General features: G+C 36.5%; 58 protein-coding genes and 1 riboswitch (2 of these 59 only partly in view). Of the genes, 31 read left to right on the top strand and 27 right to left on the bottom strand.

What is annotated here, in order from left to right:
- Both fbp and EL165_RS09750 read left to right on the top strand, forming a co-directional pair.
- On the top strand, window positions 1–499 hold the end of the coding sequence (fbp, locus tag EL165_RS09755) for a class 1 fructose-bisphosphatase (protein WP_002977533.1). The gene continues 518 nt to the left of window position 1, outside the view; 499 of the gene's 1,017 nt are visible here — the last part of the coding sequence; its start codon lies beyond the left edge, outside the window; its stop codon occupies window positions 497–499.
- Window positions 499–1,503: an o-succinylbenzoate synthase gene (locus EL165_RS09750; RefSeq protein WP_002977536.1), complete on the top strand. Its 1,005-nt coding sequence runs from the start codon at window positions 499–501 to the stop codon at window positions 1,501–1,503. Before fbp ends, EL165_RS09750 begins: the two co-directional genes overlap by 1 nt.
- A gap of 529 nt (window positions 1,504–2,032) precedes the next feature.
- Here EL165_RS09750 and EL165_RS09745 read toward each other — a convergent pair.
- Window positions 2,033–3,163, bottom strand: coding sequence for an alpha/beta hydrolase (locus EL165_RS09745; RefSeq protein WP_002977540.1), 1,131 nt, complete (start codon window positions 3,161–3,163; stop codon window positions 2,033–2,035).
- 150 nt (window positions 3,164–3,313) lie between these two features.
- Here EL165_RS09745 and EL165_RS09740 point away from each other — a divergent pair, with 150 nt between their 5' ends.
- Window positions 3,314–4,987 carry a glutamine--tRNA ligase/YqeY domain fusion protein gene (locus tag EL165_RS09740; RefSeq protein WP_002977542.1) on the top strand — a complete coding sequence of 558 codons (1,674 nt, stop codon included), beginning with the start codon at window positions 3,314–3,316 and terminating at the stop codon, window positions 4,985–4,987.
- 90 nt (window positions 4,988–5,077) lie between these two features.
- Here EL165_RS09740 and EL165_RS09735 read toward each other — a convergent pair whose 3' ends face one another.
- The 3 genes from EL165_RS09735 to EL165_RS09725 all read right to left on the bottom strand — a co-directional run bounded on the left by EL165_RS09735 (window position 5,078) and on the right by EL165_RS09725 (window position 9,117).
- A complete protein-coding gene (locus EL165_RS09735; protein ID WP_002977544.1) occupies window positions 5,078–5,974 on the bottom strand; it encodes a 3-hydroxyacyl-CoA dehydrogenase in 897 nt (298 codons plus the stop codon).
- A gap of 246 nt (window positions 5,975–6,220) precedes the next feature.
- Window positions 6,221–8,149 carry an oleate hydratase gene (locus tag EL165_RS09730; RefSeq protein ID WP_002977546.1) on the bottom strand — a complete coding sequence of 643 codons (1,929 nt, stop codon included), beginning with the start codon at window positions 8,147–8,149 and terminating at the stop codon, window positions 6,221–6,223.
- Window positions 8,150–8,238: 89 nt separating this feature from the next.
- Window positions 8,239–9,117, bottom strand: coding sequence for a helix-turn-helix domain-containing protein (locus tag EL165_RS09725; protein ID WP_002977547.1), 879 nt, complete (start codon window positions 9,115–9,117; stop codon window positions 8,239–8,241).
- 294 nt (window positions 9,118–9,411) lie between these two features.
- Between EL165_RS09725 and EL165_RS09720 the strand changes: the two genes are divergently transcribed.
- Window positions 9,412–10,593, top strand: a complete 1,182-nt coding sequence (locus EL165_RS09720; protein ID WP_002977548.1) for an MFS transporter — start codon at window positions 9,412–9,414, stop codon at window positions 10,591–10,593.
- A gap of 78 nt (window positions 10,594–10,671) precedes the next feature.
- Here the strand turns inward: EL165_RS09720 and EL165_RS09715 are convergent, their stop codons facing one another.
- On the bottom strand, window positions 10,672–11,643 hold the full coding sequence (locus EL165_RS09715) for a YpdA family putative bacillithiol disulfide reductase (protein WP_002977549.1): 972 nt from the start codon (window positions 11,641–11,643) through the stop codon (window positions 10,672–10,674).
- Between the two features lie 131 nt (window positions 11,644–11,774).
- Here EL165_RS09715 and EL165_RS09710 point away from each other — a divergent pair, with 131 nt between their 5' ends.
- Window positions 11,775–12,416 carry a hypothetical protein gene (locus EL165_RS09710; protein ID WP_002977550.1) on the top strand — a complete coding sequence of 214 codons (642 nt, stop codon included), beginning with the start codon at window positions 11,775–11,777 and terminating at the stop codon, window positions 12,414–12,416.
- 49 nt (window positions 12,417–12,465) lie between these two features.
- Here EL165_RS09710 and EL165_RS09705 read toward each other — a convergent pair whose 3' ends face one another.
- From EL165_RS09705 to EL165_RS09670, 8 genes are all read right to left on the bottom strand, one after another.
- Complete coding sequence (locus tag EL165_RS09705) at window positions 12,466–13,776, bottom strand: glycosyltransferase family protein (protein WP_002977551.1); 1,311 nt, start codon at window positions 13,774–13,776, stop codon at window positions 12,466–12,468.
- A 76-nt stretch (window positions 13,777–13,852) separates the two neighbouring features.
- Window positions 13,853–16,393, bottom strand: coding sequence for a YfhO family protein (locus tag EL165_RS09700; RefSeq protein WP_002977552.1), 2,541 nt, complete (start codon window positions 16,391–16,393; stop codon window positions 13,853–13,855).
- A 31-nt stretch (window positions 16,394–16,424) separates the two neighbouring features.
- Entirely contained in the window at window positions 16,425–16,655 is a 231-nt protein-coding gene (locus EL165_RS09695; protein WP_002977553.1) for a hypothetical protein, read from the bottom strand.
- Window positions 16,656–16,717: 62 nt separating this feature from the next.
- Complete coding sequence (locus EL165_RS09690) at window positions 16,718–17,767, bottom strand: DUF6263 family protein (RefSeq protein WP_002977554.1); 1,050 nt, start codon at window positions 17,765–17,767, stop codon at window positions 16,718–16,720.
- An 11-nt stretch (window positions 17,768–17,778) separates the two neighbouring features.
- Window positions 17,779–18,900: a serine hydrolase domain-containing protein gene (locus tag EL165_RS09685; protein ID WP_002977555.1), complete on the bottom strand. Its 1,122-nt coding sequence runs from the start codon at window positions 18,898–18,900 to the stop codon at window positions 17,779–17,781.
- Between the two features lie 3 nt (window positions 18,901–18,903).
- Window positions 18,904–19,653, bottom strand: coding sequence for a 23S rRNA (guanosine(2251)-2'-O)-methyltransferase RlmB (rlmB, locus tag EL165_RS09680; RefSeq protein ID WP_002977556.1), 750 nt, complete (start codon window positions 19,651–19,653; stop codon window positions 18,904–18,906).
- A gap of 69 nt (window positions 19,654–19,722) precedes the next feature.
- Complete coding sequence (locus EL165_RS09675) at window positions 19,723–20,115, bottom strand: four helix bundle protein (RefSeq protein WP_002977557.1); 393 nt, start codon at window positions 20,113–20,115, stop codon at window positions 19,723–19,725.
- Between the two features lie 30 nt (window positions 20,116–20,145).
- Window positions 20,146–20,616 (bottom strand): DinB family protein, encoded by a 471-nt coding sequence (locus EL165_RS09670; RefSeq protein WP_002977558.1) that lies wholly within the window; start codon window positions 20,614–20,616, stop codon window positions 20,146–20,148.
- A 251-nt stretch (window positions 20,617–20,867) separates the two neighbouring features.
- Between EL165_RS09670 and EL165_RS09665 the strand changes: the two genes are divergently transcribed.
- The 10 genes from EL165_RS09665 to EL165_RS09620 all read left to right on the top strand — a co-directional run bounded on the left by EL165_RS09665 (window position 20,868) and on the right by EL165_RS09620 (window position 29,634).
- On the top strand, window positions 20,868–21,872 hold the full coding sequence (locus EL165_RS09665) for an AAA family ATPase (RefSeq protein ID WP_041461642.1): 1,005 nt from the start codon (window positions 20,868–20,870) through the stop codon (window positions 21,870–21,872).
- Entirely contained in the window at window positions 21,872–22,330 is a 459-nt protein-coding gene (locus EL165_RS09660; protein ID WP_002977560.1) for a GNAT family N-acetyltransferase, read from the top strand. Before EL165_RS09665 ends, EL165_RS09660 begins: the two co-directional genes overlap by 1 nt.
- Window positions 22,331–22,390: 60 nt before the next feature.
- Entirely contained in the window at window positions 22,391–23,254 is an 864-nt protein-coding gene (locus EL165_RS09655; RefSeq protein ID WP_002977561.1) for a DUF58 domain-containing protein, read from the top strand.
- 56 nt (window positions 23,255–23,310) lie between these two features.
- A complete protein-coding gene (locus EL165_RS09650) occupies window positions 23,311–24,207 on the top strand; it encodes a BatD family protein (protein WP_002977562.1) in 897 nt (298 codons plus the stop codon).
- Window positions 24,200–25,192, top strand: coding sequence for a VWA domain-containing protein (locus EL165_RS09645; protein WP_002977563.1), 993 nt, complete (start codon window positions 24,200–24,202; stop codon window positions 25,190–25,192). The genes EL165_RS09650 and EL165_RS09645 overlap by 8 nt, the downstream gene beginning before the upstream one ends.
- Complete coding sequence (locus EL165_RS09640; RefSeq protein ID WP_002977564.1) at window positions 25,192–26,199, top strand: vWA domain-containing protein; 1,008 nt, start codon at window positions 25,192–25,194, stop codon at window positions 26,197–26,199. The genes EL165_RS09645 and EL165_RS09640 overlap by 1 nt, the downstream gene beginning before the upstream one ends.
- A 99-nt stretch (window positions 26,200–26,298) precedes the next feature.
- On the top strand, window positions 26,299–27,042 hold the full coding sequence (locus EL165_RS09635; RefSeq protein ID WP_002977565.1) for a tetratricopeptide repeat protein: 744 nt from the start codon (window positions 26,299–26,301) through the stop codon (window positions 27,040–27,042).
- Window positions 27,042–28,781 (top strand): BatD family protein, encoded by a 1,740-nt coding sequence (locus EL165_RS09630; RefSeq protein ID WP_002977566.1) that lies wholly within the window; start codon window positions 27,042–27,044, stop codon window positions 28,779–28,781. The genes EL165_RS09635 and EL165_RS09630 overlap by 1 nt, the downstream gene beginning before the upstream one ends.
- 44 nt (window positions 28,782–28,825) lie before the next feature.
- Entirely contained in the window at window positions 28,826–29,428 is a 603-nt protein-coding gene (locus tag EL165_RS09625; protein ID WP_002977567.1) for a MarC family protein, read from the top strand.
- A gap of 5 nt (window positions 29,429–29,433) precedes the next feature.
- On the top strand, window positions 29,434–29,634 hold the full coding sequence (locus tag EL165_RS09620; RefSeq protein ID WP_002977568.1) for a hypothetical protein: 201 nt from the start codon (window positions 29,434–29,436) through the stop codon (window positions 29,632–29,634).
- A gap of 195 nt (window positions 29,635–29,829) precedes the next feature.
- On the opposite strand, the gene EL165_RS09615 is transcribed toward EL165_RS09620, so the two are convergent.
- The 5 genes from EL165_RS09615 to EL165_RS09595 form a co-directional block, all read right to left on the bottom strand.
- Window positions 29,830–30,798, bottom strand: coding sequence for a chorismate-binding protein (locus EL165_RS09615; protein ID WP_002977569.1), 969 nt, complete (start codon window positions 30,796–30,798; stop codon window positions 29,830–29,832).
- Window positions 30,799–30,953: 155 nt separating this feature from the next.
- Window positions 30,954–31,382 carry a PaaI family thioesterase gene (locus tag EL165_RS09610; protein WP_002977570.1) on the bottom strand — a complete coding sequence of 143 codons (429 nt, stop codon included), beginning with the start codon at window positions 31,380–31,382 and terminating at the stop codon, window positions 30,954–30,956.
- 24 nt (window positions 31,383–31,406) lie between these two features.
- Window positions 31,407–32,015: a 1-acyl-sn-glycerol-3-phosphate acyltransferase gene (locus EL165_RS09605; protein WP_002977571.1), complete on the bottom strand. Its 609-nt coding sequence runs from the start codon at window positions 32,013–32,015 to the stop codon at window positions 31,407–31,409.
- 315 nt (window positions 32,016–32,330) lie between these two features.
- Window positions 32,331–34,052 carry a PspC domain-containing protein gene (locus tag EL165_RS09600; RefSeq protein ID WP_002977572.1) on the bottom strand — a complete coding sequence of 574 codons (1,722 nt, stop codon included), beginning with the start codon at window positions 34,050–34,052 and terminating at the stop codon, window positions 32,331–32,333.
- Between the two features lie 11 nt (window positions 34,053–34,063).
- Entirely contained in the window at window positions 34,064–34,393 is a 330-nt protein-coding gene (locus EL165_RS09595; protein ID WP_002977573.1) for a PadR family transcriptional regulator, read from the bottom strand.
- Between the two features lie 389 nt (window positions 34,394–34,782).
- On the opposite strand from EL165_RS09595, the gene EL165_RS09590 reads away from it, so the two are divergent.
- Together EL165_RS09590 and EL165_RS09585 are read left to right on the top strand one after the other, a co-directional pair.
- Window positions 34,783–35,484: an XAC2610-related protein gene (locus tag EL165_RS09590; protein ID WP_002977575.1), complete on the top strand. Its 702-nt coding sequence runs from the start codon at window positions 34,783–34,785 to the stop codon at window positions 35,482–35,484.
- A 1-nt stretch (window position 35,485) separates the two neighbouring features.
- A complete protein-coding gene (locus EL165_RS09585; protein ID WP_002977576.1) occupies window positions 35,486–36,076 on the top strand; it encodes an HD domain-containing protein in 591 nt (196 codons plus the stop codon).
- A 52-nt stretch (window positions 36,077–36,128) separates the two neighbouring features.
- On the opposite strand, the gene EL165_RS09580 is transcribed toward EL165_RS09585, so the two are convergent.
- The 4 genes from EL165_RS09580 to EL165_RS09565 form a co-directional block, all read right to left on the bottom strand.
- On the bottom strand, window positions 36,129–37,502 hold the full coding sequence (locus EL165_RS09580; protein ID WP_002977577.1) for a DUF4932 domain-containing protein: 1,374 nt from the start codon (window positions 37,500–37,502) through the stop codon (window positions 36,129–36,131).
- Window positions 37,503–37,664: 162 nt separating this feature from the next.
- Entirely contained in the window at window positions 37,665–38,048 is a 384-nt protein-coding gene (locus tag EL165_RS09575) for an acyl-CoA thioesterase (RefSeq protein ID WP_002977578.1), read from the bottom strand.
- Window positions 38,049–38,163: 115 nt separating this feature from the next.
- Window positions 38,164–38,343: riboswitch (cobalamin riboswitch) on the bottom strand.
- 34 nt (window positions 38,344–38,377) lie between these two features.
- The gene (locus EL165_RS09570; protein WP_002977579.1) at window positions 38,378–39,178 is read right to left on the bottom strand and encodes a hypothetical protein; all 801 of its coding nucleotides are present in this window, start codon (window positions 39,176–39,178) and stop codon (window positions 38,378–38,380) included.
- Window positions 39,179–39,208: 30 nt separating this feature from the next.
- Window positions 39,209–39,871 (bottom strand): ATP-binding cassette domain-containing protein, encoded by a 663-nt coding sequence (locus EL165_RS09565; RefSeq protein WP_002977580.1) that lies wholly within the window; start codon window positions 39,869–39,871, stop codon window positions 39,209–39,211.
- A gap of 454 nt (window positions 39,872–40,325) precedes the next feature.
- On the opposite strand from EL165_RS09565, the gene EL165_RS09560 reads away from it, so the two are divergent.
- Window positions 40,326–41,270: a fibronectin type III domain-containing protein gene (locus EL165_RS09560; protein WP_002977581.1), complete on the top strand. Its 945-nt coding sequence runs from the start codon at window positions 40,326–40,328 to the stop codon at window positions 41,268–41,270.
- 18 nt (window positions 41,271–41,288) lie between these two features.
- Window positions 41,289–41,393, top strand: coding sequence for a T9SS type A sorting domain-containing protein (locus tag EL165_RS26635; RefSeq protein WP_081457781.1), 105 nt, complete (start codon window positions 41,289–41,291; stop codon window positions 41,391–41,393).
- A 63-nt stretch (window positions 41,394–41,456) separates the two neighbouring features.
- Here EL165_RS26635 and EL165_RS09550 read toward each other — a convergent pair whose 3' ends face one another.
- Window positions 41,457–43,604 (bottom strand): endonuclease MutS2, encoded by a 2,148-nt coding sequence (locus tag EL165_RS09550; RefSeq protein WP_002977582.1) that lies wholly within the window; start codon window positions 43,602–43,604, stop codon window positions 41,457–41,459.
- Window positions 43,605–43,730: 126 nt separating this feature from the next.
- Between EL165_RS09550 and EL165_RS09545 the strand changes: the two genes are divergently transcribed.
- Window positions 43,731–44,252, top strand: a complete 522-nt coding sequence (locus tag EL165_RS09545; protein ID WP_002977583.1) for a GNAT family N-acetyltransferase — start codon at window positions 43,731–43,733, stop codon at window positions 44,250–44,252.
- A 233-nt stretch (window positions 44,253–44,485) separates the two neighbouring features.
- Window positions 44,486–45,127 carry a uracil-DNA glycosylase gene (locus EL165_RS09540; RefSeq protein WP_002977584.1) on the top strand — a complete coding sequence of 214 codons (642 nt, stop codon included), beginning with the start codon at window positions 44,486–44,488 and terminating at the stop codon, window positions 45,125–45,127.
- Here EL165_RS09540 and EL165_RS09535 read toward each other — a convergent pair.
- From EL165_RS09535 to EL165_RS09525, 3 genes are all read right to left on the bottom strand, one after another.
- A complete protein-coding gene (locus EL165_RS09535) occupies window positions 45,114–45,623 on the bottom strand; it encodes a hypothetical protein (protein WP_002977585.1) in 510 nt (169 codons plus the stop codon). The genes EL165_RS09540 and EL165_RS09535 overlap by 14 nt on opposite strands.
- A 16-nt stretch (window positions 45,624–45,639) precedes the next feature.
- Complete coding sequence (locus EL165_RS09530) at window positions 45,640–46,131, bottom strand: DUF456 domain-containing protein (RefSeq protein WP_002977586.1); 492 nt, start codon at window positions 46,129–46,131, stop codon at window positions 45,640–45,642.
- Window positions 46,132–46,210: 79 nt separating this feature from the next.
- Window positions 46,211–47,398, bottom strand: coding sequence for a carboxypeptidase-like regulatory domain-containing protein (locus EL165_RS09525; RefSeq protein WP_126358616.1), 1,188 nt, complete (start codon window positions 47,396–47,398; stop codon window positions 46,211–46,213).
- A 277-nt stretch (window positions 47,399–47,675) separates the two neighbouring features.
- Between EL165_RS09525 and EL165_RS09520 the strand changes: the two genes are divergently transcribed.
- The 10 genes from EL165_RS09520 (at window position 47,676) to EL165_RS09475 (ending at window position 57,597) form a co-directional block, all read left to right on the top strand.
- The gene (locus tag EL165_RS09520) at window positions 47,676–48,944 is read left to right on the top strand and encodes a mechanosensitive ion channel family protein (RefSeq protein WP_002977588.1); all 1,269 of its coding nucleotides are present in this window, start codon (window positions 47,676–47,678) and stop codon (window positions 48,942–48,944) included.
- Between the two features lie 168 nt (window positions 48,945–49,112).
- On the top strand, window positions 49,113–49,832 hold the full coding sequence (locus EL165_RS09515) for a pyridoxine 5'-phosphate synthase (protein WP_002977589.1): 720 nt from the start codon (window positions 49,113–49,115) through the stop codon (window positions 49,830–49,832).
- Window positions 49,833–49,940: 108 nt separating this feature from the next.
- Entirely contained in the window at window positions 49,941–50,720 is a 780-nt protein-coding gene (locus tag EL165_RS09510) for an alpha/beta fold hydrolase (RefSeq protein WP_002977590.1), read from the top strand.
- A gap of 116 nt (window positions 50,721–50,836) precedes the next feature.
- A complete protein-coding gene (locus EL165_RS09505; protein ID WP_002977591.1) occupies window positions 50,837–51,073 on the top strand; it encodes a microviridin/marinostatin family tricyclic proteinase inhibitor in 237 nt (78 codons plus the stop codon).
- Window positions 51,074–51,123: 50 nt separating this feature from the next.
- The gene (locus EL165_RS09500) at window positions 51,124–51,348 is read left to right on the top strand and encodes a microviridin/marinostatin family tricyclic proteinase inhibitor (protein WP_002977592.1); all 225 of its coding nucleotides are present in this window, start codon (window positions 51,124–51,126) and stop codon (window positions 51,346–51,348) included.
- Between the two features lie 73 nt (window positions 51,349–51,421).
- Window positions 51,422–52,378, top strand: coding sequence for an MvdC family ATP-grasp ribosomal peptide maturase (locus tag EL165_RS09495; RefSeq protein ID WP_002977593.1), 957 nt, complete (start codon window positions 51,422–51,424; stop codon window positions 52,376–52,378).
- Window positions 52,371–53,375 carry an MvdD family ATP-grasp ribosomal peptide maturase gene (locus EL165_RS09490; protein WP_002977594.1) on the top strand — a complete coding sequence of 335 codons (1,005 nt, stop codon included), beginning with the start codon at window positions 52,371–52,373 and terminating at the stop codon, window positions 53,373–53,375. The genes EL165_RS09495 and EL165_RS09490 overlap by 8 nt, the downstream gene beginning before the upstream one ends.
- A 257-nt stretch (window positions 53,376–53,632) precedes the next feature.
- On the top strand, window positions 53,633–54,646 hold the full coding sequence (locus EL165_RS09485; protein WP_002977595.1) for an NAD-dependent epimerase/dehydratase family protein: 1,014 nt from the start codon (window positions 53,633–53,635) through the stop codon (window positions 54,644–54,646).
- On the top strand, window positions 54,643–56,412 hold the full coding sequence (locus EL165_RS09480) for an AMP-dependent synthetase/ligase (RefSeq protein WP_002977596.1): 1,770 nt from the start codon (window positions 54,643–54,645) through the stop codon (window positions 56,410–56,412). The genes EL165_RS09485 and EL165_RS09480 overlap by 4 nt, the downstream gene beginning before the upstream one ends.
- A gap of 126 nt (window positions 56,413–56,538) precedes the next feature.
- Window positions 56,539–57,597: a diphosphomevalonate decarboxylase gene (locus EL165_RS09475; RefSeq protein WP_002977597.1), complete on the top strand. Its 1,059-nt coding sequence runs from the start codon at window positions 56,539–56,541 to the stop codon at window positions 57,595–57,597.
- 39 nt (window positions 57,598–57,636) lie between these two features.
- Here EL165_RS09475 and EL165_RS09470 read toward each other — a convergent pair whose 3' ends face one another.
- Window positions 57,637–57,671: the end of an endonuclease/exonuclease/phosphatase family protein gene (locus EL165_RS09470; RefSeq protein ID WP_002977598.1), read on the bottom strand. The gene runs 1,048 nt beyond the window's last position; 35 of the gene's 1,083 nt are visible here — the last part of the coding sequence; its start codon lies off the right edge, out of view — the gene reads right to left on this strand; the stop codon is at window positions 57,637–57,639.

Raw genomic sequence — 57,671 nt, 5'->3', positions numbered from 1 at the left:
AATGATCGTTTATACAACAGGAAACGGAGTAAACGGATTTACACTGGATCCATCTTTAGGAACTTATTATCTTTCTCATCCAAACATGACTTTCCCCAAAACAGGTAAAATTTATTCCATTAATGAAGGAAACTACATCAAGTTTCCTCAGGGAGTAAAGAATTACCTAAAATATTGTCAGATGGAAGAAGGTGACCGTCCTTATACTTCAAGATATATCGGTTCATTGGTAGCTGATTTTCATAGAAATATGCTGAAAGGCGGAATTTATATTTACCCTTCTTACTCACAGGCTCCAAACGGTAAATTAAGACTTTTATACGAATGTAATCCAATGGCGTTTCTTGCTGAACAGGCAGGAGGAAAAGCAACTGACGGATTCCGAAGAATTCTTGAAGTAGAACCTACTGAACTTCACCAGAGAATCCCATTCTTCTGTGGAAGTGTAGAGATGGTAGAAAAGGCAGAAGAATTTATGCGAATTGACAGCGTAAAATAATGGAAGCAACATATCTGAAATATTTATTACAATTTAAACGCCCGAGTGGAACATCTCGAGGCGTTTTGCTTGATAAGGAGACCTTTATCCTGACTGTTTCTGAAGAGGGTAGAAAAGGAATAGGTGAATGTGCTGTTTTCAGAGGGTTAAGCTTTGATGACAGACCTGATTATGAAGAAAAACTCAAATGGCTGTGCGAAAATATCAATCTGGATGCAGCTTTTCTGAAAGAAGAACTGATAGAATTTCCATCCATCTGGTTTGGTTATGAACAGGCTGTTCTGAATCTTAGAAATGGAGGAAATCTTTATTTTCCCAGTGAATTTACCGAAGGAAAATCTGCCATTACCATCAACGGTTTGATATGGATGGGAGATGCAGCGTATATGGAAGAACAGATTCAGGATAAGCTGAAAAAAGGATTTCATTGCATCAAATTAAAAATCGGGGTTGATTGGAAATCTGAACACATTATCCTTCAGAAATTAAGAGAGAAATTTTCCAAAGATCAGTTGGAACTGCGTGTTGATGCCAATGGAGGTTTCAGTAAAGACGAAGCGATAGTTGTTTTGCAACAGCTTGCTGATCTACATATTCATTCTATTGAACAACCTATCAAAGCCGGTAACTGGGATGATATGGCTGAGTTATGTGCAAAAACTCCTATTCCGATCGCATTAGATGAAGAACTGATCGGAATCATTGACCCTGAAAAAAAGAAACAGCTTTTAGAAAAAATTAAGCCACAATATATTATTTTAAAACCTGCATTGGTTGGAGGATTTTCCGGTTCGGATGAATGGATTTTCCTTGCTGAGAATCAGAATATCGGTTGGTGGATTACATCAGCTTTGGAAAGCAATATTGGATTGAATGCTATTGCCCAGTATACTTTTACCAAAAAAAATCCAATGCCTCAAGGTTTAGGCACTGGAGCTTTATTTGTTAATAATTTTGAATCTGTTTTAGAACTTAAAAATGAGTTGCTATGGTTCAAAATATAACTGTTAAAAGTTACTTAGCATAATGGTGGAGGCGAATCTGGACATGTAGTTTGCCTACAATAGTCCTGCGCTTATGATCACAGCACATAGTAAAGGAATGTCAACTGTGACATACAAGAGGAGAAGGTTTTCTCGTTTTGCGGTTTTGGTTTATCTCATTTTATGATAATAAATATTAAACCCTATTATAGTTTATCGAATATGGATTTGGTTAGTATCAGTTTTTTAATCTGCAATCCCTTCCTGTTCAGAATGTTTGAATTTTTTTAATCCGGTCTGTAGGAGGACCTGGCAGTAATGGATCGAATATTTTGTTGATTTAGAGGTTGTTACACAATTAAATCACATCTTTCACGAAAATAGCTTTCTTGATATAGTTTAATATATTAGAAAACCTTTTTTTAATCTGTCCCATAATTAAAAATTGTAATTCCCTAATAAATGAATTAGCAATCATTGTGCCATACTGCTGTTTTTTAGTTAATTTTTAACGTATAATTCATTTTTCAGGGACTATTTTAATTATTTATTAAGAAATAATTGTGAAAATGTTTTCACTTTCTTTAGATCTGTTGGTAATAAGATTTCTGTCGATTCCATATAAATTCTGGAAGATATCATTTTGAACCTGAGAGCTGGAAAGGTATCCCCAGTGATTTCCTACTTCATACTTAAAGCTGTTTAGCAGATCATCTTTTACAAACGTACAATCGATAACAGATACAATATCTTTATACTGATCAATGTCGCTCGGACCATTTTTACCAAGCCTTGGGGTGAGGATATTTTTCGTAAACTGAGAAGCTCCGAGAATAATATCCTGTCTGTTTAAACAAATGGAAATCCTGTTGGCCAATAACGGAAGCTTATTAAATGAATCCTCGGCATCTTCAAATACTTTATAGCTCACATCAGCATTTAAAAGGAGAACTTGGTCTATAACACGAAGAATATTTTCTCTTTTAAGGCTGTATAACATACTTTGAAGAACTCTGTTTCCCATAGAGTGGGCCATAAAATGTATTCTTTGATTACAAGGTGCAAGATCCCGGTTGGAAAAAATATCTTTTAAAAACTGAGTGTAGAAATAAAACAATCTCATCAGGGATGTTCCGGAATTGATACTTGATGCTTTATCATCAAAATAGCTTAACGGAATAATACTGCTGGAAGCCGGCCAGCTTACGAATAAAATATGTTCTACAGGAGATGCCGGATTATCAATGAATATTTTTTTTAGATCCAGAATAGCCTTTAATTCATCATCAAAATCATATAAATAGCCATGGATGAATATCAGGACGTCACTCCTGTCTTTAGTGGAAGACATATTTTTGTACAATTCATAAAACATCCTTTGGGTTCCGCCAAGATTATTGGCTGTAAGAGTGGATTCTTTAATTCCTTTTTCGCTCAGCAGAACTTCCAGTACTTCTTCATACCCTTGCTTTTCAGGTTCAGAAAAAAGCTTGTAATTTAAAATATTTCTGTTGGTATAGTCCTTTTTCTTTTTAGCCTGTAGAGAGGGTTCCTGATAATTGTCAAAATCACATTTTGCGATCCTGAAATTCGGAATCGAGTATTCATCATTGGAAAAAGAGTCCACTTTTTCGCCTTTATGCCGGACAATTTTCCGGTTGCTTAAGATATAAACAGCCATGATGGTTATTGGTTATAACGGTTTTAGATTTCCTAAATTAGTGAAAAATATTGAATTCTAACCATTAAGGGTTTTAAACTATGACTTTTACAAAAGCTTATTTTTCCGTAACTTTGTAAAACTTTTTTGCTAAAAACAAAAGCTACTTTAATGGAAGAAGAAAAAAAATCACTCAATTTTATTGAGCAAATTATTGAAGATGATCTGGCAAACGGTCTGAAAAGAGATCAGATCCGTTTCCGTTTTCCGCCTGAACCCAATGGTTATCTGCATGTAGGTCATACAAAAGCGATCTGCATCAACTTTGGACTGGGCGAAAAATACAATGCTCCCGTTAACCTTCGTTTCGACGATACGAACCCTGAAAAAGAAGAGCAGGAATTCGTAGATTCTATTATGAAAGACGTTGAATGGCTGGGTTTCAAATGGGATAAAGTTTTGTACGCATCTGATTACTTCCAGCAGCTTTACGATTGGGCAGTTCAGTTAATTAAAGAAGGAAAAGCTTACGTAGATGAGCAGCCGTCTGAAGTGATTACGGAGCAGAGAAAAAATCCTACAGAACCGGGAATTGAATCTCCATACAGAAACCGTCCTGTTGAAGAATCATTAGATTTATTCGAAAGAATGAAAAACGGAGAATTTGAAAGTGGTTCAATGTCTCTTCGTGCAAAGATCGATATGGTTTCGCCTAACATGAATATGCGTGACCCTGTGATGTACAGAATTTTGAATAAACCTCACCACAGAACAGGTACAGCATGGAAAATTTATCCGATGTATGACTGGGCCCATGGTGAATCCGATTATATAGAACAGGTTTCGCATTCACTTTGTTCTTTGGAATTTGAAAACCACAGACCGCTTTATAACTGGTATTTAGATCAGGTTTATGAAGAAGGAAAGGTTAAAAACAAGCAGAGAGAATTTGCAAGGATGAATGTTTCCTACATGATTACTTCCAAAAGAAAGCTTCAAAGATTAGTAGCTGAGGGGGTAGTAACCGGATGGGATGATCCAAGGATGCCTACTATTTCAGGGATGAGAAGAAAAGGATTTACACCGACTTCTATCAGAAATTTTATTGAGAAAGTAGGAGTAGCGAAAAGAGAAAACCTTATCGAAATTCAGTTGCTTGATTTCTGCGTGCGTGAAGATCTGAATAAGGTTGCCAAGCGTGTGATGGCAGTGGTAGATCCGGTGAAATTAGTAATCGAAAACTATCCGGAAGACAAAGAAGAATGGTTGGAAACTGAAAATAATCCGGAACAGGAAAATGCAGGGACAAGAGAAATTCCGTTCTCAAGAGAATTATATATTGAAAGGGAAGACTTCAAAGAAGAAGCGAACAATAAATTCTTCAGACTTAAATTAGGCGGAGAAGTTCGTTTGAAATCAGCTTATATCATTAAAGCGGAGAGAGTAGAAAAGGATGAAAATGGAGAAATTACTACAATCTATGCTACTTATGATGAAAAAAGTAAGTCAGGAAGCGGAACAGAAGAAAGCTTAAGAAAAGTGAAAGGAACTTTACATTGGGTATCTGCAAAGCATGCTATTCCGGTAGAGGTAAGAATCTACAACCAACTTTTTACAGTGGAGCAGCCTGATGCGGAAAAAGATGTGGATTTCTTAAACTTCATCAACCCTGAGTCTGTAACAACGGTAAAAGGATTTGCTGAGCCAAGTCTGAAAGACGTTGCGGTGGGAGAACCATTACAGTTCCAGAGAATCGGATATTTTACAAAAGATCAGGATTCTACAGATGAAACCCTGGTATTTAACCGTACGGTAACTTTGAAAGATTCTTATAAACCTGAATAATTTTCAGGAATAGACCATAAAACAAAAGCAGGACTTCATACAAGTCCTGCTTTTATTATTTAATAGCTTAAAATATTAAAGTATGATATTTTATTTCAGGAAATCCTTGTCCTGATAGGCGGGATTTGGATATTTATAAAATCCTTCCCCGGTCAATACTCCCAGTTTTCCTTTATCAATAAATTCTTCTTTTAATTTTTCAACGGCTTTTATCTTTAGTGGATCCTGAGTTTCTTCAGCTTCCATTTTATTGATATTATAAGCGGTTGTGATTCCTACAACATCCAGAATTCCAAAAGGGCCGGTTGGTGCTCCGGTGGCGACCATCCATGTCTTATCGATTGTTTCTATATCTGAGACTTCATCTACCCAGAGATTGACTGCAGCGCCAAGCAACGGAACCAATAATGAATTGACAATATACCCGGGTTGTTCCTTTTGGATAGGAAGTGCTACCATTCCAATTGCTTTTGCAAATCTGATAAGCGAATCAAATACTTCCTGTGAAGTTCCCGGATGCCGCATTACCTCTCCTGTATTGTGCTTCCAGATTTCATTGGCAAAATGGAGGGCTACAAACTTTTCCGGTCTGCCTGTAGCTTCAGCAAACTGACTCGGCAGAAGGGTAGAAGAATTCGTTGCAAATACCGTTTTTTCAGGGGCTACCTGAGCCAGCTTATGGTAAAATTCTGTTTTAATGGTTGGATCTTCGGGAACTGCTTCTATCAGAAGATCAGCATCTTTTACTGCTTCAGCAAGATCAGATGAATAACTGATATTTTTAAATGTAGCATCAAGTTGTGCCTGCGTTGCACCCACATCTTTTTTATAAGCTTCACTTAAAGTGGTGAATTTACCTTTGGCTTTCTCCAATACTTCATCATTGATATCATATACAGTAACTTTGAAACCTTGATAAGCAGTCTGAAAGGCGATCTGATATCCTAATACGCCGCTTCCTGCTATTGTTATGTTTTTAAAATCCATGAGATTTATTTTTATATCTGTTTTAGAATAGTTGTTTGTTTTTTTAACGCAAAGATTTATAAAAACTGATTATTATTTCAAGAGGGCAAAGGCAGATAAATCTGCTTCGCAAAGTTATACGCTTCATCAAATCAACTTGTTGATTCTCTTCTTTGCTCCCTCTAATACATTATTATAATTCTAAACCTTTGCGTTAAAAATAAAGTATGTACTACTTTAAAACTATTGTTTTGTAAGCTAATATTTTCAATCTTTTACTCCTTTTACCCATTCCTGAAATCTGGTTAAGAAAGATTCGTGTTCTTCTTTTTCTTCCGGGCGGTTTACCAGAATGTGTTCAAAGTAAGTTCCTTTTAATATTTTTCTTAAAATTCCTTCTCCTAAGAAAGGTTTATAGTCATTCAGAGCCTGAGTCGCTTTTAATAAATGTCTGATATCATACTGCAGTGGATTGATGTCCGGAACCTGTTTATTAAGGTTAAGCAGGTTGTAAACAGCTATTCTTGCAGTTCTTACAGAGCTTTCCATGGTGAATACAACATCATTATTGGTTTCTACAAACTGTCCTACAAGACCTAAGTTGGTACATCCTTCAGGAACCACTCTCGGACGGTCTCCCATCGCTCTTGGCATAAACATAGATGTGATATAAGGCATGAATGCTGTACGTACAATGGTATTTTCAGTAACATTATCCAGCTGGTCTGTTATACCAAGGTGGTAGCATAACTCGGCAAGAATCTCGTTTCCGGTACATTGAGGCATAGTTTTTTTGATATAATTACCTTCTTTATCCATCAGTAAAGCATACACCCAAACTACAAGGATATCATCCGGCTGAGTAGGGAAGTGCGGCTGTCTGTTGCAGGTAAAACTCATCACCCAATTGGAGTCTGTAATGGTAATAATTCCTCCTGTAGCAGTTCTTCCTGAATAAGGATCATTTACACACAGTTCTTTTAGTTTCTCTGTAAAAGCAGAAGGACGGCATGTTAAGGTTGCAGATTCCCAGGAAGATTTTTCAATATGACTACAGAATTTTTCAGGTTTCCCGAATACTTCAGATTTCGCGGCAAGATTTTTCCAGAGTTTCCATCCGGCACTTTGTCCTGCGCTGCTGTTATCTATTGTAACTTCAGGAACGGTATTGTTATCACCGTAGAAAGTACTTTCGGTCATAGAGCCGGTAGTTACAATAACGTAATCCTCTTTACTGATTGGTATTTTTACTTCCTCTCCGTTTTGTTCAGTAATAATTCCTTCTACGGTTTTTCCTTCCGTGTTAATATGAATATCAAGATCTTTTACAAGGGTATTAAACTGAATCTGTACACCTTTTTCTACCAGGAAGTTTTTTAGTGGAGTTACATAGGTGTCATATTGGTTGTATTTCGGGAATACCAGGCATGAGAAGTCTTTCATTCCGTCAATGGCATGAAGGAACCTGTGCATATAAAGTTTCAGTTCCAGTAAGCTGTGCCAGTTTTCGAAGGCAAACATAGAACGCCAGAAGAACCAGAAATTACTGTTGAGGAAAGATTCAGAAAAATAATCTTCAATCGTGAGATCGTCTAGCTCTTCTTTTTTCTTCAACAACAGTTTTACAATTGCCAGCTGATCTTTTTTCTCAAGTCCGAACTTACTGAAATCTTTGATCTGTCCCTGGTTGTGAATGAGTCTTGCTTTGGAATAATTCGGGTCGTTGTCATTAACAAGGCGGTATTCATCCAATACACTGTAAGGTGCAGGCAGCTCCAAAGCAGGAATATCCTGGAACATGTCCCATAAATTTTCATAGGTCATATCCATTTCCCTTCCTCCCCGGATAATATAGCCGTCTTTTGCGTTGCCGGCTCCATCAAGAGATCCGCCTTCAACGTTAAGCTGATCGAGGAAAATAATATTTTTGCCGGGTACACGGCCATCGCGGATGAAATAGTAAGCGGCAGACATGCCGGCAATTCCGCTTCCTACAATATAGATTTTACTGTTTTCGTAAGACTGTAAAGGAATACCTTTATTACGTTGATAGTTTCCGATCTGATCGGAGAAAGGCATCGTTTTTTCAGGAGTGTTAATCTGAACTTCTTTGCTTGAATCCGGCTCGTGGTTTACATTTCCAAACTGGTCAGAGGCATTTAAAACTTTATCGAATTTTGAATTGATCGTACTCATCTTTTATTGTTTTTAATTAACAATATAAAGGTACCTCTATTCTGAAAGCGATGTATATCCCCAAGTTCAGAATTATTATCCCCAAATTCTTATGACTGGATATTTTCTTTAATTCTATATTCTGAAGGAGAAAGTGTAGTGTGCTTTTTGAAAAAGCGGCCGAAAGCTGAAGCTGAATTAAACTGAAGTTCAAAGGCTATTTCTGAGATTGTGACATCCGGATTTCCAAGCATGACATAAGCTTCTTTCAGCAGCGCTTCATCAATAACCTCATGAGGTGTTTTTCCGCTTGCTTTCTTAATGATTTCGATGAGATATTTATTGGAAACGTGAAGTTGATCCGCATAAAACTGAACCGTTCGTTCTCTGGTAATATTTTCACGGATCAGTTTACCGAATTTCAGATAAAGATCTTTTTTTCCTTCTTCCCTTTCCGGATTTGCAGCGTTTTCCTGTTCTATAATCTCAGCAGTTTCAAGCAATAGATTGAATATAATGGTACGAATAATTTCTTCAGTGAATTTACCCTGTTTTTTGGATTTTTTGTCAAGATAATCAAGAAGGTTCTGCAGCAATAAAGAATTTTTTGCAGTGGTTTTTACAATACTGTATGAACCTTTGGAAAAAAGATTCATTTTCTCAATGATAAAAGGATTGGAAATATTTTTAATCAGAAAATTTTTGTCGAAGAACAGCAGTTTCATTGTAAAATCGTTACTTGCTTTTCCAAATTTCACAATCGTAGAAGGTGCAGCGATCAAAAAGCTGTGAGCGTCTACCCTGTATTTCTGTCGGTCTATCTCAATATTGATTTCACCTGCGGTACAAATGCACAGAGCATAGTAATCCATTCTGAAAGGAGACTTCGGAAATTTGAAAATCGGTTTTCCGGAAGAAATATAGTAGGATTGGCAGCAATCAATACTGTAAAAAGATAACGTGTCATGTAAATTTTCGTAGGTAAGCATTCTTACGTATTGATTAAGTTTTTATGGTGTTTTTAAGAAGTTTTAGTTTAAAACTCCTGTTGTTACTGCAATTTACGTTTTTTATAAAAGCATTTGGGTTTTATGTATTAAAAAATTATTTGAGATAGTTGTTTTAAATGGTTTTATGAATATGTTTTATAAAAAAAGGTTTAAATAAAGGCTTTTGAGTTATTTTTATCTAATTTTGCATTTTCAAATGACACCCCAAATATTATTGTGAGATTAATTAGCGTATATACGGGTTCTTTCAAAGGACTCTCGCAGGAAAGCTGGATGCTGGCGTTGGTAATGCTCATCAACAGAGCCGGTTCTATGGTACTTCCGTTTCTGGGAGTTTATATGACCAATCATTTACATTTCAGTATTGAAAATTCAGGAATTGTACTGAGCTTTTTCGGAATAGGTTCCGTTATCGGATCGTGGTTGGGTGGAATGATCACAGATAAAATAGGTGAGTACAGGGTACAGAGTTTGAGTTTGCTGCTCAGTGTTCCTTTATTCTGCCTGATTCCGCTTTTTACAACAGAAGCAGGGTTGGCAGGAATTATTCTGGCTCAAAGTATTGTAAGTGAAACATTCCGTCCCGCAAACTCAGTGGCCATCACAAAATATGCAAAACCTGAAAATATTACAAGGGCTTTCTCGCTTAATCGTATGGCCGTTAATCTTGGGTTTTCTATTGGTCCTGCACTGGGTGGTATTTTATCCGCTATTTCTTATGAATTCCTGTTTTTCAGTAACGCCTTAGCTGCTTTGCTGGCAGGCTTACTATATATCTGGTTCTTTAAGGATCGTGCAAAATTAGCCAGAGAGAAAGCCAAAAAGGTAAAAGACGTAATTGTTATTAAAAAAGAAAATTCTCCATACAGAGATGGGAAATTTTTGATTTACTGTGCCTTCTGCATGCTGTTTTCGATATGCTTTTTCCAGCTGTTCAGTACATTAACCATATTTTATAAGGATGTGGCTCACCTGAGCCAACAAAATATCGGATATATCCTGGGATACAGCGGTTTTCTGATTGTACTTCTGGAAATGGGGCTCGTACAGATTGCTGAGAAATATTTTACATTAGCTTTTACCATGCTGATAGGAACATTCCTTTGCGGATTTTCTTATGCCATGCTTGCTTTTGATTACAGTATGATTACACTTGTCCTGTCTATGACTTTACTCTGTGTGGGAGAAATATGGACACTTCCTTTTATGTCAACCATTACAGCATTACGTTCAGGGGATAACAATAAAGGTGCTTATATGGGATTGAACGGAATGTCTTTTTCCATTGCATTTATCGTCACACCTTACATAGGAACACTGATTGCGGAAAAGTTAGGTTTTAATACATTATGGATTGGAACCGGAGTATTGGCCATGGTTATTGCCATTGGTTTCTACTTTATTATTCCTTGGATGCTTAAAGATAAAAATAAGGTAGAAGAAGAGATAATATAGCGCTTTTACTTTTAAATCAAAAAGGTTCGGGCAATTTCGTAGAAATTGCCCGAACCTTTTTTAATATCTATAAACCATTTATGATAAAGATCTTGAAAGAATGGTATTGATGATCATATTCGCATGAATTCTGGAATTTTCAATGAACCATAAATGAGTATCTTTTCCTCCGCATACAACTCCTGCAAGATAGAGGTTGGAAATATTGGTTTCCATGGTTTCAGGATTGTAAAATGGATTCAGACAGTCTCCGTTGAGTTCAATTCCTGAGTTTTTAAGAAATTCAAAATCCGGAAGATAACCTGTCATGGCCAGTACAAAATCATTGTCGATTTCATGAATTTCTCCTTTTTCATCTTTAAAAACTACTGTATTTTCTTTAATCTCGACCATTTCAGCATTGAAATAGGCTTTAATGCTTCCTTCCGCAATTCTGTTTTCAATATCTGGTTTTACCCAATATTTTACACTTTTTGAAATTTCAGAATGACGGATGATCATCGTTACTTCAGCTCCTTTTCTGTATGTTTCCAATGCAGCATCCACAGCAGAATTACTGGATCCTACCACCACAATTTTCTGTTTTGCGTAAGGATAAGGTTCGGTATAATAATGCTTAACTTTAGGAAGATTCTCACCCGGAATATTCATCAGGTTTGGAATATCATAAAATCCGGTAGCAATAATTACATTTTTAGCCTGGTAGTTTGCTTTGGAAGTCCTGATCTCAAATATTTTATCCTTTTTCGAGACATTTATCACTTTTTCATACAGGTTGATGTTCAGTTTTTTTTGTCTGGCAATTCCCTGATAGTATTCCAGAGCTTCCTGCCTTCCAGGTTTTGGAGCAGTAGAAATAAATGGAATCTCAGCAATCTCCAGCTTTTCAGCAGTGGAGAAAAAACGCATATACAAAGGATAATTGTAAAGAGAATTCACAATGGTTCCTTTTTCTATGATTGTATAACTAAGATTGTTTTTTTGAGCCTCAAGAGCGCAGTTTAAGCCGATGGGTCCGGCCCCGATAATCAGAATATCCAACATTTCCATCTAACAAATGTACGATGTAATTTTTAAAATGAGAAGCCAAAACTCCTCAACTCTCATAGTCTTTATCTCTTTATATCATGTTCCGCTTGGCATCAGATTTGGTGTTTTCTACCAATTGCAAAACCTTAAATATGAAAAAATTATTGATTGCTGTATTTGTCATGAGCCTTATTGTAGCCTGTAAGAAAGAAGCTGGAAAACCTGTTCCGAATGAGATAGATTCCATCGCACAAAATAAAACAGACGGTGCCGGTACCACTCAGACTAATGTCAATAAAGAAGCTGTATTGAAACAGACTAATGATGAGGTTCTGAAAACGCTTAAAGCTAAAGACTATGTTACTTTTGCTTCCCTGATTCACCCGCAAAAAGGAATCCGTTTTTCAATGTATGCTTTCGTTAATCTGAAAGAAGACAAACATTTTTCCAAAGCAGATTTTGAAAAATATCAACCTACCAAAACTTTGTTTACCTGGGGAGCGCATGATGGTTCCGGAGATCCTTATAAAGCAACGATCAATGATTATCTTGGGAAATGGGTTTTTTCTAAAGATTTTACAGCATCACAATATTCATTGAATAAATTCATCGGTGGTGGTAATTCCCTGAATAATTTAAAGGAAATATATCCTAAAGATGACTTCACAGAAAATTACATCAAAGGAACCGAAAAATCCGGTAATATGGATTGGAAAACACTACGTTTTGTATTTGAAGAATTTCAGGGGAAATATTATCTGGTTGCTGTTATAAATGACCAGTGGACCGTATAGAAGTTAGAAGTGGTAAGTAAACTTCCAGCTTCTAACTTCTTTCTTTATATTATAAAATTTCAGTCAGTTGGCGGGTCAGATTTTTTCTTGAGAACTGATCAATATGCTGAGTGTTTTCAAGAAGATCGCCGTTTTTCCAAAGATCAAATTTTTCCAGAATAAATTTTTTGACCATTTCTGTGTCCTGATACCCAAAATGTTTTCCTGCCTGGGTTTCTTCCAGGATTTTGGCAACATCAGCCTTGTCCGGACCGAATGAGAGAATCTGTTTTCCTGATGCCAGATATTCAAATATTTTTCCCGGAATAATCCCTCTTGAAGACTCATTCGGAAAGTTGGTTATAAGAAGCATATCCGAATGTTGCATCTCTTCTACAGCTTTCCCATGAGCAAGATATCCAAGGTTCAGAATATGATTTTTAAGGCTTGAATTTTCGATGGATTTTAGAATTTTATCATCAATTCTTCCTACGAATTTCAATTTGAAATCAGCCGCAAATTCAGCATGTTCTCTGATAAGCTCATCCAGAGCCTTCCAAAGGTTTTCCGGATTTCTGAGCTGCTCCAAAACCCCAATATAACTTAGAGTAAATGCCTGTCTGATTTGCAAATTTGCCTTTTCAATATTTTGCCCTTCTGCTTTTTTACCAGAATCACTTTCATCAAATCCATTGGTAATACAAACCGCATTGGCTCCTGCTTTTCTGAAATTTTCTGCATCAGTATAACTTGTCGCTAAGGTAATATCTGCATTCCTAAATACGGCACTTTCCAGCTGGCGGTGCTTTTTATCCGAACTTTTGGTCAATTTCAAATGTTTGTAATAGGAAATTTCTGTCCATGGATCACGGAAATCAGCAATCCATTTAAGCTCAGGCATTTTGTTTTTAAGCCCTAAACCAATCAGATGGAGAGAGTGGGGAGGACCTGAGGTTACAACCGTACCGATGTTATTTTCTTTCAGGTATTTTTCCAGAAATTTAACGGAAGGGTTTACCCAGAAAACCCTGGCATCTGGAATGAAAAAATTACCTCTTACCCAGATTGAAAGTTTGGATTTCCAGCTTTGGTTTTTTCCGACATCAAACTGTCCGGCTTTAAATTTTTTGTTGCTTTTATTCAGCTTTTCAGCAAGCTGATAAGGCTCCCATATTTTGGTTCTTACGATCTCTATATTTTCAGGAACATCTTTCATCAAGGTTTCATCCAGCAATGGATAGCTTGGATTTTCCGGAGTGTAGATGATAGGTTTCCAGCCGAATTCAGGCAGATATTTCGCAAACTTCAGCCATCTTTGAACACCAGGACCTCCCGCAGGAGGCCAGTAATAGGTGATAATCAGTATTTTTTTCTGTTCCATTTTCTTAACTTAAATACTCTCTGTCATTCTGAACGCAGCGAAGCGCAGTGAAGAATCTCATTGTGCAATTAACAGATTAAATACTTTGTTCAGCAGCAATTTCTTTTTTCCTGTTTTTGTTCATCCAGAAAATTCCAAATGCAGCCAACAGGATAAATAATCCAAATGAAAGAAGAGAAAGCCATTTTCCTTTTTCAATCACTTCAGGTTCAAATACCATTCTGATATGATGGTTTCCTGCAGGAACATGCACAGCACGAAGCAAGTAATCTGCCTTGATGTAAGGAACTTCTTTTTCATCTACAAACATTTTCCATCCGTGAGGATAATACACTTCAGAGAATACTGCCAATTGAGGGGTTTTCGACTGAGATTTAAATTCAAGTTCGTTTGGCTGGTATTTCGTAAGATTAATAAATGCTGTAGAATCTGCCTGAACTGGTTTATTATCAAAATATGATTTGTCAGATGAAGCAATGACAGCTGTTTTTTTGTTATCAATTGTTCCAATAGATTTAATTTCCTGGTTAGGGCTATCTACAAATTTTAAATCACTTACAAACCATGCATTTCCGTTGGCTTTTGGATTAGGAACAACCTGTGGCTGGTCAGGACCGCCGAAAACCATGTACTTAGCATTCAGTAAGTTTAATACATTAGGCGTTTTTACACTGTCGATGCTATTGATATATTCATTTAATACATCATCATACCTTCTTAGTTTTACAGCGTGGTAACCACCGATAGAAGCTTTAAAATAAGAAGTATTGGTCTCACTGGTTACACCCAGTGTCTGGTTGTAAATTCTGTAGTGAGTTTTGTCTTTTTCAGCAATGGTTTCCAATGTTTTGTTAATGTTGACATTGGATAAAATAGATTCCAGATTAGGATTTCCCTGAACTTTTTCCGCCAGCAGATCTGAGCTTTCTGTCTGGAAAGGATTTTCAGCAAAGATTTTATCTACGTAGTTTTCGTCATTTAAATAACGCTTGTTTACGCTCCAGAGATCAAATAAACTTACAACTCCGATGACAACCAACGCAATATTCTGATTAAGCTTTTTCTTTAAAGTCAGGAATAGTGCAGCAGCAGCAATTGCCACATAAATGAATGCCTTTATCGCATCTATTCTGAACAGTTTATATCTTTCATCTACTAGATAGTCAAGCAGGAAAGGAGGGAAATAAGTCTTTTCGTTTTCTGTAGCAAAGCCTAATAAAGACTTTCCAAAGATTAAAAGAATCAATAAAAAGCCTAAAGTTCCTCCTCCCACATAAAGAAGGATTTTCTGTTTGTATTCTTCAGTCAGTTTTTCATCTGTAAAGAATCTGTATAATCCCAGAATGGCAATTAATGGGAATAATAGCTCTACCACAACCAGGATTGAAGAAGGAGCTCTGAATTTATTATAGAACGGCACATAGTCGATAAAGAAATCAGACAATGGCATAAAGTTACTTCCCCACGCCAGTAAAATAGTCAGGATAGAAGCTCCCAGAATCCAGTAACGGTATTTTTTCCAGGCAAAAAAGAATCCTAATAAAGCAAGGAAACATACAATCGCTCCCTGATAAGCAGGTCCTGATGTTCCCGGCTGGTCTCCCCAGTAAGTTACGCCGCTGAAGCCTTTGGAAATTCTGTCCATTTCAGCCTGTGAACCTACATTTTCCTGAACCAGTTCCTGAACTCTGTTCATGATTTCTTTGCCTTCAGGCTCCTGGCTTCCGCCACCCATTAATCTCGGGATGAAAAGGTTTAAAGTTTCCATTCGTCCATAGCTCCACATCAGCATGCTTTCCTTATCCATTCCGGATTTTCCTGAAGTATGGCTGTCATTATCCAGAATCTGCTTTCCACGAACGGTTTCTTTTACATATTCTGAATTGGCCATAATTCTCTGTGAATTCATACCCACTCCTATAACACATGCTGCCGCAATAATTCCTGATGAAATAAGAAAATGCTTCATCGGTGTTTTTTTCTGAATAGCTCTGATCAGTTCAGAAAGGAATAAGAATCCCAGAGCAAGGAACAGGTAATACGTCATCTGCGGGTGATTGGCCGCGATTTGAAGCCCCATAAAAAGGGTCGTGACGATGAATCCCCAGATGTATTGTTTCCTGATATAAACCAGTAAAATTCCGGCTAACAGCGGTGCAAAATATTCAATGGTATTTACTTTACCATTATGTCCCGCTGCGATAATAATATAAAAATAAGTCGAAAGTCCGAAAAACGTAGCGCCCAGAAGAGCGTACTTCCAGTTTCTGACTACTACCATTCCCAAAAGGAAAAAACCTGCAAACAGCAGGAAGAGATAATTGACCGGCCTTGGCATGAAATTCAGATTGCTGTCAATTTTTTTGATGATATCACCCTTGAACTGGCTTCCCATCTGATAAGTCGGCATTCCTCCGAACATGGAGTCACTCCAATAGGTTTCATTTCCGGTATTGGCTCTATAATCAAGCAGTTCTTTTGCACCTCCTCTGTACTGCACGATGTCATGCTGGAAAAGCTGTTTCCCTGAAAATACAGGAGTGGAATATAAAAATGCTAAAACTATAAATACTACTAATGAAACTGCAATATAAATTAAGTTTTTATTTTTTGCCATGCTGGTTATTATCTTTTATTTCTTGGAATTTTTACCTTTTGTCATTACTCTCTTTTACCTCTTCATAGTCTACAGTTTCTGCATCCCAGTTAAGGTTCTTTTTGTTATTCTTGTTCGAGTTGTGTATGTCCTGCTGTCTCTTATTCTGGTTTTCATTGTTGAAGCGATAGCTGTAAAAAGTCTTAAAGAAAATTCTTTTCAGAATATTCCAGACAAAGAAAATAATAATGGCAGTGAGTACTAACTCAAGAATGTACTTCATAATTTAAAAATTAAAGTTCAGGGTTTAAAGTTTATATTTCAAACCCTGAATGTTTATTCAAGTTATTTAGCAGATGGGTTGACCATTACCGAAGAATTGGAAACGCTTTTCATAGACTGAGACTGTTTTCCATCCGAAATGGTTTCAATCTGAGTTGTTTTTACGTTGATATTCTGGTTGGTGATCCATCCAGTGCTTTCGTCAAACTTAATGGTTCCGTTCTGAACCAGTTCACTGCTCAGGCTGTGCGTAATAGGTCCCTGAGCTTTCTTCTCTGTCTTTTTAGGAATACCTCCGGTTACCGCAATTTCTGCAGCTCCGTTTCCTAAACTTTTCAATACATAATTGGAAGTTACCTTTACTGCTCCGCTGGCATCAGCATTTTCAGAAGTAGACCATTTTTCTCCGATTTTCACTCCTTTTTTAGGAATAATCATCAGGTTTTTATGAAACTGATCTTTCAATACTTTTTCATTGAATGATTCTTTAAGGCTTGCTACTACGCTTGCTTTTTCATTGGCATCTTTAATAAGTGTCCCTACTGCGTTACCTACTTTTGTGTAAACAGCATCAAATCCTGTAATGGAAATTACATTCCCTTTGGTATCCATCTTCATCTGAAGTTTGTTTCCGGTAAGCGCTTTGTTGACATTCCAGATCATTTTAAGTTCATCTTCTTTAGGAAGAGGAAGCTTGGTATCCACTACTACAGTTTTTCCCTGTGCAGACTGAGAACTTCTCTTTGCTACAAGGTTAAGAGTCATTTCATATACATTTCCTTTAATATCATCCACCACGAAGTTCATCTCGTCTGTAGATTCGCTGGTTGCAGTGATCGATTTTCCCTGAGGATCTGTCATTGTCTTTACATCTCTCTGATATGTGGTAAGAGGATAGGTCTTTCCTTTTTCCAGCTTAAAAGTCTGTGTAATAACGCCTGCAGAATCTTTGATGGCAGGATTTTCTGAAACTTTCGCTACAGAATCAGCAGGAACTTCTACAGTTACTGTTTTTCCTGTTTTAGGATCTACTTTTGTTATTTTTGCTGTTTCTTTTTTACAAGATACAAGGGCTATTGATGATATAAGCGCAAGCGCTGCAATGTTTCTCATTAATTTTAACTTTATTTTTTACTACTGTTTCTTAATAAATTATCTGCAATATCCTGCAGTTTTCCCTGGGATTCTCCATCCGACTCGTTAGAAAGCACTACCACTCCCATATTTTTTGACGGATAAATCTGAAGGACACTCGAAAAGCCAAATGTACCTCCCGTATGATAAACGGTTTGGGTTCCGTCTTCATAGGTATGTAACCTCCAATATAATCCAATGGCATCTCCTTCACTTTTTACAAGAGGAGTATGGGATGCTTTTACATACTTATTACTCTCATCCAGATGATACTGCATGTATTTCACCAGATCCTCTGTAGTAGATATAATTCCCCCGGCCGGAGCAAAAATAGTGGTGAAATTCCTGGGCATTACCTTTCCTTTTTCGTTGTAACCGGTCAATCGTTGTGCAGAATTCGTACCAACAATAGTATGATTCATTTTCAAAGGCTTTGTAATATACTCTGCAAGGAGATCTGCATAGCTTTTATGGTATACTTTTTCCAGGATATCTCCTGCGATTTGTGTTCCCGTATTGGAATATTTATACTCTAAGCCCGGAACAAAATCCAGTTTTGCCTGATGAAGATCTTCATAAAACTTCTCCTTTGAATAGTTTTTATAAAAATCGGACAGCAGTATTGCCACTGAGTCCATCGGCTTTTTGAAGGTCTCTGACTGATCCGGTAAAAACTGTGGCAGTCCTGAAGAATGATTGGTAAGGTTGCCAATCGTTATCGGATGCTTTCCAAATTCAAGATTAGGATAATCTCTGCCCAGATATTTACGGATGTCGTCATTCATTTTGATTTTATCATCCACCAAAGCATGAGCCAGAAGAGTTCCGGTAAATGTTTTGGTGATGGATGCAATCTCGTACAGACTTTTGGAAGTCGGAAGTTCCTGTTTTCCTGTTTCTGTTGTTCCGTAATTATAAAAATAACTTTTACCATCTTTAAAAACACCTATTGAAAGTCCTACACGTGCAGGATCCTGCATATACGCAAGAGCTTCTTTCTGTACCATCTTGTCAAGATCAGTTGTAAGACGGTTGTCTGTTGCTATTTTTTTGGTCTGTGCATTAAAAATAAACGGAGCAAAAAATAAGGGTAAAAGTGATTGTATTTTCATAATTTACAGATTGGGTATCACAGCCATTTTCTGTCTTACCGCTTCATACAAAATCGCTCCACAAGCCACAGAAACATTCAGAGATTGGGTTTTGCCTTCAATAGGAAGTTTTATTTTTTCATCAGCATGATGCAGCACTTCTTTGGAAATTCCGGTTTCTTCATTTCCCATCACGATAGCACAAGGCTCAGTCATATTCACATCATAGATTAATTTCTGAGCTTTTTCACTGGCCGCATACACTGAAATACCGCTTTGTTGAAGGAAATCTACAGTGTGTGCAAGATTGTTCTCCTTACATATTTTGATATTATAGATAGCTCCTGCTGAAGTTTTTATGGCGTCAGAATTAATTGGGGCAGCACCTTTTTCAGGAATGATCACCGCATCTATTCCTACGCATTCTGCAGTTCTGCAGATCGCACCGAAGTTTCTTACATCAGTAAGTCTGTCCAGAATTAAAAGAAAAGGCGTCTTTCCCTGTTCAAATAACTGTGGAACAATATCCTCCACTTTATGAAACGGTACATCCGAAATAAAAGCAACCACACCCTGGTGGTTTTTTCTGGTAAAACGGTTCAGTTTTTCAACCGGAACATAATTGGGACGGATTTTATTTTTCGCTAAAATGGCCTTTAATTCAGCATAAATAGGACCCTGAAGTGCATTCTGCACAAAGATCTTGTCAATCGTTTTTCCCGCTTCAATTGCTTCAATCACGGGACGCAGCCCGAAAATAAAATCGTCTTTCATTGAGTTGTTAAAATTTTGTTTAAGGTTCAAAGTTTAAAGTTCAAAGCTTAATGTTTAAAGTTTTTGAATTTAAAGTTTGTACTTTGTTCCCTTTAAATCTGTTGTATTTAAATATTTTATAAAAGAGCTGATCTTTTTACTTAACGTTTCAGTCTGCTCAATTAATGTTTCAAATTTTTCCTGCGAAATAAAACTTCTGTCAAAAACCCGATACAGTTGTGATCTGGTTTCTCCACAGGAAGCTTTCGCGATAGAAAGAAATTGTATAAATTCTTTGTTACCGTTTCTTTCAAATCCTTCAGCAATATTATCCATTACTGATCCTGAAGATCCATCGATTTGATTACAAAGTTTAAAATTGTTTTTAAGGTTGGTAGATTCAATAATTTCATAAATCTCATGACAAAGCTGTCGGGATAATTTCCATATCTCTAAATCCTCAAATCTATTAATAGTTCCCATAACCTTAAACTTTAAACTTTAAACTAAGAGCTAATACTTCTCTCCTAAAATTGCTCTTTTCTGTGCCATCACATATCCGTAGTGAAGGCTTTCATGCATGTTGTTGAAGATAATGGCATCCTGAATACTTTTCAGATCCATTCCGAAACTTGTGGTGTAGGGCGTGTAATCTGAGAAGAAATCACTGTCATAATCCTTCATTAAAATCTTTGAAGTTTCTGTAAGTAAAAATTCCAGATCTTCCACTTCTGATTTCTGAACATTTAAATTGGGCAAAGTTCCCTTTTTGTAGGTTTCAATCCAATATTTATCAATACGGAACGGGTTTCCACTCAGGTAATAGTGCAGCAGCTGCTGTGTGGCAACCGTATGTGCAATATTCCAGTAAATATTGTTGTTGAAGCCATCCGGAATCAGAATCAGATCTTCATGGGATGTGTTCTGGAGGATATCTAAAAGGTTTTTTCTTACCTGTCTGTGCGCTTGAAAATGATAATTCATTTTGCAAAATTTTTAATCACCAAAAATAGTTTAATAAACTGGAAATGACAATTTTTGAACGGGTGATTAAAGCAAAATTTATATATTTTTATGAAAAAAACGGATAATCTTATTGAGTTTTAAGCCTTCAGCAATTCGTTACCTTGCATCAATACAGGAATTTTTAACAAACTTTAACTCAAAAATGGCATTTATTATGTTGATTAATGCAAGTATTTATCAGAAATTTACCACTTATTTTAAATCAAGCTATGTCAGAGATATATCAAGCTGAAGATATCCGCCAATTGACGGAAAAAGTAAAAGAAAAAAACTACTTATTTTCTCTTCTGAGACAGGAAATCAATAAAGTTATTATTGGACAGGAATACATGGTAGACCGTCTTTTGGTTGGGCTTTTAGGAAACGGTCACGTTCTTCTTGAAGGCGTGCCTGGGCTGGCTAAAACCTTAGCGATAAAAACATTGGCAGATGCTGTTCACGGAGAGTTTTCAAGAATTCAGTTTACACCGGATTTACTTCCTGCAGACGTAGTGGGAACCATGATTTATAATATCAAAGACAATGATTTTTCTATAAAAAAAGGTCCTGTATTTGCGAACTTTGTACTGGCAGATGAGATCAACCGTGCGCCGGCCAAAGTACAGTCTGCACTTCTGGAAGTAATGCAGGAAAAGCAGGTAACTATTGGTGATGAAACCATGAAGCTACCAAAGCCATTCCTGGTGCTGGCAACCCAAAACCCGATTGATCAGGAAGGAACTTATCTGCTGCCTGAAGCGCAGAGTGACCGTTTCATGCTGAAGTGCACGATCGATTATCCTGCTTTTGAAGATGAAAGACAGGTGATGAGAATGGTTTCTACTTCACATCAGCCGACTGTGAAGCCAGTTATTTCCCTTCAGGACATTGTAGATGCTAAAGAATTGATCAACCAGATCTATCTGGATGAAAAAATTGAAAAATATATTCTGGATATGGTATTTGCCACCCGTTATCCTGAGAACTATGGTCTTTCAGAACTTAAAAATTATATCAGTTTCGGTGCTTCTCCAAGGGCGTCTATTAACCTTGCTATTGCTTCAAGAGCCTATGCATTCTTAAAAGGAAGAGCATTCGTAATTCCGGAAGATGTAAAGGCATTGGCCAAAGATGTATTGAGACACAGAATGGGCTTAACATTCGAAGCTGAAGCCGAAGAAATTTCAACAGAAGAAATTATCAACAGAATCTTAGCAAAAATCCAGGCACCGTAATGAGTGAAGTAATTATCAGAAAAGCAGTCGTGGCTGACTGTGCTCCTATGCTGGATTTAATCAGAGAACTGGCAGAATATGAAAAAGCGCTGCACGAGGTGACAGTGACGCTGGACGAATTTACTGAAGATGGTTTTGGAACCTCTCCGGTTTGGGGAGCTTTTGTAGCAGAGTATGAAGGAGAAATAGTCGGAATATCATTGTATTATGACAGATATTCAACATGGAAAGGAAGAAGGCTGTACCTTGAAGATCTTGTAGTAACGGAAAGATTGAGAGGAAAGCAGATCGGAAAGAAACTGTTTGATGCGACGCTGAAACATGGGAAATTAAATAATTACAGCGGAATGGTGTTCCAGGTATTGAATTGGAATGAACCCGCTATCAATTTTTATAAAAAATACAGTACGAAGTTTGACAACGAGTGGTCGAACGTATCCATTGAGTTTAAAGATTAACCCAAACCCGGATTCCGAAACCCGAATATTGAACTTTGAATTTAAACCTTAAACTTGTCTATGCAGATAAAAGATATTGTAAAAAAAGTAAAGCAGATTGAAATCCGGACCAGGAAAAAGACGGAAGCTGCTTTGATGGGGCAATATCATAGCGCCTTTAAAGGGCAGGGGATGACTTTTTCTGAAGTGCGTCCTTATCAGTTTGGTGATGAGATAAGAAGAATCGACTGGAATAAAACCGCACGTTTTCGTGAACCGTTTGTTAAGGTAATGGAAGAAGAAAGAGAGCTGACGATGATGATTCTCGTTGATATTTCTGCTTCCATGGATTACGGAACGAAAGTTCAGCTGAAAAGAGAATATGTGGCAGAAATTGCCGCCAGTTTAGGATTTTCAGCGGCAGGTAATAATGATAAAGTAGGGCTGATTTTATTTGCTGATAAAGTATATAAAGTAATTCCTCCTCAAAAAGGTAGAAAACATATCCTTTCCATCATCAGTAATATTCTCACTGCAGATTATGTTCCGGCAGAATCTAAAATAGACAAAGCAATGGAATATATGATGGGGATTTTTAAAAGAAAATCTCTGGTGTTTTTATTTTCAGACTTTGAAGATGCTTATGATTCCAAAATGCTGAGAGTGGCTTCAAAGAAACATCAACTGCTGGGAATGCGTATTTATGATGAAAAGGATAATGAAATTCCTGACGTAGGATATGTTCTTTTGCACGATGCAGAAACAGGAAAGGAAATCTGGGCCAATACTTCCAGTGCAAGATGGCGGTATACCTTTGCAGAAGCTCAGAAACAAAAGCTGAGAGCTTTGGAAGAGGACTTTGCCACCAGTTCTGCAGGTTTTATGAATATCATTACCGGTTCAGATTATTCAAAATTATTGTATAATTACTTTCAGAAAAAATAAAATAGGATCAGTCCATAACTAAAAAACATGAGGCAGCTGCCTTTATTATTTTAACATTGAGAAAAATACTTTTAATATTATCCTTTCTGATCTGTGCGAATGCTTTTTCACAGATATTATCCTCTAACGTAGAAAAGAAAACCCTTGCCCTGGGAGAAACCAATCATATTACTATAAAGATTGACAACCTTAATGGGCAGCAGGTTACTTCAGCTCCGAAGAATGAGCTGCTCCCTTTTCATTTTGAAGAAACCAAAGACAGTATCGGGCAATCTGCCAATACCTATGAAAGAAAAATAGAATTTGCTGTTTTTGACGAAGGGAAATTTACCATTCCGGAACTGGAATTCAAAGTGGGTGATAAGATCCTTAAAACGATTCCATACGAAATAGATGTCATTAATACTGCTCAGAAAGCTGACCAGATTAATGATATCATGAAAAATAAAGAGGTGAAGCTTGAGCCGCAGGATTACTGGGAGCTTTATAAGTTTTATATTCTGGCTGCATTGGCTGGTATTGCAATAATTATTGCCATTATCATGTTTGTAAAATGGGGCAGGAAATCCAAAAGCGCACCGGTAGTAGCTACCAATCAGACTTTAAAAGAACTTGACTCACTTAAAAAGAAAAAATATATTGAAGGAGGAAACTTCAGATCGTTTTATGTGGAACTGATTGATATTTCCCGAAACTTCATTACAAAACAATACCATCTTCCGGCAGATGTCCTTCTTACAGATGATCTTATTGATGTCATGAAAAAGAATAACACAATCTCCCAGGACAACGAAAAAATTGTGGAAGATGTATTCCAGAGAGGAGATCTCGTGAAATTTGCCAAAACTTTCCCTGATCAGGAGACCATGGAGAGAGATTTTGCCAATATCAGGGATTTTGTGAAAAGATCATCCAAAGATCTAGAATTCGAAAACTTAAGAAAGGATGTTTAATTTTGAGTTTTACAGTCCGTGGTTTTTACTGCTTTTTCTGCTGTTTATCCCACTTTTGATTAAAGATATCGGGAGAAAGAAAAGAAAAGGCATAAAGGTGCCTACAGTAAAGAATATGGATCACAGTGGTGGTATCCAGGGGGTGCTTTTTTTATTGAAAATCTCAAAATATATCATACTTTCCGCTTTGATCATTGCAATGGCAAGGCCGAGAACATTTACGATTTCTCAGGACAGGGATGATACAAAGGGAGTCGATATTATGTTATCTATTGACGTTTCTTTAAGTATGCTTGCAAAGGATTTAAATCCTGATCGTATCACTGCATTGAAAGATATTGCTGTAAAATTTGTTCAGAAACGTCCCAATGACAGGATAGGAGTTGTAGCGTATGCTGCGGAGGCATTTACAAAAGTTCCTGTTACTTCAGATCATCAGGTTGTTATTGATGAGATTAAAAATCTTAATTCTGCGGGTCTTGAACCAGGTACAGCGATTGGAGAAGGTCTTTCTGTTGCCGTAAATCACCTGGTAAAAAGTAAGGCTAAAAGTAAAGTAGTCATCCTGATGACGGATGGAGTAAGCAATATTCAGAATGCGATTCCTCCACAGGTAGCTGCTGAACTGGCAAAAAATAATAATATAAAGGTATATGCAATCGGAATCGGGACCAATGGTTATGCCCTGATGCCAACATCACAGGACATCTTTGGAGATCTTGTCTTTACTGAAACAGAGGTAACGATTGATGAAAATACCTTGAGAGAAATTGCACAGACTACAGGAGGAAAGTACTTCAGAGCTACTTCAAACAGCAGTCTTGAAGAAGTATACGATGAGATTAACCAGCTGGAAAAATCTGATGTGAAAGTTTCCAAGCTTTACAATTATGAAGAATATTTTAAGATATTTCTCTGGATTGCTTTAGGAATGCTGGTATTGGATGCATTGTTGAGATGGGTGTTTTATAAAATTTTAAGCTGATGAGTTGGTCTTTAGGAAATTATTGGTATTTATTTTTACTGTTGCTTCTGCCGCTGTTAGCTTCCTTTTTGATCCGTTTTTTAAAATGGAGAAATAAAAAAAGAGAAATTTTTGCAGCCAGTCAGTTTCATGAAAATTTATTTGAAAAGAAATCAGGATTTACAAGGTATTTTCCTGCATTGTATTTATTGGCAACATTATTTTTGATATTCTCTATCATTGATCTTCTGAATGGCTCAGAAGAGGTGAAAAGCACTCAGAAACTGAACAATGTGATTTTTATGCTGGATGTATCCAACTCTATGAATGCAGAAGATATAGATCCAAGCCGTCTTACAGAAGCTAAAAATCTGATGATGGCTACTATGAAGAAAATGAATAATGACAAAATCGGGATTGTCATTTTTGCCGGAAATGCGATGTCGATAATGCCTCTTACCACAGATTATAATTCAGCAGAAACCTATATCAGCGGTATTGAAACAAGCTCCATGCAGATTCAGGGAACTGATTTTCTGAAGGGAATGCAGGCTGCTGTTGAAAAGTTTAAAAATGTAAGCAAGGGGTCCAGAAAAGTTGTTCTGCTAAGTGATGGTGAGGATAATGAAGGGAATGATAATGCCGCTATACGGTTAGCGAATAAAGAAGGAGTGAGCATTACTTCCGTCGGGATCGGGACTGATGAAGGTGCCCCGGTACCGGAATATGTTTTTGGACAGTTGATGGGATACAAGACGGATGTTAATGGCGGAACAGTAATTTCTAAGAGGCAGACGGAGGCTTTAAAGAAAATGGCTGAATCTACTGATGGAACTTATATTGACGGAAATAATATCAATGAAGCCCCTGACAGAATTGCAGAAGCTGTAAATAAGAAGTCTGCAGGTGCTGAAACCATGGTGAAATCACAGAATGCAAATCATTACTATCAATATTTTCTTGCGGTATCTATTCTTTTTTTCTTTTTAATTTATATTTTTAATCCTAAAAAGGACTTTAATGTGTAGATTTCCTCTTTATATAGAAGAAATTCTACAAGTACTTTAACCGAATTTTAACAAATAAAACTCTGTTTCTTAACATATAAAGGAATAATTTTGCAAGTGATGAATACTAAAATCATATTTTTATCGTTTATTGTTGCCTTCTCTTTCTCAGGCTTCCTGTTTGGGCAGGAAAACTACAGAAACTTAATCCATGAAGGAAACCAGAAATTTGACGGTAAAGACTATGAAGGAGCCTCCTCAAAATACATGGAAGCGATAAAATCCAATGATAAAGATTTTACCGCTCATTATAACATGGGGAATGCTCTATATAAAAGTAAAAAATACGAAGAAGCAAAAGCAGAGTTTGAAAAAGCAGAAAAACTTTCACAGACACTTCCTGACAAGACTGCCGCACTTCATAATCTGGGAAACGCTTATATGCAGATGAATCAGCCGGAGAAAGCTGCTGATTATTATAAAAAAGCTTTAAAGCAGGATCCCTACAGCGAGGTAACCAGAAAAAATTATGAGATTGCCAAGCTGAAAGAAAAAGAAAAACAACAGCAAAAAAACGAACAGAACAACTCAGGAAAAGGTGGCGGCGGTAATGATCAGAACAAAGGTGACGATCAGAAAGGCGACAAAGACAAAAAACAGGATCAGGGTAACGGCCCTCAGAATGAAGGCAAAAGTGACCAGGGAGACAATCCTAAGCAGAATCAGAATAACGAAGGCAGAATGCCGAAGAATCTTGAAAATGCGATCTTAGATAAAATAAACGAAAAAGAAAAAGAAACCGCCAGAAGAATTTTAAACAAAAATTCTTATTCGATGCCTGAAAGCAACGAGAAAGATTGGTGATGCAGCACAAATTGATTTACATATTGCTTACCCTGGCATCCGTAATTACTTACGGACAGGTAAATCTTTCCATGGATGCAGATAAATCTGAGTATGGGGGTAAGGATATTATCAATCTTACTATCGTCCTTGAACTTAACGGAAGCGACCTTGTACAACAAACAGGTTTACAGCTTCCTGATCTATCAAAATTTAATATCATAGGAAGCGGATCTGTTACCAATACGGTGATTGACCCAGCTACCAATACATTAATTACCCAAAAAGTATCCAGAATTGCTCTTGAACCTAAGAAAAAAGGGAAAATAAAAATTGGTTCTGTGCTGGTTACGGTAAACAACAGAATTTACAAGACAGAACCCTTTGATGTCAATATACGGGATATCGTTGACAAAAGGTCAATGGCTGCCAATACATCCAATGATGTTTATCTGAATATGGAAATTGATGACAGGGATGTATTTCAGGATCAGCCTACTGTTGCGGTACTGAGAGTATACTCAAGAAACATTGATAATCTGAGAAAGGTGAAAAATATTCGTCTTCCGCAACAGGATAATATCAATGTGCATCCCATCAATTTTGATAAATCTGAAATAGATCCGTCAGGATATGGAAATATGCCTTCACAGGTTCTGGCGATGTTTATGGTATTCCCGAATGAAGCTGGATATGTGGAGGTTCCTGGAGTAACAGCATCCGTAAGTACCTATTCAAATAAAACTAAAATTGTTTCCAATAAAGTTAAAATCAATGTAAGAAAGCTCCCTGAGGGTGCTCCTGAATGTTTTAAAAATGCTGTTGGAAACTTTAATGTAAACGTATATAACGCTTCCAAGGAAAAACCGGAAGCTAAAAAACCTCTGAATGTGGTAGTGAAAGTTTCAGGTGAAGGTAATTTACCGGATATGGAACTTCCAAAAATTGCTGCTTCCCCGGATTATGAAGTTTTTGCCCCGAAAATTACTTCTAAAGTGACTCCCGGAACTACAGGGATGAAAGGAGAAATCTTAGCTAATTATGTTATCATTCCTAAAAAATCAGGAGCAATTTCCATTAAAACAGAACAGTTTGCTTTCTTCAATCCTGCCAGTAAAGAATATGTAGATCTGGGACAAAAGACACTGGCTTTGAATGCATTTTCTCATGATCAGATTATGGAAGCCCGTACTACGGTAGAAAAAGTAAATGAATATACCAATAATCTTCTTGAGACGGTAAATACTCCTGTTTTAAAGACCACATCATTCAAGGTGAAAGAAAAGAATAAGATTCACTGGAATATTCTTCTGACCAATATTGCTATTCTGATAAGCTTGTTTGTTGCCTATCTGTTATTTAAAAATTGGCAAAAAAAACGTACATTAGTTAGGGAAAATGTACCGTCAAAACCTTTAGGTTCAGTGGCAGAAACAGAAAAAGAGATCAGAGAATTGATGAAAACGGATATCAATGATTATTTCGGATATCTGGAAAATCTTAAAGATAACGGAGAATATGAGAAGTTCTTTGTTACTCTGGAAGAATTGGATGAAGAGGTGAGAAGCCAGTATTTCAAAGGCTCTGCTTCGGAGTTCAGGACTTTTCTTGAAACACATAAAGGTTCTTCCATAGCAGAAGAATATGGCAAATTGCAGCAGAGAGTTCAGATGGAAAAATATAATCCTGTAAAATCTGCAGAAGCTCTTGAAGAACTTTTGAAAACAATTGTTAATTTATATTCACAAATTAGCAAATAATCAGTTTATTTTCATATTTTTGCGAAATTTTTAATTACAAAGAGATGGAAATTTTTGATGGTTTCTCTTTTAAAGAGATTGTTACCAGCTTTATGGTTCTTTTTGCCGTTATCGATATTATCGGCTCAGTTCCTATTATAGTAAGCCTTCAGCAGAAATTCGGGCAGATTGAAGCCGGAAGGGCAGCAATTACTGCAGGAGTTATTATGATCGTTTTCCTTTTCGTAGGAAATAAGATTCTGAAGCTTATCGGAGTTGATGTAAATTCCTTTGCCATTGCAGGTGCCTTTGTGATTTTTGTCATAGCCCTGGAAATGATTCTGGGAATTGAAATCAATAAAACAACTGAAGCAAAGGCCGCATCCATTGTACCCATCGCATTTCCGCTGGTTGCCGGAGCTGGAACTTTAACAACTGCACTATCTCTCAGAGCTGAATTTCATGATATTAATATTATCTGCGGAATTATTCTTAATACAATTTTCGTATATTTGGTCCTGAAATCAGCGAAATGGTTGGAGAGAAAAATCGGGGATGCCACCTTAATGATCCTGCAGAAAGTTTTCGGAATCATCCTTTTGGCAATTTCAATTAAATTATTCACTGCAAATTTTGCCCAGCTGGTGCAGAATTATATTAATTTTTAAGAGTCATGAAGAAGTTTTATAAAGTATTTTTAGTACTGTTTATCGTATTCATCGCCATCAATCTTTATGCTATCAACTGGCAGACAACAGATATCTTAGGAGATGAAGATAACCTGAAATTTGTATTCTCAGCCGCAGCTGCAGGATTAGGTCTTATCCTGCTTTTTGTAATGGATACATGGAGCAGAATCGGTGTAAAGAAATAAATTGAATATTTCAATATATGATATAAACCTCTTTCTATTGAAGGAGGTTTTTTGTTTTGTTAGGTGGGAGGGATTAGGTAATAGGTTTCCATTAAATTTCAATACCTCTTTCTATCAATAGAAACGGGCTTTAGCCCGTTTTAATAAATATGATTTCAATTGGCTTTAGCCAAGCTTATGAAATCCTACAAAATTCTATAAAATAACCAGATTTTTCAATATGGCTTCAGATTTCAGTTCCGTTTCTCTCCATTCTTTTTCCGGGTTGCTTTGGGCTGTGATTCCTCCTCCCACGAAAATATGTACAGCATCTTTATAAAGTCTTGCGCAGCGCAGGTTCACAAAGTAGAAGATGCTTTCTTCAGTTTCAACCTTAATATAACCAGCATAGAATTCACGTGGAAATTTTTCATATTTACGGATATTCTCGTTACAAAAATCTTTTGGAATGCCACAAACAGCGGGAGTAGGGTGAAGGTCCCGGATAATGCTGTCAAGATCTTCAGGTTTTATACTGGTCTTAAAATCTGTCCGTAAATGTTTGATATTTCCTGAAATATGATCATATGTTTCCGACTGCTGTACATTGTTAGAATAGTTTTTAAGAATGTTCTGAATGTAGGTAGTAACCGGCTTCTGTTCTTCAATTTCTTTTTCAGACCATTCTTCAGATACCGGCAGGGTACCTGCAAGAGCCATGGTTTCAAATTCATTCGTTGTTTTATTGAACTTACCTAGTACTTCCGAGAAAGCTCCCATCCAGGCATTCTGCCCGTTATTAAAGAGGTATCTGAAAGCATTGGGATAAGAATCACACAAATTTTTAAAACTTTCTTTATAATCGATTACTGTAAAGTCGGTAAATATTTTTCTTCTGGAGTAAACAAGCTTAGGCAGATTGTTTTCTTTAATCACTTTGATCACTTCCTGCAATGTTGCACAGTATTCTTCTTTCGTTTCAGCTGTAGAATTTGTTAAATCTTTGATCAGATCTTCATTTGTAATCGGGATAAGAGAAAATTCCGAAGTTTCAGCTTCAATTATATCTCCGCTGAAGCTGATTTGATCTTGTCCGTTATAAGAAAAAAAGTGGACTGCATTTTTTGTGTTTTTTTCATCAGTAGTCAGAAGTCTCTCGTCAAAAGGAAGTTTGAAATAAATCATGAGTTATGAAGATTTTGAAAATTATCAGAGGAAAATGGTATAAGTAATTTCCAGCGTGATTTTCCTTTCTGCAAAGGTATTACTAGTCTTAAAGATGTCAAAATAAAAAAGGACTTAAATTTATTTAAGTCCTTTATTTTTTATGCTGTTGCAACTTATCTGTGAATAATATTATTCGTCATTGTTGTATGATTGATAAGTACCCCTTTTTCATCGCGGATTTCAATTTCAGAAACGTGCATCGTTTTGCCTTTTCTGATAAAACGTGCTGTAGCTGTTACAATACCATCTTTTTTACTTCTTAAATGATTGGAATTGATATTGGTACCCACACCGTAATATTTTTCGCCATCAATAAAGATATTAGACAGGCTTGAACCTAAAGTCTCCGCTAAAACACAGCTCGCTCCTCCATGCATGATCCCAAACGGCTGGTGAGTTCTTGGCAGAACAGGCATTGTGGCTGTAAGGGTTTCATTTTCCAGATCAATATCGATAAATTTTATTTCAAGTGTTTTGGCAAGAGTTACATCTCCCCAGTTATTGATGAATGCTAATATTTCTTCTTTTGTCTGACCTTTCATTTTTAATTGCTAAATGATGATTGATTAATTTTGCTTTACACTGTCATTTTCATTCCCTGTTCCCATAATATTGGGATTCCAGTTGGCAGGGACTTTAGGAACAATATCATTTTTCACATAATAATCCTGAATTTCCTGCATGATCTCTGAAAAAGGTACTGATGCTATTCTTTCGTACGGAATAGTATATCCCAGATAAACAATTTTTCTTTTGAAATCACCTGCTGCCAGTACAATAGGAACTTTTGCCGCCAATGCCATGTGGTAAAAACCTTTTCTCCATTTCGGAACCCAGCTTCTTGTTCCTTCGGGGGTAATTACAAGACTGAAGTCTTCCTTGGAAAACTGATTGGCTACAAAATTGACAAGATCGTTTTTCTGGCTTCTGTCGATACCAATACCTCCAAGGCCTTTTACAATACTTCCATACCAGGCTTTGGTGTGGGCATCTTTAATGATAATTTTTAAAGGCTTTTCTAAAGACCAGTAGGCGAAATTTCCTAAAATGTATTCCATATTATGAGTGTGCGGAGCCACTACAAGTATACATCTGTTCAGGTTGTTGACATCGCCCTGCAGAACGACTTTCCAGCCTAATATCTTTAACATTGCTTTGCCTATCAGCTTTTTCATAGATTCTTGGATTAAAAACAAAAAAGTATAACCAAACTTTGGTTATACTTTACAAATATATTGAAATATTATCGCTCTTAAAACAAACCGCTAATTAAATCTACGATTTTCATTACGAATTCCATTGCAAATTGTATCATGATGAAGCTGTGTTTTTGTTTATTTGGTTATTAAATTTTTAGCTTTACGAAATTAAAACATTTTTTTCATATTAGAAACTAAATATTGTTTTATTTTCACTTTTCTGAGAGAAGAAGGGTGTGAATTTCAAACGGTTGCCATCCACTCACACCTTCTACCACTCTCTGAAGTTAATTATTTAGTTTGTATGGAAATTTCGTTTTTTCCGTCTTTGATTTTGATGTCCATATCCTTGTTTGATTTCTTGATAGTAGACACAGCAGAATCAATTACTTTCTTTGCCTGGTTGTTCGGAACTTTTTTACCGTTTACAATGATACTGTCTTTATCATCAGAGTTGTATTCGATACTGGAACCGTTTACCGTGATTTTATTCTTTTCAATTCTTACATTGTTATGTTCGTCATCATTATCCTGATCGTTGTCATTGATACCATCTCCATCCAGGTCTCCGTCAATGTTGATGCGGTCTTTTTTCATTGAAATAACAACTGTTTTTTGCGGAACTACAAGTTCATAATCTAAGCTATAGTCTCTGAATCTGTGCTCATATGGATATTTGATGTAGTTCGGAAGTAATACTTTATTATTTACCACTTCTACAGGAACTGTCATCTGAATAGGGAAGTTATATCCTTTTCCTTCTTTTTTGATGATCAGATAAGGTGTTTTGATATCCGGTTTTCTTGTAACATCTACAGAGATATAATCTTCTTCATACACTGATTTTTTATCAGAATAAATATCATTGTCATATGCTTTGAAGTTCTGAGGGATGTTGATTTGCTTTACATCCACATATACTGTATCTGAAGTAGTGTTGATGGCTACATTCTCTACATCCTCTTTATTTCCTCTATAGATCATGTCCTTCTTAGCCATGCTGATTCCGAAGTAAGTTCCAAGTCCGATCAGAAGAAGAAATAAACCTCCTACAACCCATCCGATATTTCTCAGCTTTGTTTTTGGAGAGAAAATCTTGATGCTTAATAAGCTGAAAAGAATTGCCGGAATTAAACTTCCGATGACCATCATCGCAGCCAGTACTTTATCCAGTCCCTGATCATCCATATAGAATCTGATCTCATTAGCTCCGGGGAAGTCTGTATCCATTGCGAAAAGGGCAAATAATACAAATACTCCTATAATGCTTCCTACAGCCATCAGTACGAAGAATCCTCCTACGATGTACTTGAATACATTCCAGATTCCGCTCCCTGCATTGTTGATATAAGGTTTGTTTTCAGTATAGATTTCTCCGACCCTCTGAGTAGATTCATTGGCAAATTGTACCAGTTTATTAGACTCATTCTTAAGATTGTCGAAGTTCATAGGCTTTCCCTGCATTTTCAGGAAATCTGCTGCTGTTTCAGCTTTTGGAAGTACGATCCAAAGAATTACATATAAAAGTCCTATTAATGAAGAGGAAATAGCTGCCGTGAAAATTCCCAGGATAAAGATTCCAAGCCAGATTGCTCTCATTGCGGTAATATCCATTCCTACATATTGAGCTAAACCTGCGCAAACTCCTGCTACTTTTTGTTTTTCCGGATCACGGAAAAGCTGTTTTTTATCTGTATAATAAGCTCCTGAATTACTTTTTCTGGCAGATGTTTTTTCGGAAAAATAAGCTTCTTCCTGTTCTTCGATTTTTTCAGGGCTTCCGATCTGTGCAATTACCTTTTCTACATCGGTGTCATTGATCACTTCACGTTTTCCTAAAGAATCTTTGAAAATTTCTACCATTCTAATTTCTATGTCATGCATTACCTCATCCGCTTCTGAAGCCTCCAGTGAGCTTCTCAGTGCATTCAGGTAATCGCTGAGCTTTATATATGCGTGTTCTTCTATCGTAAAAGAAAAACCTGCGAGTCCTATTGAGAGTGTCTTGTTCATAGCTTTGTTTTTTAATTTTGTTGGGTGATTTGATTTACTGAGGCTGTCAGCTCATTCCATGTATTGAGAAGTTCATCCAGGAAAAGTTTTCCTTTTTCTGTGATCTGATAATATTTTCTGGGTGGGCCTCCTGTAGATTCTTCCCATCTGTAAGAGAGAAACTCTCCGTTTTTAAGTCTTGTAAGAAGAGGGTAGAGGGTCCCTTCCACTACATCCAGTTTTCCTTTTTTCAGTTCATCAATAAGATCGGAAACATACATTTCGCGGTTATTGATGAGACTTAGAATACAGAATTCCAGAATTCCTTTTCGCATTTGCGCTTTGGTATTTTCAGTATTCATCTTTGATAAGTTTTGTTAATTAGTTATATTTTAGAAAAATGCTCCTAGCTAGTTGAGCCTATTCTAATTTTACATTACAAAGATATGTAAATAAAATGGTATTATGCAATACAAAGTAGTGAAATTTTTAAAATAAAATATTTAATCATCTGATAATCAAATTAATAATTTTATTGACTATTTTTTGTTAAAATAAATTTTGGCAAAAAATGATGAAAAAACTTTAAATTTTAATACATCAAGAAAGGATTATCTACCTCATATAACTCATCTTTTATTTTATCATTCATCATCCATCACTTATAAATATAAGGAGCTTGGGATTTTGAGATCGGGATAATGATTCGTATTTTTGTTAGGGAAAAACACCTAATCCATTTACCAGTATCATGAATATTTTGAACAGCTATAAGCATTTATCTTTATTTCTTTTATTGGGCCCTTTATGCTTTGGGCAATATCAGTTTGAAGTAAAAAATGTATCAAAGAAATATAACGCGATTATCCAGGTAGAAAATTGTAATGATGGCCAGTGTGGGGGAAAAGGAACGGTAGAATTGTTTGATAACAATAACAACAAGGTACAGAGTTTTGTTTCTGATAATCTTGTTTTAAATCCGGAACAGGGACAAAAATTGATTCCAGGGAAACTGATTCCTCTGACCAATGACCAGCGTTCAGTAATTATAGATGACTTTAATTTTGACAGAACCAAAGATGTGGCCATAAGAAACGGGAATATGGGAAATTACAGCTCGGCTTCTTATGATGTATATGTATTCAACAGCACAAGAATGGCATTTGTAAAAAGTGAAGAACTTACAGACCTGGGCTCAAATTGTTTTGATTTTTTTGAAACAGATGCCAAACGCAAACGTCTTATTTCCTACGGTAAGTCCGGTTGTTGCAGGCTTTTTACAACAGAATATGCTGTCATTCCGAACAAAGGACTGGATAGAGTCCTGGAAAAGGAGGAAGATATGACCAATGAGAATCAGGTAAAGGTAATAACAAAAGAAAAGATCAATAATAAATGGATTACCAAAACCAAGGTATATCCGGCAGATCAGTATAACAGAAATAAAAAGTAAGATGAAAATTCAGAAAGAAATCGATTTTATCCTGGCAGTGGATGCCTTGAAAAATGTGCAGCGAAGAAACTACAATGCCGATGATTCCCGAAGAGAGAATACAGCAGAACATTCGTGGCAGATTATTATCCTGGCCCAGATCCTTTATCCATATGCTAAAAATCGTGCAGACATTGATTTGCTGAGAGTAATAAGAATGCTTTCTATTCATGACCTGGTGGAAATAGAAGCCGGAGACACTTTTATTTTTGATGAAAAAGCAATGGTAGGAAAATTCGAAAGAGAAAAAGCATCTGCCCAGAAGATCTTTGGAATTCTGGATGAACCTTTACGTACAGAGTTCTTTAACCTGTGGCTTGAGTTTGAGGAAGAAAAAACGCCGGATGCTATTTTTGCCTGTGGGATTGACAGAATCATGCCGTTTATTTTAAATTCCCATACTGCAGGAAAAAGCTGGACTGAAGCAGGAGTAACGGAAAGGCAGATCCGAAATATGCTTGAAAATGCGATCAGCAGAGCATCTGATGAAATGGGAGAGGCTTTTGAGCTTTTACTGAACAGAAATCTTGAAACGGAAAAGGTTTTGAAATAATTTTAAAAAGACACTGCTCATTTGTGAACAGTGTCTTTTTATAAATAGCCTTTTACGAGGATAGTAACAAATAATTATCAGGGTTTAATAAGATTCCTTCCTGAGAATAAAATCCTGTCATACTGCTAAAGACATAAAACCTCAGTTCGAAATTTTTATAAGGACTGTCCAGTTTAAATTTTACTTCTTTTCCATCTTTAGACCAAACCGGATTTTTGACCATAATAATGGTATTGCTTGTCTGCTTTCCATCTACATATTCAAATAGTCTCAACTGAAGAGTGGCTGTCTTTTTCATTGGTTCTGTGAATTGCACCACCATATTGTTTGTATCTGCTTTCTTAAAATCTTTATTGTTGGCATTGACAATGGAAGGCTGTGAGATTCTCTTTCCTGTTTTCTTCGTCCATTTTAATAATGGAGCATACAGTTTGTCCAGACTTTTATGCTTTTTGTAAAGTTCAATAACCTTTTCGGAAAATAAATTCTGAGCAATGAAACCACGTCGGATATTCACTTTATGATAGATAGCGGAAAGACTATCCGTTTTTTCCTTTGGAAATTTTTCTCTGATAAATAAGTCATAAACAGCCCATGTCATATACTCATTAAATGAATTGATCCCAGGATATCCTGAGTTTTTATCCCAATTTGCCAGATTGAAACTTGCTGCTATTTCTTTTGAGTATTTATCTGAAACAGGGTTTACATAGCCATGATCAATTTCTGAAAATACAGTGTGATTATCAAGAATCCTTCTTGCTAGATTATCTTTTAAATTTCCAAGGATAAGATCTTCTCCGATATTAGGAAAGTCAACAGTTAAGGAGCTGTTAATATCTCTATGGCAATTCTGTCCGCCTACCAAAGGAGAAATGGCGATAATATATTTCTTATCTCCTTCATTGGCTGGTTTTTCTGCTATTTTATCCAAAAAAGCATAGGTATCATTGATGTAATAATACTCTTTATAGTTATCAATTAAGGTATTATAAAACTGTTGATGATTTTTATAAAAGGTTCTGTAATTTGATTTCTTCACAAAATCATTAATCAGTTCCAGGTTTTCATCCACTTCTTTAGGGCCAAATGAATTGAATGCGAAATCTCTTTTAAGCATACCTGCATTATCAAAAGAAAACGCATAAAAATCAGTTCGGAAACCCAGGAATTTTTTCCAGTCTTTTCTGGAATAGTTTACTTTTTTTAGCAGAGGGTGATCTTTTACAGGCTCAAAATAGGATATAATTTCATCATAATACGGAGGAATTTTCTGAACATCATATGGATCTGTCTTACCGTATTCTGTGAGTGCTAAAATAATATTTCCCAGTTCGTAGCTTTCCGGGAGTTCAATTTTTACGTCTTTTTGTGCTGTTAGGGATACCGAAAGGATGAGTGTAATGATTAAAATAATTTTTTTCATGTAATATTAGTTCTTCTATAGTTTAGGGAAATAGTAGGAATAATTTCCTGAGGGCTAAAATTAAAGAAAAATGTAATGAATTCCAATCAGTGTTTAATGAAGATATATTATAGTGTTTTGGAAAATATTCGGGCGGCCAAAGGCCGCCCGAATATTTAGTATTTATAGTATCTGAATTGGTTTCTTGAATTCATCAATCGCTACAAAAGTAAAATCACCTACAATTGCTTTTTCTCTTTCGTAGGAGTACATCTGCTCAGTGTAAATTTCAACATTTACTTTCATACTGGTTTTTCCCACGTAGGAAACTTTCCCGATCAGTTCCACAATAGTTCCGGCAGGAATAGGTTTTTTGAAATCGATCTTGTCACTGCTTACCGTTACCACTCTTTTTCTGGCAAAACGGGTTGCGGTGATAAAAGCTACTTCATCCATCAGCTGCATAGCAGTACCACCGAAAAGGGTATCGTAATGATTGGTTGTGTTAGGGAAAACCGCTTTAAAGATTCTGGTTTCGGATGCTTCAATTCTTTCTTCTGTAGTCATATATCATTATTAATTAAAGCGAAATGAGAGATATCAAAACAACAGAACAATGACAGGAACTATGGGAATTCCTGAAACAATTCATCAGATCAATACAACTTCAGATCGCGAAAGTTACATGTTTAAGAAAAAGGCAGGTCTCCTGACTTGTAACATCATTTATCTCCTTCCCATGCCTCGCACAGTGGATCTTTGATAAAGACTTCAGTTACTTACAGTTGCGCGACAGTCCGTGATTTTCACACGGTTCCCTTTTAATCTGCAGTGATGCAGAACCAATTTCTGTGATGAATAAGTATAAAAACTTTTCGGATGCAAAAATAATGAATTTATTCCGGATTATGGAAAATAATCTGGCTGATTACCCTTCCTTTCTTGATGGTCCACAGAGTTGTATATCTGTTTTCACCTGAACCGTTGATCATATAAAGAAAAATATTATCGTTGTCCAGGGAAGTTACTCCAACATTCTCAAAATCCATGGTAGGCTGGAACATATTTTTGATAGCTTCTCTTACAAAAACGGAACCTCTTCCTGGCTGTTGTACTCTGATTGATTTGATTTCAGTCATTCCTTCGGGAAGATCATTTCCGATTCCCCAGGGTTTTACTTTATCAATGGTAAGGAGTTTTCCTTCCGCATCTTTTTCCTTTTTACGGTATCCTGCATTGGAAGGATAAATATCAATTACTACTTTGCTTCTTTGGGCAATAGGAATTTTAGGATCAGAATTGTCTGTGAAAATAAGTGATCTTCCGTTTTTGGATTTGGAAGGGGTATAGGCGGGAAGCTGGTCAATATAAGCAATACGCTCTTTATTCACCATTCCTTCTTTATCAAGTGTTTCATAACGTACAAACGGTTTGTCATCATCCTGTTTTTCCGGATATTTGATCCATATCCATTCTGTTTCTCCAGGAGCAGGCTTTACATAAACGAATACATCGCCTTTGCGCATACGGATCTTGTCCACAATTTTTCTGTAATTGTCTTTATGAACCCGCACATTGGCATATCCTTCTTCAGCTTTTACCACTCCGAAAGGAACTTTATTCTGCCCCTTTACAAAGGCCAAAGAAAAAATACTGAAAGCAGATAAATAGAATGCTTTGTTTATAAAAGTCATCATGATAATTTTTTGATCCTTCAAATATATAAATTAAATGCTTTTCGGAAGATAATTATACCGCCGCAGTTCATTTAAATCTTGTATTTGTTTCAGATGGCCGTCGGAAAGCAAATATATAAGTTCACAAATGTCCAGAACATCTTTAAAATTATGATCAGAAATAATAAATCCTTTGTGTGCTGACTCCTGAAGTATATTTTTCTTTAGTTCTTCAGTAACCTTCGGAGAAAGACTGTGAAATGGCTCGTCCAGTAAAATAAAATCTGCTTCAGAATAAATAATCATCAGGGTTTCAATAATTCTCTGCTCACCTTTGGAAAGGTTTTTAGGTTTATCATGAAGAAAAGGATGTACAAACTCTGAATTAAAAAGTAATTCAGTATTTCTTTGATTACAAAAAAGAGGAACCAGGTTTTTGATTTTTATATTTTTGGGTAAAAAGAGGTCCTGCGGCAAGTAGGAGATTCGTTTTTTTCTGTCGGAAATGTTTTTTAAAATAGTGTTGTCATATTTTATAAAATGAGTATCACCATATTCAGTTCCGAAGATGATTTTCAATAGTGTTGATTTTCCGCTTCCATTTCGGCCTAATAAACCTATGATTTGTCTTGTTTCGCATCCTATATAAATATCCTGCAGAATTTTCCTTTCATTAAAAGATTTTGTTACGCTATCAACATGCAGTCTGCTCATAAAAATAATATTATAATTTTTACAATAATCCCAGATACTATTGTTCCTGCCCAAAGAAACGTCCTTGAAAAACCTGAATTGGCATAAAAGTAATATTCATTTTTAAACCTTACTTCATAAGTAAAGTAATGGAGAAGAGGTAAGATTAAAAGAAAACTTAATCCAAATGTTTCAAACCTGTGGGGTAGCAGAAAAGAAATAAGTAATGAAAACAATAAGGCGGGGATCAGTATCTTTTTATAAAAGATCCAAAGAATAGTAAAGTTTCTGGCCACGTTCAATACTTTATGAATAGTTGTATGATATCTATTATCCGAATTTCAAATGTATTAAAAAGAAAATAAAGACAATATATTACCATTTTCATCACTTAAAAAAAATGATATTCTGAACACTTCATTAAATTTTATTTAAAATTTGACTAAATTTGATATTAATATTTTAAGCTATAATCATGAAAAAACTAGTTCTATTATTTCTTTTGTTCATTATTTCATTTTATAAATGTAATGTATTGAAGGGGAAAGAAAATACAATTGCATTGTTGCCGCCGCCAGCAAATGTTACGGTTACGGATATAACCCCTACGAGTGTTACCGTTTCCTGGACTCCTCAAATTGGTACAGGAAGTACAGTATCTTATAATAAAGTTGGTCTTCCAGGATCAGGTGGTACAACTTATACTACAAGCAGCAGTATAACTATTACTAATTTGACACAGTGTACTACTTATGAAGTAAAGGTAAGTTATGTGCAGGCTGGAGGAGGATATTCAGCTCCTGTTATATTTACAACTCCTATGTGGTACTGTATGGAAAATTCTACAGCAACAATTACTCCTTATCTATATGCATCAAATGTAACACTTAATGCAACAGACCTACCTGCAATGGTTAGTAATTCAACAGGAACAAAAGCTTATGCAGATTATCGTTCGGATTCTACTCGCAAAGTCAAATTAGTTCGTGGAAGCAGCAACAATACTATTTCTGCTACTAAAGCCGGACCAGCTGCTCAAAATCCAACAACTATAGGGATTTGGATTGATTATAATGGAGATAGATCTTTTGACTCTACCGAAAGAATACTCTACTCAAGTAATAGTACAGATATAAATCCTGTGGCAACTTTTAGTGTACCCCAACAAGCTGGACAAGTAGACTGTAAAGTTGCTATGAGAGTCATATCTAATACAACACCTTATTTTTCAAATTGTGGACCTACAGCAGAAATACAGGATTATGAAGTTGAATTTATTGATGCTGTAAGTTTGAATGTTAATGAACGTGAGATAGTAAATCGTGAAATAAATACTTATCCCAATCCTGTTGCTGATATTTTAAATTTTTCAGGGGCTTCAGAAATAACAGATTATGAAATTTATAACGCCGCAGGATAGAAATTTGGAGAAGGGAAAATTTATAATTATAAAATAGACGTACATCATTTACCAAAAGGAGTTTATTTTATTCAGCTGAAAGACAAAGAAAAGATAGCCCGATTAAAATTCATTAAGAAGTAAACAAAGAGAGAATACCTTCTGGTATTCTCTCTCTTTATTTGCATAAATTAATCCTTAGATTAATTAAATTCTTTCAAGTTCATCTGCATCAATGGTTGTTTTGAAAGTTCCGTAATTGACGATTACTTTATTACGTGAGATTTTCTCAATAGTTCCAACACTGGTGCTTCCTGTAATACGGACACGCTGCCCGACTTTCATCCACACAGCACGGTCAGTTTTACGTTTTTCCTCCAGTCTTTCATTGGTCTCAGCAATTTTTTCAATCACTTCTTCTTTTTTCAACTGTTGGGTAATTTTTCTCTTAACAACCTGCAGACGTTTGGATTCATCCTTATCAGTACCTAATTTTCTGAATTTTTCCTGCTCAAGAAGCTTCACAAAATCTTTTACAACATCCTTTCTGGATTTTCCTTTGGTATAGCTGTCGATAAATGCTTCGATCTTATTTCCGAACTGAAGCTTACGGTGTTCCTCTTCATACAGCTTCTGGAAATTGAACAGTTTCTGCTGAAGCTGGTCATTAAGCTTCTGAAGGTTATCACGTTTATCCTCTACAGATTCTTTTCTTTCCGCAAGGTCGGATTTCAGTTTCTCAACCTCAAATTTCTCCTGCTGCAGTTTTACAATGGTTTTATCAAGATTAACAATATCGTGCTCTACCTTTTTCTTGGCAGAATGGATGATAAATCTTGGAATTTTATTCTTTTCTGCAACTTCAAAGGTAAATGAACTTCCTGCCTGTCCTACTTCCAGCTTATACATTGGTTCCAATGTTTCTTCATTAAAGAGCATTGCTGCGTTTTGGGCATTTGGGAGCTGTTCTATCACCAGTTTGATATTCGTATAGTGCGTTGTAATGATGGCAAAACTCTTTTTATCATAAAAAAACTCCATGAAACTTTCTGCCAGCGCACCTCCCAGCTCAGGATCAGAACCTGTACCGAATTCATCAATCAGCAAAAGCGTATTGGCATCAGCCTCACGGATGATTCCTGACATTTTCTTCAATCTTGATGAATACGTTGATAAATGGTTTTCAATGGACTGGTTATCTCCGATATCCGTCATGATTTTTTCAAAGAAAAACATTTCAGACTTAGGATGAACCGGAACGAGGATACCACTCTGAATCATCAGCTGTAATAATCCTACCGTTTTCAGGGTGATCGATTTTCCACCGGCGTTCGGACCGGAAATACAGATGATTCTGTTATGCTCCGTTAAAGTCAGTGTCTGTGGATGAATCGTTTTATTCTCTATTTTGTTTCTTAACCATAACAGAGGATGATAAGCATCTCTTAATCTCAGTGTTTTATGATGATTGATTTTCGGAAGAACTCCATTAATCAGTTCACCAAATTTCGCTTTTGCTCTCGTAAGGTCAAGGTCAAAAATATACACCTGGTATCTCCATAGCTGAGGTTGAAATTCTGCCAGTTCTGCAGTAAGCTTACGGAGAACTTTATCGATTTCTTTTTTCTCTTCTTCTTCGCTTTCACGAAGCTTGAAGTAATGCTTTACAACACTGTCCGGCTGAATGTAAGTAATGGAACCGGTTTTGGAAATTCCTAATGTTCTTCCCGGAACCCTTTTTTTGAATCCTGATTTTACAGCCAGAACCCTCTGGTCATCAATAATAGTTTCCCGTATATCGTCCAGAAAGTCACTCTGTCCATACGTGGTAAGCGCACGGTTGAAATTTTCCTGGATGGCTTTTTTAGCATGCTGGATTTCAGTTCTTATCCCTTTCAGAGCTGGGGAAGCTTCATTTTTTACTTCACCAAAACGGTTAAAAACCTTATCTACTTTCTCAATGATATCTTTTCTGAATTCCAGTACAGAAACCTCTTCCAATAGAGTAGGAAATGTTTCCGGCATGGTAGGGAAGAACTTCTGCAGTTTTCCGATCTGTTCCGTGATGGTTTTTATTTTGATGAAAGCAGCATTTTCCAGACGGTAGTTCTCAATCAGCATCAACTTCAGCTCACTTTCAATATCTTCGTATTCATCAAACGGAATCGCATTTGAACTTTCGAAACTCGACAGGTATTCTGAAGTTTTCTTTAATGAAAGTTCTGCCTCGTCTATTTCCATCGGACGAAGTTGAAGAATTTTTTCTCTTGTTTTCGGAGAATACGCAAATGGGGAGATTTCCGCGAGCAATTGCGGAAACTCTAATTCGTCTAAATCTTCTTTATCTATATACACAGTGCAAATTTAGTGAGAATTTTGATTATTACGTATATCTGAGAGATTTACATAATAAATTAACCGGGATTTAAAGTTTTAACACTAAAAAATAAACCGATGATATTCTTTTATTAAATTTGAAATATGAAACTGGAAACCCAAAGATTATTACTGAGAGATATCAACGAAAGTCATGTTGATGATATTTTGCGAATCCGAAGCAATGAGGTGATCAATCGGTTCGTCATTAGGAAGTCTCCTAAAAATAATTACGATGCGCTCCAGTTTATTCTGACGATTAAAGAAAATACTAAAAATAACCAAACCATCTATCTGGGAATTTCTTTAAAAGATCAGCCGAAAATTATCGGAACCATCTGTCTCTGGAATTTTTCTGAAGACCGGAAAACAGCAGAAGTTGGCTATGAATTGCTGCCGGAATATCACAGGCAGGGAATTATGTCGGAAGCTTTGAAAACGGTTTTGGATTTTGGTTTTAATGAATTGAATTTAGACGAAATTCTGGCTATTACGAATAAATTTAATGAAAATTCAAAAGGGATTCTATTAAAACATGATTTCATTTTATTGGAAGAAAAGAAAGATAAAGGTTTCCCTGACAATATTATTTTTAGTCTGAAAAGGTTCTCTGCCAGCCATCATTAAAAATCCAAAAGGTTTTCTCTATCTTTATCGCTGATTGAAATTACCTATGAAAAATGAAATAAAATCTTTAACGGGGCTTAGAGGAGTTGTCGCATTATGGGTTGCTTTTTTTCATTTTAGTTTTTCAGAAATGAATTCATCAGGATATAGTAGGGATGGGCTATGTAGCTGTTGAAAATATTTAAGGTATAATTGTTGCGCCTATTTTATTTTAATATTATTATTTTTGCAATATGACCTGGACAGAAATTTTAGCCCCGATAAAAAGTACGGAATACTTTAAAACCCTTTGGGAAAAAGTGAAGAATGAATATGCAACAACCAAAGTTTTTCCACCAAAAAATCAGATCTTCAGAGCATTGGAGTTAACGGCTTTTGATGATGTTGAGGTTGTAATTATTGGACAGGATCCTTACCATAATGACTATCAGGCGAACGGATTGTGCTTTTCAGTTTCCGAGCAGGTGGCTGCTCCGCCTTCCCTTAAGAATATTTTTATTGAGTTAAAAGATGACTTGGGAGTGGTAAGAACTTCCAGGGAGCTTGATGATTGGGCAAGACAAGGTGTTTTGTTGTTGAATGCTACTTTAACGGTTCGGGCTCATTCACCTAATTCTCATAAAGATCTGGGCTGGGAGAAATTCACCGATTTTATTATTAAAGAAATTTCGGATAAAAAAGAAAATGTGGTATTTGTATTGTGGGGCGCTTTTGCACAAAAAAAAGCCGAACTTATAGATCCGGCCAAACATTTTATACTTAAATCAGCACATCCTTCTCCTTTTTCTGTTCACAGAGGCTTTTTTGGAAGCAAACCTTTCTCAAAAATTAATGAGTATCTTGTTTCCAAAGGGAAGAAACCTATTTCCTGGTAGAACCAGCAGATTGATCTGCTTTTTTGATTGTAATTCCGATTTTGTATTTTCCGGCTAATGCTTTTGCTCCATCCTGTTGTTTAGGATATGGGGCAATATCCTGTAGTGTAATCGTATATCCGTTAAACTCTGTTGATTGGTGATAATTTCTTGCCGGAAAATCTCCGCTGGCAAGGTTCAGAATCATTGGTCGGGTGGAAGTTCCCATTACCTCCAGCTGAGCAACAGCAACTCCGGCCCAGATACAATTGACACCTTCGGGACAGCGGCTGTCTTCAGAAATCCCTTTGAATGTAACATTCATCTGATATTCCCTTAAAAACTTATTTTCTCCTTCACTAAGGTATATAACACCATCTTGCTGATTATTGGCGCTTGTAGATTTTGTACCTGCCGGCATTTCAGTGGCTTTTGTGTTTATCTTTGATTTCTTTTGAGCATCGCATCCTGTTAATGCAAATATTCCCAGGCTGAGTAGAACAATTTTATGGAACATAGTTTTTTATATTTAATTAAATGACGTTAAACATATTAAGTAGTACTACCAAAAACATTGCCACTCCTACCACAAAACTGAATCCTGTTCCGTAGATGAACCCAATCAGTGCTCCTTTGGTAGATCGTAAGGCTTTATTCATATCCTTACTGTCATGAAGCAATTCACCGATGAATACTCCTGCAAACATTCCTATCAGAAAGCCCAACGGAATCGGAATAAATATTCCAACAATGGTTCCTACCACAGAACCGATACTTCCCCAGCGTGTACCTCCATATTTTCTGTTGGTCTTTGCCGGAATCACATAGCTTAGTACTACAGAAGCCGCAGTAAGAATTCCAAATGCCCAGATATAAATCATAGGAAGATCTGCATCTGTCCCGAATTTATAGATGAGAAGCCCGCAAATGCTTAGCAAAAGCCCGGGTAATACCGGAAGAAAAGTTCCCAATATCCCGACAAATAGTAGAATAAGGCAGAAAATATTTATAACTGTTGTATCCATTCTTTTTAAAAATATAGATGCAATATAAAAAAAGTGGCCTTATAAAAAGCCACTTTGAGAACTGAGTTATAAAATTTTATTACAAATTTAAGATTACGTATTCCAGGATGGGGCCTGTTTTACCGATATTTCCGCTCGCATGGTTATGAAATGTGGTATAATAGATATTTCCGCTGCTGGAGTTTCCTGTACAAGGTCCCATTGTATCTCCGTGTGCCTGATGTGCGTTCCATGCATTTTGGTTGATCGTGATGGTAATATTGTTTCCGTTTGCCGTGTGGTGGCAGATCGTGATGTGGTTATTGTTTAAAGAAGTTCCTACAGGAGTTTGCGGGGCAGAAGGATTGGTATAATGTCCTGTTCTTATCATCAGAGGTTCGTTACCTTTTTGTACCAGGACATCCCAGAATGCCGGATCATAGTTCAGAATTTTTTCCCAGGCACCCATATCATACTGAATATCCAGTGTGTTAAATCCTAATGCAGTTGCCAAAGCTGTGTTTGAAATGGTACAGCCCATATATGTGGTAGCTGCACCAATATCTTGCAGACAAAGAAGGTTGTCATTGATAAAACCTCCCGGAGCATTACAGCTTACAGTGTTTGTATTTCCCCCAACCAGATAAGCAGAAGCCCAGTCTGAGCTATACAGACTTCCGCCATTGGTTACAAAAGTGGAAAGATTGTTATAAACATTAACATCATTGGATGGAGTGGAAGTTCCTGTTTGAGCGTAGGTACGGGATCCGCAATTCAGGAAAATAATATCATACTGGGAGATGGTGTTCATATTTTTTAAATCCTGATAAGTAATCTCAGTTGCGGTATATCCAAGAGAGCTGATAATAGCTTCAATTTCATCATAACTTCCTTTTACATATGCCATTTTTGCGATTTGGTCCAATTTCGAATCGGTTGAAGCCACAGTGACTGTTTCATTTTTCTTAATGATAACAGGAATTTCGGTTCTGAAATTTTTACCGTCACCGGTCTGAATGTGAAGTGTTGTATTACCTTCAGGTGCTGTTAAACTGAAACCACCGTCAGCATTGGAATAGGTATGGTAAACATTGCTCTGGCCGTCGGTAGTAAATACAAGAGCACCTCCAATGGGTTTTGTTCCGTTTTTAGCAAATACTTTACCTTCCACTTTTCCTGTGGAGACCACTTTTACAGGGTTTTCATCAGGAGCAACAGTATCATCTCCTTTACAGTTTACTAAGAGCACAAAGCTGCATAGCATGATCAATAAGTAATTTTGTCTCATATATATTTGATTTTGATTGGTTTAGTTTAGTTTTAATCAAATTTAATAAATTTTTAATATTAAAACATTAAATGTGTAGGTTGTTTTAATATTTTTCACATAAATATATTATTTATAGTTTATTTTTCAATTGTAATCGTGGCTTGTGGCAGATTTGATATTTTCTGCGATAACCGTTCCATAATTTTTATTAAATATTTTCCGGTGCATACCCTTTGGGATGAAAATTGATTATGAATAGTAAAATGATGATTCTTAATTTCATAAATTTGCTGTAATGAATGACCAGTTACAAGAAACCAAAAATTTTATACAGGAGCTAAGTGAACAGCTCTATATCTACATTACCCGCATTTCACCAGCCGGGCTGGACTGGGTTTTTCATATTATTGTAAAGCTGAGTTTACTTCTTATTCTGTTTTTAATCACTGATTTTGTTTTTAAGTTTATCATCAATTCTGTATTCAGGTCATTTCACAATGAACAGAAGTTTCCGATCTTAAAATCTGTTTATCAGTCTAAAATCACCAATTCTGTAGCCCACTTTGCTGCTTTAATTGTGGTGGGTGCCATCCAGGGTTCCATATTTCCGGAAAATGCATTGCCAAAAACAACCATTTTCATTATAAGATGTGTCAATTTAGGGCTGGTACTGATACTTGCAGGAATGCTGTACAGGTCGCTGACTGCTTTCAGAAATTATTTCAGCATTAAACAGGATTTTTATAAGATCATGGCACTTAATGCCATCTCGGAAACAGTAAAAATCTTAGGACTTTTCATATTTACAGTAGTAGGGATCTGTGTGATTTTTGGGATTAAAGGAACTACAATCGTAGGAAGTCTTGGGGCTATTACTGCTGTGCTGGTATTGGTTTTCAGGGATACAATCCTGGGATTTGTAACAGGTCTTCACGTGGCCACTTCTAAAAACTTAAAAGTAGGAGATTGGGTAAGCATTCCCAAATACAGCATTGAGGGAAATATCACGGAGATCAATCTGTTGACTACTAAGATTACCAATTTTGATAAAACAGTATCCACCATTCCTACCTATGATCTGATGACGACTGAGATCAAAAATATGCAGGTGATGTCTGAGTCCAATACCAGAAGAATAAAAAAATCAATTTACTTTAACATCAATTCCTTTAAATTCCTGACGGATGAAGATATTGAACGTTTAAAGGAGATTAACCTGATTTCAGATTATCTTGAGGAAAGAACCACCGAAATCAAAAAAGAAAAAGAGAGCCTGGTACATAAAGATAAAATTGTAAATGGAAGACAGCTTACCAATATTGGTGTTTTCAGATATTACGCACAGAAATATATTGAAAACGATCCTGATATTGACAAAAACGGTACCCGGATGGTCCGTCAGCTGGATATCACTCCGCAAGGGCTGCCTCTTGAAGTATACTGCTTTGCCAATGATTCCAAATGGGAGCGTTTTGAGCAGATTCAGGCAGATATTTTTGATCATCTGCTGGTAGCTTCAAAGGAATTTGAACTTCAGGTAATGCAGATAAGCGTAAAAGTGTAGAAGTTAGAAACCAGATATTAGAAGTTAGAGGCTAAGTTCTTTACAACTGATGTTTAAGTAATGTAATAAATATAAAATTTAATAATAGTATGGAGGTGTAAATGGAAATGATCATAACAATTCGTTATCTAACTTCTAGCCTTTCATATCTAATCTCTAAAAATAACAATGACAAAACTAAGCGTAAACATTAATAAAATTGCGACGTTAAGAAATGCAAGAGGAGGTGAAACCCCAAGTGTTACAGAAGCTGCTGTAAAAATTCAGGAATTCGGAGGGCAGGGAATTACCATCCATCCAAGACCTGATGAAAGACATATCACAAGAAAAGATGTTTATGATCTGAAGCCGTTGGTTGCCACCGAGTTCAATATTGAAGGAAATCCGCACAAGAGCTTTATCGATATGGTTTTGGACGTGAAGCCAGAGCAGGTAACCTTAGTTCCGGACGCTGATGATGCTATTACTTCCAATGCAGGATGGGATACAAAAAAACACCTTGATTATCTTACAGAAATTATTGCTGAATTTAAAAAAGCAGGAATCCGTACCTCTATTTTTCTGGATCCTTTACCGGAACTGGTGGAATATGCTGCAAAAACAGGAGCAGACAGAATAGAATTGTATACGGAAGCATACGCAAAAAATTATCTGACCAACAAGGAGCAAGCTATAAAACCTTATTATGATACAGCTGTTGAAGCTACTAATTTCGGATTGGGCATTAATGCCGGGCATGATCTGAGCCTGGAAAATCTGAAATACTTTGCTGACAACATTCCAAATCTTCTGGAAGTATCTATCGGACATGCTTTGGTTTCTGAAGCACTTTATATGGGATTGGAAAATACAGTTCAGGCTTACCTGAAGAGACTGGCTAAATGGTAATTAATAAGAGATTAGAAGTTAGTACAACTTCAATTATATTAAAAATAGCATAAACAGATTATGCATGATTTATCAAACTTCTGGTTTCTGACCTCTAACTTCTAAAATATGGAAATTTTAAACTCAAAAATATTCGGCGAAAATTTAACGACCACGCCGCTTCTGGTATTTCACGGATTATTCGGAATGCTTGACAACTGGGGAAGCTTTGGAAAAGATCTCGGAGAATACCTTCCGGTACATCTGATTGACCTTAGGAACCATGGCAGAAGCTTTCATTCAGACAGCATGTCTCATGATGACTTGGCTGATGATATTGCCCGTTATATGGATCATTACGGAATTCAGAAAGCCCATGTTCTGGGACATTCATTGGGAGGGAAAGCAGTCATGCAGTTTGCTATAAAATATCCTGAACGTGTTGAAAAATTGATTGTTGTAGATATCTCACCTAAAGCCTATCCTCCACACCATCAGGGAATTATCAAAGCCTTGGAAACTGTTGATTTCAATACGGTAACTTCAAGAAACGAGGTAGAAGCAGTTCTGAACCAATATATTCCTGAAAGGTCTACCGTACAGTTCTTAACGAAAAACCTGTATTGGGATGACAATAAAAAACTGGGCTGGAGATTTAATCTTAAAACCCTATCTGAAAAATATAATGAATTTGTATCCAATGCTGTTAAATTCGGAGTTTTTGAAGGAGATACATTGTTTATAGCCGGGGCAAAATCCAATTATATTCTGCCGCAGGATGAATATGGAATCAAGCAACAATTTCCTAAAGCTAAAATAGTTACAGTAAAAAATGCAGGACACTGGGTACAGGCTGAAAATCCTGTTGATTTTGCAAATGTTGTGAAGGAGTTTCTTGGTTTAGATTAAAATTTTACTCTTATTTTGGGTGTTATGTTAAAATTTTATTAAAAACTAATATTATTTCTCCATGAGTTGAAATTTTTGTACTTTGGATTTTCAAAAAACAATAAAAATATTAACTTATGGAAAACAAAAATTCAAAAAAGAAGCCATTTTTTGCTACATTCCTGGAAAAACAGGTTAAAGATCCTGAAACAGTAAAAGGAGGAGGTATTACTTCTGTGCTGGCAGATCAGATTACGACATCCCTTCAGGATCAGATCACTACTCCTCTTAAGGATAATGTTACCAAGCCTGATAATGATAATGTAACCATGAAATATCCTTCTGACGGTGATGAGGATGTTTTAGAAGTATGATAATATAGATAACATAAGCTAAATTATATTTAAACCAAAACTAAAACATTATGAAAAGCAACAACTCAAAGAAGAAGCCGTTTTTCGCATCATTCCTGGAAAAACAGGTGAAGGATCCTGAAACAGTAAAAGGCGGAGGTGATATAACACTTGCCGAAACAGATTTGATCACAAAGCCGACAGTAGACACGGTAACGTCTCCGAAAGATGATATGATGCAAACCATGAAATATCCATCTGACGGTGATGATGATGTAATCAACCTTCCACTGTAAGATCAGACAGAATATTAAATAAAATAGTAGGGAAACTTAAACATTAAGTTTCCCTTTTTAATAAAACCGGCAAATGATTCTCTGCATCACCCACTCACAGGATTTTTATAATATTGACATCTTTTTCGAATATCTGAGCTCCAAAAATATTCCTTATTTCAGATTGAATTCCGACCGACTGAACCATCTTCAGAAGATCAGCATCTGTGAAAACTCATTTGAACTGACAGATGAATCAGGAAATACAATTCATTCTGACGATATCAAAGGAGTATGGCACAGAAAAGCCTGGAGGATCAGTGCTCCTGAAGAGCTGGATCAGGATTATGAAAGGATTTTTCTCAACGAATATGGAAGCCTGAGGTATAATCTGATGACGGCCTTGGAACATGTTCCCTGGATCAACCCTTATGAAAACGAAAAGAAAGTAGACGGAAACAAGATATTTCAGCTGAAAACTGCACAAAGAAATAACTTAGCCATTCCCAAAACGATTTTCTCCAATGATGAAGAAAAAATAACGACATTTTTCCATCAGTACTGCCAGGGAAAAGCCATAGCCAAACTTCATGGAGTAACCTCGAAAACGATGTCAGGAGAAAATATGATTTCGACTACAGTTATTGAGGAAGAATCCCTTGAACACCTTTCTGATATTGCATACTGCCCGATGATTTTCCAGCCATATATTGACAAAGAATATGAGCTGAGAATTGTCTACGTGGACGGAGATTTCTTCACAGGAAAGATCAATAACAGTGAAAATGCAGACTGGAGGGTAGCTCGTGAAGGGTATTTCTGGTCAGCCTATGAACTTCCTGAGACTATAAAAGCCAGCCTTACTTCTATGATGAAAGAAATGGGGCTTTATCTAGGAGCCATCGATATGATCAAAGGAAGAGACGGAGCTTATTATTTTCTGGAAGTCAATCCCCAGGGAGAATGGGGAATGCTGCAGAAAGAGCTGGGATTTCCCATTGCAGAAAGAATTGCCGATAATCTTATCAAAAGAATCAATTTCCATGAATAAAATTTTAATTATAACCCATACCGCAGATAACTTTTCCATTGAAAAAGTTACAGAATACATTGAAAAAAATAACTGTGAAGTTATCCGCTTTGATGTTGATGTTTATCCTTTGCAAAATAAACTTTCCACCATTTTTCAGGATGGAGAATGGGTAAGTTTTCTCGAAACTCCTGAAGCAAAACACCGTCTGGATGATATTTCTGCCATCTGGTACCGGAGAGCTTACAATATCGGAAAAGGATTGAAAGAAGAAATGGACAGTAAATTTTACGGAGCCGCAATGGGGGAAATCCGCAACACCCTTTTTGGTTTCTTCGAATCCGTAGATGCTTACTCTTTAGGAAAGCCAAGTGTATACCGAAGATTAGACAGCAAGGAGGAACAATTGAAAATAGCAGATAAATTAGGATTGACGATTCCGGCAACCTGCCTTACCAACAACCCTGATGAAGCCAGAAAATTTATTCTGAAGCATCAGAATGTAGTAGCCAAAATGCAGACCGGTTTTGCTATCTATGAAGACGGTGTGGAAAACGTTGTGTTTACCAATGTTGTAAGCGAAGATAAACTGGAAGAGCTGGATTCACTGCTGTATTGCCCTATGCAGTTTCAGCAGATGATTCAAAAGAAAAAGGAACTTCGTATTACCATTGTGGGAAGAGACGTCTATGCATTTGAAATAGATTCCCAGCAGTCTGAAGATGCCAAAATAGACTGGAGAAAAGACGGTGTCAATCTCATCGATAAATGGAGCAGAACAGAACTTCCGGCAGATGTGGAAGCAAAACTGCTTGAACTTCTTGATGTTTACAATGTAGACTACGGAGCCATAGACATGATTGTTTCTCCCGAAGACGAATATTACTTCATTGAGATCAATGCTGCCGGAGAATTCTTCTGGCTGGATAATCTTACAGAAGGAAACCTTATTTCCAAAAGCATTGCAGACGTTTTGTGTGACAAGGCTCCAAGAAGAAATAATGAAGTAATGGCTTAAAAACAAAGCAATTTGTAATCATAGAAGTCCTGAAAGCTGTCAATTCTTTCAGGACTTTTACTTTTACTCTTCAGCTGTCGTTATATTTTTCCTGTTTATTGATTTCTGAATGATAATATTGGTTAAATTAAATTGAATTATGCTTTAAAAATCGCAAATTTGCAGAAGCAGTTTTTCTGAGGAGTTTTTACAGATCCGGAAGAATTGCCGGATAGAAAATATTGTTATATTTTAGTCAGCAATCAAGTAAATAATTAATGATTTTTGTAACGGGTGCTACCGGAATCCTGGGAAGAATAATTGTACTGGAACTTCTTAAAAGAGGGAAAAATGTACGGGCTTCCAAAAGACCGGGGAGCAATTTAAACGAAGTAAGGCATTCATACAGCTTTTATACGGAGAATCCTGATGATTTTTTTAATAAGATTGAATGGGTAAACGTAGATTTTGATGATCTCGACTCTTTGAAAACTGCGCTGCAGGGGGTAGATGAGGTGTATCATTGTGCCGCAAAAGTGAGTTTTCATCCCAAAGATGAAAAAGAAATGTACCATACCAACATCAAGGGTACAGAAAACCTGCTGTTTGCCTGTGAAGGATCAGACGTTAAAAAATTTCTTCACGTAAGTTCCGTTGCTGTTCTTGATAATTTTAATGAAAAAGGAGAATTAGATGAAGATTCTGACTTTAATCCAAAACTGGAACACTCTGCATACGCTATTTCAAAACATTTATCTGAAATGGAAGCCTGGAGAGCTTCAGCGGAAGGAATGAATGTCGTTATTATTAACCCCGGAATGATTGTAGGAAGCGGAAACTGGAACCAAAGCAGCGGAGAGCTTTTCTCTACCTTTGAAGACAATAGCTTTACCTTTTCAGGAGGTTCTGCTTACGTTGATGTAAGAGATGTAGCCAATACTGCAATCGGGCTCATGGAAAATAATCTTTTTGGAGAGCGGTTTATCATTGTTGCGGAAAATAACAGGTATGCCGACCTTGCCAGACAGATCAGAACCCGTCTTGGGCTTAAAGAAGCAAAAATTCTTACCCCAACTCAACTCAACATCGGAAGAATAGCGAACATCCTTTTCGGATGGCTGATTCCAAAACTTAGAATGGTGACCAAATCCAATATTGAAGCCATATCTTCATTCAACACCATTTCCAATCATAAAGTCAAAGAAAAGCTGAATTACCAGTTTATTCCCGTAAAAGAAAGTATAGACTTTCACCTGAATAATTATATTAACGACAAAAAGCTGAAGAAATGAATCTTGCAGAGGCAATTATCCTTAAAAATGTAGAAAAACATCCTATAAAAGCGGCTATCGGATTTAAAAAGAAAGATGCAGCCTGGAAAGAGCTGAGCTGGAAGAAATTCAGTGAGATTATTTTTAAAACAGCCAATGCTTTAAAAGAAGCCGGTGTTCAGGAAAATGACAGAGTCGCTATTTATTCAGACAATTCATCCGAATGGATGATTATGGATCTGGCCTCAATGGCTCTCGGAGCTATTACGGTACCTATTTATTCTACCAATAATGCAGAACAGGCAGAACATATCATCAACGATTCTGGTGCTAAAGTTGTTTTAGTAGGAAACCAGATGCAGTATGATGCCTGCCTGGAACTTTTACATAAAGAGGAAAACAATCTGGAAACGATTATTATTTCCAAAAAAGCAGTGTGGATCAAAAAAGAATTTAACAGCTTTTATCTGGAAGATTTTATAGCAAAAGCTTCACCAAAGCTGGAGATCTGTAAGAGGGAATATGATGATACTGCCACATTAATCTATACCTCCGGAACCACCGGAATTCCAAAAGGAGTAATGCTTACTCACGGAAATTTTATCAAAGCGTTCGATTCCCATTTTGAATTTTTTAAGTTTAAAAACTTTGAAGAAGAATTATCGCTGGCATTTTTACCGTTAAGCCATGTTTTTGAGAGAAGCTGGAGCTTACTTTGCTTATATGGCGGGGCGCGTGTTTACTTCCTTGAAGACCCTAAAAATGTAGCCAAAGCACTGGAAGAAGTAAAACCTACGGCGATGTGTGCGGTACCGAGATTTTTCCAGAAAGTATATGCCGGAGTCCTCGAAAAGGCGGAAGAAGGTTCATCTTTGAAAAAGAAAATCTTTGACTGGGCTCTTAAAACCGGATGGGAAACAGCCGAGCTGCGAAGAAATGAAAAACAGGTCCCTTTGGGATTAAAACTGAAAGAATCTGTTGCTGATATGCTGGTCTTCAGTAAAATTAAAGAAAAAATGGGCGGAAGACTTTGGTTTTTGCCATGTGGTGGCGCATCACTTTCGCCGGAAGTTACCCGTTTCTTTGAATCAGTAGGAATTCATGTTACTGTGGGCTATGGATTAACGGAAACTACCGCTACATTAACGCTGTTTCCTTTGACTCATTTTGAGCATGGCACCAGCGGCAAACCATTGCCAGGCGTAGAAATGCGTATCGGGGAAAATGATGAGATCCAGGCAAGAGGTAACGGAATCATGAAAGGATATTACAAAAAACCTGAAGAAACCCAGAAAGTGTTTACCGAAGACGGATGGTTCAAAACCGGTGATGCAGGGACATTTGATGATAAAGGAAACCTGATCATTACGGACAGAATCAAAGATCTTATGAAAACGTCCAACGGGAAATATATTGCTCCGCAACAGATTGAAAACCTCCTGACGAATAATAATTTCATTCAGCAGATCATGCTGATTGCAGAAGGAAGACAGTTTGTTTCAGCGTTGATCGTTCCGAACTTTGAGTTTTTACAGGATTATATCAAAAAGAATAATATTCCTTTTACCAATTGGGAAGATGCTGTGAAAAATGAAAAGGTAATAGATCTTTACAAGGAGAAAATTAAAGAATTACAAAGCCACCTGGCAGATTATGAAAAGGTGAAGAAATTTACCTTAATGCCGGCAGAATTTGATATCAATACAGGAGAAATAACCCCTACTTTGAAGGTCAAAAGAAATGTGGTAATTAAGAAATATGCAGATATTATAGAGAAGATGTATTAAAAATTTTAACCTCCTTTTTCACATCAATTACAATTGAAGACGTGGAAATTCCCCTCCCTTGGAGGGGTGGCGAAAATTCAAAGAATTTTTGACGGGGTGGTTTAAAATAATGACTTAAATTAAACTATGACGACACAAGAATTTATAGGAAAAGAAAATTTCACCATTCATACACAAACGGTTTCAGAGAGCTGCCCGTCTAATATTGCCCTGATTAAATACTGGGGAAAATATGCTGATCAGATTCCAGCCAACCCAAGTATCAGTTATACTTTAAATCATTGTAAAACCAATACTTCAATGGAATTTGTGGCTAATGAACCTTTTTCAGTACAAACCTTCCTTGCTGGAAACGAAGAGGTGAAATTTGCCGAAAAAATTGAAAAATATTTCAGAAATATAGAGCAATACCTTCCATGGATTTTAAAAGGTAAATATATCATCAGAACAGAAAATACATTTCCGCACAGCTCCGGGATTGCAAGCTCTGCTTCAGGATTTGGAGCGATAGCAAAATGTCTTATGGCTTTGGATGCTTCATTTACAGAAAAAACCTCTGAAGAAGAATCTTTGAGAAAAGCTTCATTTCTGGCAAGATTGGGAAGCGGAAGTGCATGCAGAAGCTTATACAACGGGCTTGTGGTATGGGGAGAAACGGATGAGGTAGAAGAAAGTTCTGATCTGTTCGGGGTGCAGTATCCGGATACTGAAATTCATGAAATTTTCAAAAACTTTAATGATTGGGTGCTGCTGATTCATGAAGGGCAAAAAAGTGTTTCTTCAACGGTAGGACACGGGCTGATGAAAACCAATCCTTATGCTGAAAGAAGATTTCAGGAAGCCAGGGAAAACTTTGTTCCTATGAAAGAAATCCTGAAAAACGGAGATATGGAGCGTTTTATCAAGCTGGTAGAACATGAAGCGCTTACACTGCATGCCATGATGATGATGAGTGATCCTGCTTTTATCCTGATGAAAACCGGAACGTTGGAAGTCATTAATAAAATCTGGGATTTCAGAAGAGAGACCGGATCCCCTTTATTCTTCACGTTGGATGCAGGAGCGAATGTTCATCTTCTGTTTCCAAACAACGGTTCTGAGGAACAGATCAAAGCATTCATAGAAGCTGAATTATTACAACACACTCAGAAGAATGGAGTAGTAAAGGATGTGATGAGATTTTAAAATAATAATAAAAAGTGAGTCTAAAGCTCACTTTTTTTATTAATCTTCAGTAACAACAGCTTCCCGGTCACCGT

Origin of the sequence: Chryseobacterium gleum, from assembly GCF_900636535.1 — a bacterium.
GTDB lineage: Bacteria > Bacteroidota > Bacteroidia > Flavobacteriales > Weeksellaceae > Chryseobacterium > Chryseobacterium gleum.
This window is presented reverse-complemented; position numbering and strand designations above follow the sequence as displayed.

Excerpts from the sequence above, each read along its gene's own strand:
- EL165_RS09750 (WP_002977536.1), top strand. The coding sequence starts at position 499 with ATGGAAGCAACATATCTGAAATATTTATTACAATTTAAACGCCCGAGT.
- EL165_RS09745 (WP_002977540.1), bottom strand. The coding sequence starts at position 3,163 with ATGGCTGTTTATATCTTAAGCAACCGGAAAATTGTCCGGCATAAAGGC.
- EL165_RS09740 (WP_002977542.1), top strand. The coding sequence starts at position 3,314 with ATGGAAGAAGAAAAAAAATCACTCAATTTTATTGAGCAAATTATTGAA.
- EL165_RS09735 (WP_002977544.1), bottom strand. The coding sequence starts at position 5,974 with ATGGATTTTAAAAACATAACAATAGCAGGAAGCGGCGTATTAGGATAT.
- EL165_RS09730 (WP_002977546.1), bottom strand. The coding sequence starts at position 8,149 with ATGAGTACGATCAATTCAAAATTCGATAAAGTTTTAAATGCCTCTGAC.
- EL165_RS09725 (WP_002977547.1), bottom strand. The coding sequence starts at position 9,117 with ATGCTTACCTACGAAAATTTACATGACACGTTATCTTTTTACAGTATT.
- EL165_RS09720 (WP_002977548.1), top strand. The coding sequence starts at position 9,412 with ATGCTGGCGTTGGTAATGCTCATCAACAGAGCCGGTTCTATGGTACTT.
- EL165_RS09715 (WP_002977549.1), bottom strand. The coding sequence starts at position 11,643 with ATGGAAATGTTGGATATTCTGATTATCGGGGCCGGACCCATCGGCTTA.
- EL165_RS09710 (WP_002977550.1), top strand. The coding sequence starts at position 11,775 with ATGAAAAAATTATTGATTGCTGTATTTGTCATGAGCCTTATTGTAGCC.
- EL165_RS09705 (WP_002977551.1), bottom strand. The coding sequence starts at position 13,776 with ATGGAACAGAAAAAAATACTGATTATCACCTATTACTGGCCTCCTGCG.
- EL165_RS09700 (WP_002977552.1), bottom strand. The coding sequence starts at position 16,393 with ATGGCAAAAAATAAAAACTTAATTTATATTGCAGTTTCATTAGTAGTA.
- EL165_RS09695 (WP_002977553.1), bottom strand. The coding sequence starts at position 16,655 with ATGAAGTACATTCTTGAGTTAGTACTCACTGCCATTATTATTTTCTTT.
- EL165_RS09690 (WP_002977554.1), bottom strand. The coding sequence starts at position 17,767 with ATGAGAAACATTGCAGCGCTTGCGCTTATATCATCAATAGCCCTTGTA.
- EL165_RS09685 (WP_002977555.1), bottom strand. The coding sequence starts at position 18,900 with ATGAAAATACAATCACTTTTACCCTTATTTTTTGCTCCGTTTATTTTT.
- rlmB (WP_002977556.1), bottom strand. The coding sequence starts at position 19,653 with ATGAAAGACGATTTTATTTTCGGGCTGCGTCCCGTGATTGAAGCAATT.
- EL165_RS09675 (WP_002977557.1), bottom strand. The coding sequence starts at position 20,115 with ATGGGAACTATTAATAGATTTGAGGATTTAGAGATATGGAAATTATCC.
- EL165_RS09670 (WP_002977558.1), bottom strand. The coding sequence starts at position 20,616 with ATGAATTATCATTTTCAAGCGCACAGACAGGTAAGAAAAAACCTTTTA.
- EL165_RS09665 (WP_041461642.1), top strand. The coding sequence starts at position 20,868 with ATGTCAGAGATATATCAAGCTGAAGATATCCGCCAATTGACGGAAAAA.
- EL165_RS09660 (WP_002977560.1), top strand. The coding sequence starts at position 21,872 with ATGAGTGAAGTAATTATCAGAAAAGCAGTCGTGGCTGACTGTGCTCCT.
- EL165_RS09655 (WP_002977561.1), top strand. The coding sequence starts at position 22,391 with ATGCAGATAAAAGATATTGTAAAAAAAGTAAAGCAGATTGAAATCCGG.
- EL165_RS09645 (WP_002977563.1), top strand. The coding sequence starts at position 24,200 with ATGTTTAATTTTGAGTTTTACAGTCCGTGGTTTTTACTGCTTTTTCTG.
- EL165_RS09640 (WP_002977564.1), top strand. The coding sequence starts at position 25,192 with ATGAGTTGGTCTTTAGGAAATTATTGGTATTTATTTTTACTGTTGCTT.
- EL165_RS09635 (WP_002977565.1), top strand. The coding sequence starts at position 26,299 with ATGAATACTAAAATCATATTTTTATCGTTTATTGTTGCCTTCTCTTTC.
- EL165_RS09630 (WP_002977566.1), top strand. The coding sequence starts at position 27,042 with ATGCAGCACAAATTGATTTACATATTGCTTACCCTGGCATCCGTAATT.
- EL165_RS09625 (WP_002977567.1), top strand. The coding sequence starts at position 28,826 with ATGGAAATTTTTGATGGTTTCTCTTTTAAAGAGATTGTTACCAGCTTT.
- EL165_RS09620 (WP_002977568.1), top strand. The coding sequence starts at position 29,434 with ATGAAGAAGTTTTATAAAGTATTTTTAGTACTGTTTATCGTATTCATC.
- EL165_RS09615 (WP_002977569.1), bottom strand. The coding sequence starts at position 30,798 with ATGATTTATTTCAAACTTCCTTTTGACGAGAGACTTCTGACTACTGAT.
- EL165_RS09610 (WP_002977570.1), bottom strand. The coding sequence starts at position 31,382 with ATGAAAGGTCAGACAAAAGAAGAAATATTAGCATTCATCAATAACTGG.
- EL165_RS09605 (WP_002977571.1), bottom strand. The coding sequence starts at position 32,015 with ATGAAAAAGCTGATAGGCAAAGCAATGTTAAAGATATTAGGCTGGAAA.
- EL165_RS09600 (WP_002977572.1), bottom strand. The coding sequence starts at position 34,052 with ATGAACAAGACACTCTCAATAGGACTCGCAGGTTTTTCTTTTACGATA.
- EL165_RS09595 (WP_002977573.1), bottom strand. The coding sequence starts at position 34,393 with ATGAATACTGAAAATACCAAAGCGCAAATGCGAAAAGGAATTCTGGAA.
- EL165_RS09590 (WP_002977575.1), top strand. The coding sequence starts at position 34,783 with ATGAATATTTTGAACAGCTATAAGCATTTATCTTTATTTCTTTTATTG.
- EL165_RS09585 (WP_002977576.1), top strand. The coding sequence starts at position 35,486 with ATGAAAATTCAGAAAGAAATCGATTTTATCCTGGCAGTGGATGCCTTG.
- EL165_RS09580 (WP_002977577.1), bottom strand. The coding sequence starts at position 37,502 with ATGAAAAAAATTATTTTAATCATTACACTCATCCTTTCGGTATCCCTA.
- EL165_RS09575 (WP_002977578.1), bottom strand. The coding sequence starts at position 38,048 with ATGACTACAGAAGAAAGAATTGAAGCATCCGAAACCAGAATCTTTAAA.
- EL165_RS09570 (WP_002977579.1), bottom strand. The coding sequence starts at position 39,178 with ATGATGACTTTTATAAACAAAGCATTCTATTTATCTGCTTTCAGTATT.
- EL165_RS09565 (WP_002977580.1), bottom strand. The coding sequence starts at position 39,871 with ATGAGCAGACTGCATGTTGATAGCGTAACAAAATCTTTTAATGAAAGG.
- EL165_RS09560 (WP_002977581.1), top strand. The coding sequence starts at position 40,326 with ATGAAAAAACTAGTTCTATTATTTCTTTTGTTCATTATTTCATTTTAT.
- EL165_RS09545 (WP_002977583.1), top strand. The coding sequence starts at position 43,731 with ATGAAACTGGAAACCCAAAGATTATTACTGAGAGATATCAACGAAAGT.
- EL165_RS09540 (WP_002977584.1), top strand. The coding sequence starts at position 44,486 with ATGACCTGGACAGAAATTTTAGCCCCGATAAAAAGTACGGAATACTTT.
- EL165_RS09535 (WP_002977585.1), bottom strand. The coding sequence starts at position 45,623 with ATGTTCCATAAAATTGTTCTACTCAGCCTGGGAATATTTGCATTAACA.
- EL165_RS09530 (WP_002977586.1), bottom strand. The coding sequence starts at position 46,131 with ATGGATACAACAGTTATAAATATTTTCTGCCTTATTCTACTATTTGTC.
- EL165_RS09525 (WP_126358616.1), bottom strand. The coding sequence starts at position 47,398 with ATGAGACAAAATTACTTATTGATCATGCTATGCAGCTTTGTGCTCTTA.
- EL165_RS09520 (WP_002977588.1), top strand. The coding sequence starts at position 47,676 with ATGAATGACCAGTTACAAGAAACCAAAAATTTTATACAGGAGCTAAGT.
- EL165_RS09515 (WP_002977589.1), top strand. The coding sequence starts at position 49,113 with ATGACAAAACTAAGCGTAAACATTAATAAAATTGCGACGTTAAGAAAT.
- EL165_RS09510 (WP_002977590.1), top strand. The coding sequence starts at position 49,941 with ATGGAAATTTTAAACTCAAAAATATTCGGCGAAAATTTAACGACCACG.
- EL165_RS09505 (WP_002977591.1), top strand. The coding sequence starts at position 50,837 with ATGGAAAACAAAAATTCAAAAAAGAAGCCATTTTTTGCTACATTCCTG.
- EL165_RS09500 (WP_002977592.1), top strand. The coding sequence starts at position 51,124 with ATGAAAAGCAACAACTCAAAGAAGAAGCCGTTTTTCGCATCATTCCTG.
- EL165_RS09495 (WP_002977593.1), top strand. The coding sequence starts at position 51,422 with ATGATTCTCTGCATCACCCACTCACAGGATTTTTATAATATTGACATC.
- EL165_RS09490 (WP_002977594.1), top strand. The coding sequence starts at position 52,371 with ATGAATAAAATTTTAATTATAACCCATACCGCAGATAACTTTTCCATT.
- EL165_RS09485 (WP_002977595.1), top strand. The coding sequence starts at position 53,633 with ATGATTTTTGTAACGGGTGCTACCGGAATCCTGGGAAGAATAATTGTA.
- EL165_RS09480 (WP_002977596.1), top strand. The coding sequence starts at position 54,643 with ATGAATCTTGCAGAGGCAATTATCCTTAAAAATGTAGAAAAACATCCT.
- EL165_RS09475 (WP_002977597.1), top strand. The coding sequence starts at position 56,539 with ATGACGACACAAGAATTTATAGGAAAAGAAAATTTCACCATTCATACA.